This is a genomic window from Streptomyces tauricus, from assembly GCF_014650955.1.
GTDB classification, from domain to species: domain Bacteria; phylum Actinomycetota; class Actinomycetes; order Streptomycetales; family Streptomycetaceae; genus Streptomyces; species Streptomyces tauricus.
Genome location: NZ_BMVY01000001.1, coordinates 745,891 through 803,561, shown reverse-complemented (window position 1 = coordinate 803,561; position 57,671 = coordinate 745,891). Strand labels below are relative to the sequence as shown.

Annotated in this window: 50 protein-coding genes, 1 tRNA gene and 1 riboswitch (2 of these 52 only partly in view); of the genes, 39 read left to right on the top strand and 12 right to left on the bottom strand. The window is 71.3% G+C overall.

Annotation, left to right across the window (positions count from 1 at the left end):
- Window positions 1–801, bottom strand: partial view of a ferredoxin-like domain-containing protein gene (locus IE278_RS03395; protein ID WP_189768492.1) — the 5' portion only. 630 nt of this gene lie to the left of the window's left edge; 801 of the gene's 1,431 nt are visible here — the first part of the coding sequence; its start codon is at window positions 799–801; its stop codon lies off the left edge, out of view.
- Window positions 802–865: 64 nt separating this feature from the next.
- A riboswitch (cobalamin riboswitch) is annotated at window positions 866–998 on the top strand.
- 71 nt (window positions 999–1,069) lie between these two features.
- Here IE278_RS03395 and cobN point away from each other — a divergent pair.
- Window positions 1,070–4,663 (top strand): cobaltochelatase subunit CobN, encoded by a 3,594-nt coding sequence (gene cobN / locus IE278_RS03390; protein ID WP_189768491.1) that lies wholly within the window; start codon window positions 1,070–1,072, stop codon window positions 4,661–4,663.
- A 152-nt stretch (window positions 4,664–4,815) separates the two neighbouring features.
- The gene (locus IE278_RS03385) at window positions 4,816–5,457 is read left to right on the top strand and encodes a superoxide dismutase (protein ID WP_189768489.1); all 642 of its coding nucleotides are present in this window, start codon (window positions 4,816–4,818) and stop codon (window positions 5,455–5,457) included.
- An 18-nt stretch (window positions 5,458–5,475) separates the two neighbouring features.
- Here IE278_RS03385 and IE278_RS03380 read toward each other — a convergent pair whose 3' ends face one another.
- Together IE278_RS03380 and IE278_RS03375 are read right to left on the bottom strand one after the other, a co-directional pair.
- Entirely contained in the window at window positions 5,476–5,928 is a 453-nt protein-coding gene (locus IE278_RS03380; protein WP_189768488.1) for a flavodoxin family protein, read from the bottom strand.
- A gap of 243 nt (window positions 5,929–6,171) precedes the next feature.
- Window positions 6,172–6,447, bottom strand: coding sequence for a hypothetical protein (locus IE278_RS03375; protein WP_189768487.1), 276 nt, complete (start codon window positions 6,445–6,447; stop codon window positions 6,172–6,174).
- A gap of 165 nt (window positions 6,448–6,612) precedes the next feature.
- On the opposite strand from IE278_RS03375, the gene IE278_RS03370 reads away from it, so the two are divergent.
- On the top strand, window positions 6,613–6,942 hold the full coding sequence (locus IE278_RS03370) for a hypothetical protein (protein ID WP_189768486.1): 330 nt from the start codon (window positions 6,613–6,615) through the stop codon (window positions 6,940–6,942).
- A gap of 11 nt (window positions 6,943–6,953) precedes the next feature.
- Here IE278_RS03370 and meaB read toward each other — a convergent pair whose 3' ends face one another.
- From meaB to IE278_RS03355, 3 genes are read right to left on the bottom strand one after another with little or no spacing between them, the layout of a single operon-like run.
- Window positions 6,954–7,946: a methylmalonyl Co-A mutase-associated GTPase MeaB gene (gene meaB / locus IE278_RS03365; protein WP_189768485.1), complete on the bottom strand. Its 993-nt coding sequence runs from the start codon at window positions 7,944–7,946 to the stop codon at window positions 6,954–6,956.
- Window positions 7,943–10,117 (bottom strand): methylmalonyl-CoA mutase, encoded by a 2,175-nt coding sequence (gene scpA / locus IE278_RS03360; protein ID WP_189768484.1) that lies wholly within the window; start codon window positions 10,115–10,117, stop codon window positions 7,943–7,945. Before scpA ends, meaB begins: the two co-directional genes overlap by 4 nt.
- Window positions 10,117–11,925 (bottom strand): methylmalonyl-CoA mutase family protein, encoded by a 1,809-nt coding sequence (locus IE278_RS03355; protein WP_189768482.1) that lies wholly within the window; start codon window positions 11,923–11,925, stop codon window positions 10,117–10,119. Before IE278_RS03355 ends, scpA begins: the two co-directional genes overlap by 1 nt.
- A 171-nt stretch (window positions 11,926–12,096) precedes the next feature.
- On the opposite strand from IE278_RS03355, the gene IE278_RS03350 reads away from it, so the two are divergent.
- The 15 genes from IE278_RS03350 to IE278_RS03280 all read left to right on the top strand — a co-directional run bounded on the left by IE278_RS03350 (window position 12,097) and on the right by IE278_RS03280 (window position 30,191).
- Window positions 12,097–12,450: a hypothetical protein gene (locus tag IE278_RS03350; protein ID WP_373311871.1), complete on the top strand. Its 354-nt coding sequence runs from the start codon at window positions 12,097–12,099 to the stop codon at window positions 12,448–12,450.
- A complete protein-coding gene (locus IE278_RS03345) occupies window positions 12,450–14,840 on the top strand; it encodes a heavy metal translocating P-type ATPase (RefSeq protein ID WP_189768480.1) in 2,391 nt (796 codons plus the stop codon). Before IE278_RS03350 ends, IE278_RS03345 begins: the two co-directional genes overlap by 1 nt.
- A complete protein-coding gene (locus tag IE278_RS03340) occupies window positions 14,837–15,361 on the top strand; it encodes a copper chaperone PCu(A)C (RefSeq protein WP_189768478.1) in 525 nt (174 codons plus the stop codon). Before IE278_RS03345 ends, IE278_RS03340 begins: the two co-directional genes overlap by 4 nt.
- 18 nt (window positions 15,362–15,379) lie before the next feature.
- Window positions 15,380–16,099, top strand: coding sequence for a hypothetical protein (locus IE278_RS03335; RefSeq protein WP_189768476.1), 720 nt, complete (start codon window positions 15,380–15,382; stop codon window positions 16,097–16,099).
- Window positions 16,100–16,404: 305 nt separating this feature from the next.
- Complete coding sequence (locus IE278_RS03330) at window positions 16,405–17,001, top strand: sigma-70 family RNA polymerase sigma factor (protein ID WP_246569796.1); 597 nt, start codon at window positions 16,405–16,407, stop codon at window positions 16,999–17,001.
- A gap of 128 nt (window positions 17,002–17,129) precedes the next feature.
- Window positions 17,130–17,882, top strand: coding sequence for an aspartyl/asparaginyl beta-hydroxylase domain-containing protein (locus IE278_RS03325; protein WP_189768471.1), 753 nt, complete (start codon window positions 17,130–17,132; stop codon window positions 17,880–17,882).
- Window positions 17,882–19,264 (top strand): MFS transporter, encoded by a 1,383-nt coding sequence (locus IE278_RS03320; protein WP_189768469.1) that lies wholly within the window; start codon window positions 17,882–17,884, stop codon window positions 19,262–19,264. Before IE278_RS03325 ends, IE278_RS03320 begins: the two co-directional genes overlap by 1 nt.
- Before the next feature lie 77 nt (window positions 19,265–19,341).
- On the top strand, window positions 19,342–20,232 hold the full coding sequence (scoE, locus tag IE278_RS03315; RefSeq protein ID WP_189768467.1) for a (3R)-3-[(carboxymethyl)amino]fatty acid oxygenase/decarboxylase: 891 nt from the start codon (window positions 19,342–19,344) through the stop codon (window positions 20,230–20,232).
- Entirely contained in the window at window positions 20,229–20,756 is a 528-nt protein-coding gene (scoD, locus tag IE278_RS03310; protein ID WP_189768465.1) for a (2E)-enoyl-ACP glycyltransferase, read from the top strand. Before scoE ends, scoD begins: the two co-directional genes overlap by 4 nt.
- A gap of 48 nt (window positions 20,757–20,804) precedes the next feature.
- Window positions 20,805–22,382 carry a fatty acid-ACP ligase ScoC gene (gene scoC / locus IE278_RS03305; RefSeq protein ID WP_189769066.1) on the top strand — a complete coding sequence of 526 codons (1,578 nt, stop codon included), beginning with the start codon at window positions 20,805–20,807 and terminating at the stop codon, window positions 22,380–22,382.
- A 62-nt stretch (window positions 22,383–22,444) separates the two neighbouring features.
- Complete coding sequence (locus IE278_RS03300) at window positions 22,445–22,702, top strand: phosphopantetheine-binding protein (RefSeq protein ID WP_189769065.1); 258 nt, start codon at window positions 22,445–22,447, stop codon at window positions 22,700–22,702.
- The gene (locus IE278_RS03295) at window positions 22,689–27,209 is read left to right on the top strand and encodes a non-ribosomal peptide synthetase (protein ID WP_189768462.1); all 4,521 of its coding nucleotides are present in this window, start codon (window positions 22,689–22,691) and stop codon (window positions 27,207–27,209) included. The genes IE278_RS03300 and IE278_RS03295 overlap by 14 nt, the downstream gene beginning before the upstream one ends.
- Window positions 27,210–27,301: 92 nt before the next feature.
- A complete protein-coding gene (locus tag IE278_RS03290; RefSeq protein WP_189768460.1) occupies window positions 27,302–28,339 on the top strand; it encodes an ABC transporter substrate-binding protein in 1,038 nt (345 codons plus the stop codon).
- Between the two features lie 68 nt (window positions 28,340–28,407).
- Window positions 28,408–29,382: a FecCD family ABC transporter permease gene (locus tag IE278_RS03285; protein ID WP_189769064.1), complete on the top strand. Its 975-nt coding sequence runs from the start codon at window positions 28,408–28,410 to the stop codon at window positions 29,380–29,382.
- A complete protein-coding gene (locus IE278_RS03280; protein WP_189768458.1) occupies window positions 29,379–30,191 on the top strand; it encodes an ABC transporter ATP-binding protein in 813 nt (270 codons plus the stop codon). The genes IE278_RS03285 and IE278_RS03280 overlap by 4 nt, the downstream gene beginning before the upstream one ends.
- A 9-nt stretch (window positions 30,192–30,200) precedes the next feature.
- Here IE278_RS03280 and IE278_RS03275 read toward each other — a convergent pair whose 3' ends face one another.
- Entirely contained in the window at window positions 30,201–30,596 is a 396-nt protein-coding gene (locus IE278_RS03275; protein ID WP_189768456.1) for a guanyl-specific ribonuclease, read from the bottom strand.
- Between the two features lie 143 nt (window positions 30,597–30,739).
- On the opposite strand from IE278_RS03275, the gene IE278_RS43070 reads away from it, so the two are divergent.
- Window positions 30,740–32,149, top strand: a complete 1,410-nt coding sequence (locus IE278_RS43070; RefSeq protein WP_308434874.1) for an ADP-ribosylglycohydrolase family protein — start codon at window positions 30,740–30,742, stop codon at window positions 32,147–32,149.
- Window positions 32,150–32,219: 70 nt separating this feature from the next.
- On the opposite strand, the gene IE278_RS03265 is transcribed toward IE278_RS43070, so the two are convergent.
- From IE278_RS03265 to IE278_RS03250, 4 genes are all read right to left on the bottom strand, one after another.
- Window positions 32,220–33,017 (bottom strand): GAF and ANTAR domain-containing protein, encoded by a 798-nt coding sequence (locus IE278_RS03265; RefSeq protein ID WP_189768454.1) that lies wholly within the window; start codon window positions 33,015–33,017, stop codon window positions 32,220–32,222.
- Window positions 33,018–33,498: 481 nt separating this feature from the next.
- The gene (locus IE278_RS03260) at window positions 33,499–34,407 is read right to left on the bottom strand and encodes a GlxA family transcriptional regulator (RefSeq protein ID WP_189768452.1); all 909 of its coding nucleotides are present in this window, start codon (window positions 34,405–34,407) and stop codon (window positions 33,499–33,501) included.
- A gap of 10 nt (window positions 34,408–34,417) precedes the next feature.
- Window positions 34,418–35,017: a cysteine hydrolase family protein gene (locus IE278_RS03255; RefSeq protein ID WP_189768451.1), complete on the bottom strand. Its 600-nt coding sequence runs from the start codon at window positions 35,015–35,017 to the stop codon at window positions 34,418–34,420.
- Window positions 35,018–35,118: 101 nt separating this feature from the next.
- Entirely contained in the window at window positions 35,119–35,673 is a 555-nt protein-coding gene (locus IE278_RS03250; protein ID WP_189768448.1) for an RBBP9/YdeN family alpha/beta hydrolase, read from the bottom strand.
- A 696-nt stretch (window positions 35,674–36,369) separates the two neighbouring features.
- On the opposite strand from IE278_RS03250, the gene IE278_RS03245 reads away from it, so the two are divergent.
- The 3 genes from IE278_RS03245 to IE278_RS03235 all read left to right on the top strand — a co-directional run bounded on the left by IE278_RS03245 (window position 36,370) and on the right by IE278_RS03235 (window position 37,489).
- A tRNA-Met gene (locus IE278_RS03245) sits at window positions 36,370–36,443 on the top strand.
- Between the two features lie 207 nt (window positions 36,444–36,650).
- Entirely contained in the window at window positions 36,651–37,058 is a 408-nt protein-coding gene (locus IE278_RS03240) for a hypothetical protein (RefSeq protein ID WP_189768446.1), read from the top strand.
- Window positions 37,055–37,489 (top strand): ankyrin repeat domain-containing protein, encoded by a 435-nt coding sequence (locus IE278_RS03235; protein ID WP_189768444.1) that lies wholly within the window; start codon window positions 37,055–37,057, stop codon window positions 37,487–37,489. The genes IE278_RS03240 and IE278_RS03235 overlap by 4 nt, the downstream gene beginning before the upstream one ends.
- Window positions 37,490–37,519: 30 nt before the next feature.
- Here IE278_RS03235 and IE278_RS03230 read toward each other — a convergent pair whose 3' ends face one another.
- Window positions 37,520–38,050 (bottom strand): cupin domain-containing protein, encoded by a 531-nt coding sequence (locus tag IE278_RS03230; RefSeq protein WP_189768441.1) that lies wholly within the window; start codon window positions 38,048–38,050, stop codon window positions 37,520–37,522.
- A 138-nt stretch (window positions 38,051–38,188) separates the two neighbouring features.
- Between IE278_RS03230 and IE278_RS03225 the strand changes: the two genes are divergently transcribed.
- The 17 genes from IE278_RS03225 to IE278_RS03145 all read left to right on the top strand — a co-directional run.
- Window positions 38,189–38,686 (top strand): RrF2 family transcriptional regulator, encoded by a 498-nt coding sequence (locus IE278_RS03225; protein ID WP_189768439.1) that lies wholly within the window; start codon window positions 38,189–38,191, stop codon window positions 38,684–38,686.
- A gap of 125 nt (window positions 38,687–38,811) precedes the next feature.
- The gene (locus IE278_RS03220) at window positions 38,812–39,654 is read left to right on the top strand and encodes a DsbA family oxidoreductase (protein ID WP_246569926.1); all 843 of its coding nucleotides are present in this window, start codon (window positions 38,812–38,814) and stop codon (window positions 39,652–39,654) included.
- Window positions 39,655–40,286: 632 nt separating this feature from the next.
- Window positions 40,287–41,858 (top strand): ABC transporter substrate-binding protein, encoded by a 1,572-nt coding sequence (locus tag IE278_RS03215; protein WP_189768437.1) that lies wholly within the window; start codon window positions 40,287–40,289, stop codon window positions 41,856–41,858.
- Between the two features lie 69 nt (window positions 41,859–41,927).
- On the top strand, window positions 41,928–42,956 hold the full coding sequence (locus tag IE278_RS03210) for an ABC transporter permease (protein WP_189768435.1): 1,029 nt from the start codon (window positions 41,928–41,930) through the stop codon (window positions 42,954–42,956).
- A gap of 2 nt (window positions 42,957–42,958) precedes the next feature.
- Entirely contained in the window at window positions 42,959–43,846 is an 888-nt protein-coding gene (locus IE278_RS03205; protein WP_189769060.1) for an ABC transporter permease, read from the top strand.
- On the top strand, window positions 43,846–44,826 hold the full coding sequence (locus IE278_RS03200) for an ABC transporter ATP-binding protein (RefSeq protein WP_189768433.1): 981 nt from the start codon (window positions 43,846–43,848) through the stop codon (window positions 44,824–44,826). Before IE278_RS03205 ends, IE278_RS03200 begins: the two co-directional genes overlap by 1 nt.
- Window positions 44,823–45,695: an ABC transporter ATP-binding protein gene (locus tag IE278_RS03195; protein ID WP_189768431.1), complete on the top strand. Its 873-nt coding sequence runs from the start codon at window positions 44,823–44,825 to the stop codon at window positions 45,693–45,695. The genes IE278_RS03200 and IE278_RS03195 overlap by 4 nt, the downstream gene beginning before the upstream one ends.
- A gap of 90 nt (window positions 45,696–45,785) precedes the next feature.
- The gene (locus IE278_RS03190; protein ID WP_189768429.1) at window positions 45,786–47,126 is read left to right on the top strand and encodes an LLM class flavin-dependent oxidoreductase; all 1,341 of its coding nucleotides are present in this window, start codon (window positions 45,786–45,788) and stop codon (window positions 47,124–47,126) included.
- A 10-nt stretch (window positions 47,127–47,136) separates the two neighbouring features.
- On the top strand, window positions 47,137–48,927 hold the full coding sequence (locus IE278_RS03185; RefSeq protein WP_189768427.1) for an FAD-dependent oxidoreductase: 1,791 nt from the start codon (window positions 47,137–47,139) through the stop codon (window positions 48,925–48,927).
- A 58-nt stretch (window positions 48,928–48,985) separates the two neighbouring features.
- The gene (locus tag IE278_RS03180; RefSeq protein WP_246569792.1) at window positions 48,986–50,068 is read left to right on the top strand and encodes an LLM class flavin-dependent oxidoreductase; all 1,083 of its coding nucleotides are present in this window, start codon (window positions 48,986–48,988) and stop codon (window positions 50,066–50,068) included.
- Between the two features lies 1 nt (window position 50,069).
- Window positions 50,070–50,873 carry an alpha/beta hydrolase gene (locus IE278_RS03175; protein ID WP_189768423.1) on the top strand — a complete coding sequence of 268 codons (804 nt, stop codon included), beginning with the start codon at window positions 50,070–50,072 and terminating at the stop codon, window positions 50,871–50,873.
- Window positions 50,874–51,012: 139 nt separating this feature from the next.
- Window positions 51,013–51,570, top strand: coding sequence for an NADPH-dependent FMN reductase (gene ssuE / locus IE278_RS03170; protein ID WP_189768421.1), 558 nt, complete (start codon window positions 51,013–51,015; stop codon window positions 51,568–51,570).
- Window positions 51,571–51,737: 167 nt separating this feature from the next.
- The gene (locus tag IE278_RS03165; RefSeq protein ID WP_189769059.1) at window positions 51,738–52,319 is read left to right on the top strand and encodes a tellurite resistance TerB family protein; all 582 of its coding nucleotides are present in this window, start codon (window positions 51,738–51,740) and stop codon (window positions 52,317–52,319) included.
- 234 nt (window positions 52,320–52,553) lie between these two features.
- Window positions 52,554–53,519, top strand: a complete 966-nt coding sequence (locus IE278_RS03160) for an SGNH/GDSL hydrolase family protein (protein ID WP_189768419.1) — start codon at window positions 52,554–52,556, stop codon at window positions 53,517–53,519.
- 199 nt (window positions 53,520–53,718) lie between these two features.
- Window positions 53,719–55,080 (top strand): NAD(P)/FAD-dependent oxidoreductase, encoded by a 1,362-nt coding sequence (locus tag IE278_RS03155; RefSeq protein ID WP_189768417.1) that lies wholly within the window; start codon window positions 53,719–53,721, stop codon window positions 55,078–55,080.
- Window positions 55,081–55,299: 219 nt separating this feature from the next.
- On the top strand, window positions 55,300–56,304 hold the full coding sequence (locus IE278_RS03150; RefSeq protein WP_189768415.1) for a TIGR03885 family FMN-dependent LLM class oxidoreductase: 1,005 nt from the start codon (window positions 55,300–55,302) through the stop codon (window positions 56,302–56,304).
- Window positions 56,295–57,671: the 5' portion of an alpha-amylase family protein gene (locus tag IE278_RS03145; RefSeq protein WP_189768412.1), read on the top strand. Its footprint extends 324 nt past the window's final position; the window shows 1,377 of its 1,701 coding nt (coding positions 1–1,377); the start codon lies at window positions 56,295–56,297; its stop codon lies beyond the right edge, outside the window. The genes IE278_RS03150 and IE278_RS03145 overlap by 10 nt, the downstream gene beginning before the upstream one ends.

Sequence of the window (57,671 nt, the reverse complement as noted above, 5' to 3'; positions counted from 1 at the left end):
CGACTCGGTCAACTCGTCGGCGCCGAGCGCCAGCTCGGCCACCCGCCAGGCGCGTGTCCCGCCGGCCCGCTCGGCCTCCAGGAACGCTTCCGCCGCCACCAGCGCGGCCCGTGGCGCATCCCGCGCCGACACGTGGAGCGCGTGGTCGGCCGATCCGAGAGCGAGTTGCGCACCGCCGTCCGCCGTCGCCCGTACCGTCACATCGGCTTCGAGACCGGCCAGATCCCCGCGCCCGTCGTCGAGCGCGAACAGGAACCGCCCCGACAGGGCCTGTGCCGCCTCGCTCGCACACAGCGCGGTGTCGAGCGCCGTCAGCCAGGGCCGTACGTCCCGCAGGCCCTGCCCGGCCACACCCTGTCCGGCCACTCCCTGCCCGGCCAGGCCTTGTCCGTCCAGGCCCTGTCCGCCGTGACCTCGTCCGTCCGGAGCATGTCCGTCGAGGCCGGACAGTGGGGAGGCGACGATGTTGCGCACCCGCTCGTGCCCGCGGGAGGGCAGCAGTCCGGCGGCGGTCAGCAGCTCGGCCAGTTCGGCTCCGCACTCCTGCGCCAGCCCGCGCAGCTGTACGTTGCCGCGCGAGGTGAGATGCACGTCACCGTCGCCCAGCCGCAGTGCCGCGTCGGCGAGCACCTCGGCCTGGCGGACGGTCAGCACACCGCCCGGGATCCTGACCCGGGCCAGCGCCCCGTCGTCCGCCACATGTAGTCGCAGGGTCCCCGGGCAGGCGTCACCGCGGTCCCGCGAGACCGCTGTGGCCTGGGACGATGGACGGAGGGCAGCCGAGGACATGGCGGCGAGCATACCTACGTTCCCGCAGGCTGTATGCCCCGCCCTTTTCCCCCGGCCCTTACTATCTCTATCGGTGGATCATCCGATCCGCCACCGCCACGACGGCGGCAGGGGAGGAAGCCGGTGTGAAGCCGGCGCGGTCCCGCCACTGTGAGCCCGGCCAGAGAATCCGGGCGAGCCAGGAACTCCCTTTCCCCAGCTCACGAGTTCGCGCGTGAGCACGGGGAGACCCACTCCACCACCGCCCGGGGCGCGGACCCCGAGGAAGGCCCGACGCCACATGATCCTTCTGCTGTCGACGTCCGACACCGACCTGCTCAGCGCTCGCGCGGCCGGCGGACCGGTGCCCTACCGCTTCGCCAACCCGTCCCGCCTCGACATCGACGGCCTCCCCGCCCTCCTGGACGGCGTCGACCTGGTCGTCGTACGCCTCCTCGGCGGTCTGCGCGCCTGGGAGGACGGCCTCGACCTGCTGCTCGCCGACGGCCGCCCGGTCGTCGTCCTCACCGGCGAACAGGCCCCCGACGCCCAGCTGATGGCCGCCTCCACCGTGCCCATCGGTATCGCCGCCGAGGCGCACGCCTACCTCGCCCACGGCGGCCCGGGCAACCTCGACCAGCTCGCCCGCTTCCTCTCCGACACGGTCCTGCTGACCGGCCACGGCTTCGACCCGCCCGCCCCGGCCCCGACCTGGGGTCCGCTGGAGCGCACGCCCCGCGAGGGCGTCGAGGGTCCGACCGTCGCCGTGCTCTACTACCGGGCCCACCACATGAGCGGCAACACGGCGTTCATCGGCGCCCTGTGCGACGCCGTCGAGGACGCGGGCGGCCGTCCGCTTCCCCTGTACGTCGCCTCGCTGCGCGCCCCCGAGCCGGAGCTGATCGAGGAGCTGCGGGCGGCCGACGCGATCGTCACCACCGTCCTCGCGGCCGGCGGCACCAAGCCCGCCGAGGCCTCCGCGGGCGGCGACGACGAGTCCTGGGACGCGGGCGCCCTCACCGGCTTGGACATCCCGATCCTCCAGGCCCTGTGCCTGACCGGCTCGCGGACCGCCTGGGAGGAGAGCGACGAGGGTGTCTCCCCGCTGGACGCGGCGAGCCAGATCGCGGTCCCGGAGTTCGACGGCCGTCTGATCACCGTGCCGTTCTCCTTCAAGGAGATCGACGAGGACGGCCTGCCGGCGTACGTCGCCGACCCCGAGCGGGCCGCCCGGGTGGCTGGCATCGCCGTGCGCCACGCCCGCCTGAGGCACATCCCGGCCGCCGAGAAGCGCCTTGCCCTGGTCCTGTCCGCGTACCCGACCAAGCACTCCCGGATCGGGAACGCCGTCGGCCTCGACACCCCCGCCAGTGCCGTCGCGATCCTGCGCCGACTCCTCGACGAGGGCTACGACTTCGGGCCGAAGCAGGACATCCCCGGTCTGGTCTCCGGGGACGGCGACGAACTGATCCGCGCGCTCATCGAGGCGGGCGGCCACGACCAGGACTGGCTCACCGAGGAGCAGCTGGCCCGCAACCCGGTCCGTATCCCGGCGGCCGACTACAAGCGCTGGTACGCGACCCTGCCGGAGTCCCTGCGCACCGCCGTCGAGCAGCACTGGGGCCCGGCGCCCGGCGAGATGTTCGTCGACCGCAGCGGCAACCCGGAGGGCGACATCGTGCTCGCGGCCCTGCGCCGCGGGAACCTGCTGATCCTCATCCAGCCGCCGCGCGGCTTCGGCGAGAACCCGATCGCGATCTACCACGACCCCGATCTGCCGCCCTCGCACCACTACCTCGCCGCCTACCGCTGGATCGCCGCCGCGCACGCGGACGGTGGTTTCGGCGCCGACGCGATGATCCACCTGGGCAAGCACGGCAACCTGGAGTGGCTGCCGGGCAAGAACGCCGGTCTGTCCGCCGCGTGCGGTCCGGACGCCGCGCTCGGCGATCTCCCGCTCGTGTACCCGTTCCTCGTGAACGACCCGGGCGAGGGCACCCAGGCCAAGCGCCGCGTGCACGCCACGCTCGTCGACCACCTGGTGCCGCCGATGGCCCGCGCCGAGTCCTACGGCGACATCGCGCGCCTGGAGCAACTGCTCGACGAGCACGCCCAGATCGCCGCGATGGACCCGGCGAAGCTGCCCGCGATCCGCGCCCAGATCTGGACGCTCATCCAGGCCGCGAAGCTCGACCACGACCTCGGGCTTGAGGACCGCCCCGAGGACGACGGCTTCGACGACTTCCTCCTCCACGTCGACGGCTGGCTGTGCGAGATCAAGGACGCCCAGATCCGCGACGGTCTGCACGTCCTCGGCAACCCGCCGAAGGGCGCCGACCGCGTCAACCTCGTCCTCGCCATCCTCCGCGCCCGCCAGATCTGGGGCGGCTCCTCCGCCCTGCCCGGCCTGCGTGAGGCCCTCGGCCTGGACGAGTCGGCCGCGACCCGCACCACCGCCGACGAGGCGGAGGCGAAGGCCCGCGCGCTGGTCCAGGCGATGGACGACGCCGACTGGGACCCGGCCGCCGTCCCCGCCGACCAGGGCGAACAGGTCGCCGCCATCCTGGAGTTCGCCGCCCGCGAGGTCGTCCCGCGCCTCGCCGGGACCACCGCCGAACTCGACCACACCGTGCATGCCCTGAACGGCGGCTTCGTCCCGGCAGGACCCTCCGGATCGCCGCTGCGCGGCCTGGTCAACGTCCTGCCGACCGGCCGGAACTTCTACTCGGTCGACCCCAAGGCCGTCCCGTCCCGGCTCGCCTGGGAGACCGGCCAGGCCCTCGCCGACTCCCTCCTGGAGCGCTACCGCACCGACAACGGCGACTGGCCCACCTCCGTCGGCCTCTCCCTCTGGGGCACGAGCGCGATGCGCACGGCGGGCGACGACGTGGCCGAGGCCCTGGCGCTGCTCGGCGTCCGCCCCGTCTGGGACGACGCCTCACGCCGGGTCACGGGCCTGGAGCCCATCCCGTACGAGGAGTTGGGCCGCCCCCGCATCGACGTGACGCTGCGCATCTCGGGCTTCTTCCGGGACGCCTTCCCGCACACGATCGGCCTCCTCGACGACGCCGTACGCCTGGCCGCCTCCCTCGACGAACCGGCCGAGGCCAACTTCGTACGCGCCCACACCCAGGCCGACCTGGCCGAACACGGCGACGAACGGCGCGCCACCACCCGTATCTTCGGCTCGCGCCCGGGGACGTACGGGGCCGGGATCCTCCAGCTCATCGACTCCCGCGACTGGCGCACCGACGCCGACCTCGCCGAGGTGTACACGGTGTGGGGCGGCTACGCCTACGGCCGTGAACTCGACGGCCGTCCGGCCCGGGACGAGATGGAGACCGCGTACAAGCGCATCGCGGTCGCCGCCAAGAACACGGACACCCGTGAGCACGACATCGCGGACTCGGACGACTACTTCCAGTACCACGGCGGCATGGTCGCCACCGTCCGCGCCCTGCGCGGCACCGCCCCCGAGGCGTACATCGGCGACTCGACCCGCCCGGAGACGGTCCGCACCCGCACGCTCGTCGAGGAGACCTCCCGGGTCTTCCGTGCCCGGGTCGTGAACCCGAAGTGGATCGAGGCGATGCGCCGCCACGGTTACAAGGGCGCCTTCGAACTCGCGGCCACCGTCGACTACCTCTTCGGTTACGACGCCACCACGGGCGTGATCGCCGACTGGATGTACGACAAGCTCACCGAGACGTACGTCCTGGACCCGGCCAACCGCGAGTTCCTCCAGGAGGCCAACCCCTGGGCGCTGCACGGCATCGCCGAGCGGCTGCTCGAAGCGGAGTCCCGCGGGATGTGGGAGAAGCCGGACCCGGCGGTGCTGGAGGCGCTGCGCCAGGTGTACCTGGAGACGGAAGGGGACCTGGAGGGCGAGGACTGACGCCCGGGTACCGACAACACAGCGAGGGCCGGAAGGGGAAACCCTTCCGGCCCTCGCTGTGTTGATCGGCGACGCTCTCCACCTTCCCACCCTTCTGCTGCTAGCGTGCAACTGCACATTGATTGCAATAACACGGCCGAAGGATGTTGGACATGGCGGTTTACACGCTCCCGGAGCTTCCGTACGACTACGCGGCGCTCGAACCGGTCATCAACCCGCAGATCGTCGAGCTGCATCACGACAAGCACCACGCGGCCTATGTGAAGGGCGCGAACGACACCCTTGAGCAGCTGGCGGAGGCCCGCGACAAGGAGTCGTGGGGCTCGATCAACGGCCTGGAGAAGAACCTCGCCTTCCACCTCTCCGGCCACATCCTGCACTCCATCTACTGGCACAACATGACCGGCGACGGGGGCGGCGAGCCCCTCGCCGTGGACGGTGTGGGTGAGCTGGCGGACGCGATCGCGGAGTCGTTCGGCTCCTTCGCCGCGTTCAAGGCGCAGCTCACCAAGGCGTCCGCGACCACGCAGGGTTCCGGCTGGGGTGTCCTCGCCTACGAGCCGCTGAGCGGACGCCTGATCGTCGAGCAGGTCTACGACCACCAGGGCAACGTCGGCCAGGGGTCGACGCCGATCCTGGTCTTCGACGCCTGGGAGCACGCCTTCTACCTCCAGTACAAGAACCAGAAGGTCGACTTCATCGACGCCATGTGGGCGGTCGTCAACTGGCAGGACGTGGCCCGGCGTTACGCCGCCGCCAAGGAGCGCGGCGACAGCCTGCTGCTCGCGCCCTGACGCCGTAGGCCCTGTCGGTCAGTCCATGAGGCCGGCGGCGAGGGAGGCGCCCAGTTCCCGGCACGCCTCGACGTCGGCCTTGTCCGGCTCGCCCGTCACGGTCACGGCCTCGGCGGAGCGCCGCCAGCCGAGGCCCTTGGCGATCGACTCGATGCCCCGGACCGCTCCGGTGACGTCGTTGCCCCCGTGCACGTAGTAACCGAAGGGCCTGCCCTGCGTCGTGTCCAGGCAGGGGTAGTAGATCTGGTCGAAGAAATGCTTCAGGGCGCCGGACATGTAGCCCAGGTTCGCCGGTGTGCCGAGCAGATATCCGTCGGCGGCCAGCGCGTCGGCAGCCGTGGCGGCCAGCGCCGCCCGCCGGACGACGCGTACGCCCTCGATCTCCGGGGCGTTCGCACCGGAGACGACGGCTTCGAACATCGCCTGGCAGTGGGGCGAGGGCGTGTGGTGCACGATCAGCAAGGTAGCCACCCCCGAACCCTGCCGTGCGAACCCGCGGGGCCGCAAACGGAACGCGGGTCGCGAACGGGGCGCGGGTGGTGGACGGCGCGCGCGTCGCGTACGTCGCAGGTCGCGAACGGGGCGATCGGGCCGCCGCCGTCGCCGACCGCGGCGGCGGCCGCGCGGTCAGCCTGCCAGCACGGTGCGGACTTCGTCCCGCCACCGAGGCCGGGCATTTCGTGGCAGTTCACGGGCCGGGAGGACGGCACCGGATCAGCCCATGGCCACCAGCGTCAGCGCGGCCAGTACGGTGATCGCGGCCACCGGGAGCATCACCGTGCGCGTCCGCTCCAGCCACGCGCGCACGCGCCCGGTGCGGTGTCCGGGGCGCCGCCGCACGGGCTCACGTGCCGTCCGGGCGGGACCCGTGGCGAAGCCGGGGCCCAGAAGGATGCTGCACCAGCGGCAGTCGCTCTCGTCGTCGGGCCAGGACGCACCCGGCACGCGCGCGAAGAACACCGAAGGCCCGTCCCCGTCCCATGTCGTCATGGCACGTTCAACGAGAGGCCACACGACCGGCTACGCCCGTGCGGCCCATCGTGATGCGGTCGTCACCGGGCGCCGGGAGGGACCGCCCGCCGGTGTGCGGTCCTCCGTGCACGGCCGCCACGGCGACCGCGTACCGTGGTGACATCACGACCGGAGGTCACACACATGTCCGCGCTACCGCACGAGCCGAGCTCAGAGGCATCCTCGGACCCGTACGAGTTCGAGTTCGCCGAGGGACCGCAGACGCTCGCCGAGCTGCGCATCGCGCTCGCGGCGATCAGCCCCGAGCTGCTGACCGCTTTCAACGCCCGGCTGGACGCCGCGACCTTCGGCTGGGACCACGACGAGGTCATCGCCAAGGCCCGCAGGACCGTGGCGTTCAAGAAGCGGGCCGCGGAGGCGGCTGCCGAGGCCGCCGCCCAGGAGGAAGCGGCCGGGGCCCAGCAGGTCGACGACCCGTGGGCCCACCTCGACGTACGGGACAGCACGCCGTGACCCGCTGACCGTCAGCCCTCGCCCGCCCCCGCGTCGTTGAACGTGCGCAGGATCCGCTCGGCGGCGAGCGTGGCCGTCAGCTCGCCGTTGCGCACCTGCTCCTCCAGTCCGGGCGCTAGGGCACGTACGGCCGGATCGGCGTGCAGACGGCCCAGCAGCTCGTCGCGGACCATGGTCCAGGTCCAGTCGACCTGCTGGTCCCGGCGCTTGGCGGCGAGCCGGCCGCTGGAGCCGAGGAGTGTGCGGTGCTGCTCCAGCCGCTCCCACACGGTGTCCAGGCCGGCCGACTCGCGGGCACTGCAGCTCAGTACGGGCGGGGTCCAGGCCGCGTCCTTGCCGTGCATCAGCCGCAGGGCGCCGGCCAGTTCCCGGGCGGCGGCCTTGGCGTCGCGTTCGTGCGGGCCGTCCGCCTTGTTGACGGCGATCACGTCGGCCAGTTCCAGGACGCCCTTCTTGATGCCCTGGAGCTGGTCGCCGGTGCGGGCCAGCGTCAGCAGCAGGAAGGAGTCGACCATGTTCGCGACCGCGGTCTCCGACTGGCCGACGCCGACCGTCTCCACCAGCACCACGTCGTAACCCGCCGCCTCCATGACGACGATCGACTCGCGGGTCGCCTTGGCGACCCCGCCGAGCGTGCCCGCGGTGGGGGAGGGGCGGATGAACGCCGCCGGGTCCACGGCCAGGCGCTCCATCCGGGTCTTGTCGCCGAGGATCGAGCCGCCCGTACGGCTGGACGACGGGTCCACCGCCAGGACCGCCACCCGGTGCCCGAGGCCGGTCAGCATCGTGCCGAACGCGTCGATGAACGTCGACTTGCCGACACCCGGGACACCGCTGACGCCGATCCGCCGGGCCCGCCCGCTGTACGGAAGCAGCTCGGTGAGCAACTCCTGCGCCAGCGAACGGTGCTGGGGCCGGGTGGACTCGACGAGCGTGATGGCGCGCGCGATCAGCGCCCGCTTCCCGTCGAGCACCCCCTTCACATAGGTGTCGAGTTCGATCACAGGTCGTGCCCGAGACCGGTCGCGAGCCGCTGGACGAGGTCGTACGCAGCGTCCGGGATCACCGTCCCGGGGGGGAACACGGCCGCCGCGCCCATCTCCAGCAGCGTCGGCACGTCCTGCGGCGGGATCACCCCGCCGACGACGACCATGATGTCCTCGCGGCCCTCCGCCGCCAGCTCCTCCCGCAGCGCCGGTACGAGCGTGAGGTGCCCGGCGGCGAGCGACGAGACGCCCACGATGTGCACGTCCGCCTCCACCGCCTGACGGGCCACCTCACCCGGCGTCTGGAACAGCGGGCCGACATCGACGTCGAAGCCGAGGTCGGCGAAGGCCGTGGCGATCACCTTCTGGCCGCGGTCGTGGCCGTCCTGGCCCATCTTGGCGACCAGGATGCGCGGGCGGCGGCCCTCGGCCTCCTCGAAGGAGTCCACGAGCGTACGGGTGCGGTCCACGGCCGGGGACTCCCCTGCTTCGTTGCGGTACACACCGGCGATCGTACGGATCTGGCCCGCGTGCCGCCCGTACACCTTCTCCAGCGCGTCCGAGATCTCCCCGACGGTCGCCTTGGCGCGGGCCGCGTCCACCGCCAGCTCCAGGAGGTTGCCCTCGCCGCCGGCCGCCCGGGTCAGGGCGTCGAGCGCGTCCTGGCACGCCCCCGCGTCGCGCTCGGCCCGCAGCCGCCGCAGCTTCTCGATCTGCTGGGCGCGCACGGAGGAGTTGTCGACCGTGAGCACGTCGATCTGCTCGTCGGTTGCGACGCGGTACTTGTTGACACCGATCACCGGCTGCCGGCCGGAGTCGATCCGGGCCTGCGTACGGGCCGCGGCCTCCTCGATGCGCAGCTTGGGGATGCCCGCGTCGATGGCCTTGGCCATACCGCCCGCCGCCTCGACCTCCTCGATGTGCTGCCAGGCCCGCCGCGCGAGGTCGTACGTCAGCTTCTCGACGTACGCGCTGCCGCCCCACGGGTCGATGACCCGGGTCGTGCCCGACTCCTGCTGGATCAGCAGCTGCGTGTTGCGGGCGATGCGCGCCGAGAAGTCGGTGGGCAGCGCGAGCGCCTCGTCCAGGGCGTTGGTGTGCAGCGACTGGGTGTGGCCCTGCGTCGCCGCCATCGCCTCCACACACGTACGCGTCACGTTGTTGAACACGTCCTGCGCGGTCAGCGACCAGCCGGAGGTCTGCGAATGGGTGCGCAGGGAGAGCGACTTGGCGTTCTTCGGGTCGAACTGCCGTACCAGCTTGGCCCACAGCAGGCGCGCCGCCCGCAACTTGGCGACCTCCATGAAGAAGTTCATGCCGATCGCCCAGAAGAAGGAGAGCCGTGGCGCGAACGCGTCCACGTCCAGGCCCACTTCACGGCCCGCCCGGATGTACTCGACACCGTCCGCGAGGGTGTACGCCAGCTCCAGGTCGGCCGTCGCCCCGGCTTCCTGGATGTGGTAGCCGGAGATGGAGATGGAGTTGTAGCGGGGCATCCGCTGCGAGGTGTACGCGAAGATGTCGGAGATGATCCGCATCGACGGCTTCGGCGGATAGATGTAGGTGTTGCGGACCATGAACTCCTTGAGGATGTCGTTCTGGATGGTCCCGGCCAGCTTCTCCGGCGGTACGCCCTGCTCCTCCGCCGCCACGATGTACAGCGCGAGGACCGGCAGCACCGCGCCGTTCATCGTCATCGACACGGACATCTTGTCGAGCGGGATCCCGTCGAACAGCTGACGCATGTCGAGGATGGAGTCGATGGCCACGCCCGCCATGCCGACGTCACCCGTCACCCGCGGGTGGTCGCTGTCGTAGCCGCGGTGGGTCGGCAGGTCGAAGGCGACCGAGAGACCCTTCTGCCCGGCGGCGAGGTTGCGGCGGTAGAAGGCGTTGGACTCCTCGGCCGTCGAGAACCCCGCGTACTGGCGGATCGTCCAGGGCTGGTTGACGTACATCGTGGGGTACGGGCCACGCAGGTACGGCGCGACGCCCGGGTAGGTCTCCAGGAAGTCGAGGCCCTCCAGGTCATGGCCGGTGTACAGCGGCTTGACCGCGATGCCCTCCGGGGTCTCCCAGAAGACCTCGTCGTCGCCGGTGGCGTGCTTGACGGCCGTGCGCCAGTCGTCGGGGCCGCCCGCGGCGGCCGGGGTCCCCAGCTGGATCCCGGAGAAGTCGGGGATTCCCATCAGGACACTCCCATGCGGTCGAGGGTGGCGGAGAGCACGGCGACGGCGTCGCAGCCCGCGAAGACGTACGCGTCGACATCCGGGTACTTCCCGGGACGGCCGGCGAGGAACACCTGCCGGGCACCCGCGGCCCGCAGCGCCCGGGCCGTGCTGGCGGCCTGCTCCTCGTACAGAGCGTCGCTGGAGCACAGACACACCTCGGTGGCTCCGCTGTCCTCGAAGGAGCCCTCCGTGACGGGCTCGATGCCGCCGGCCCGGAAGAGGTTCGAGACGAAGGAGGTCCGTGCGGTGTGCGCGGCGGCCGGGCCGATGGAGGCCAGGTAGACGCGCGGCCGGGTGCCGGTGGCGGCGAGATGCGCGTCGGACCGGGCCCGCAGCACCTCGAACGCCTCGTCGCGGCGCACCCTCGGGAGTCCGCCGGACGGCGGCTCGGCCACGGGCGCGCGCTCCGGGACGCGCTCGGTGAGGTTCGGGAACTCGCTGACGCCGGTGATGGGCTCGCGGCGCGTGGCGAGCTTCGCGCTGCGCGCCTCCCAGGTCCTGGCCAGGTCCTCGCCGAGACGGCCCGAGCGCAGGGCGGCCGCCTGACCGCCGAGCCCTTCGATCCGCTGGAAGAACTCCCAGCCCGCGTGGGCGAGTTCGTCGGTCAGTCGCTCCACGTACCAGGAGCCGCCCGCCGGGTCGATCACCCGGGCCAGATGTGACTCCTCGACCAGGATCGTCGAGGTGTTGCGGGCGATCCGGCGGGCGAACGCGTCCGGCAGCCCGAGGGCATGGTCGAAGGGGAGCACGGTCACGGCGTCGGCGCCGCCGACCCCGGCGGCCAGCGTGGCGATGGTCGTGCGCAGCATGTTCACCCACGGATCGCGGCGCGACATCATCACCGGCGAGGTCACGGCGTGCTGCACCTGCGCACCCGCCCGCGGCGCCCCGCACACCTCGGCGACCCGCGCCCACAGCCGGCGCGCGGCGCGCAGCTTGGCGATGGTGAGGAACTGGTCGGCGGTGGCCGCGTACCGGAACTCCAGCTGTCCGCAGGCCTGTTCGGCGGTGAGTCCCGCCTCGGTCAGCTCCCGCAGGTAGGCGACGCCGGTCGCCAGGGAAGCTCCCAGTTCCTGCGCGGCCGAGCCGCCCGCCTCGTGGTACGGCAGCGCGTCCACGGTCAGGGCGCGCAGCCCCGGGTACTCCTCGGCGCACCGCCGCGCGAGAGCTGCGACCGGGGCGAAGTCCAACGCCTCGCCACTGCGCGCCTCGTGGCCCAGCGGGTCCGCGCCCAGGCTGCCGCGTACCGCGTCCTCGGCGACGCCCCGCTCCTCGTACAGCCGCAGCAGCTCGCGCGCGGCCGGCTCGGTGTCACGTCCGGCGTCGAGGACGACGGGCGCCAGGTCGAGGAGGACGCCTTCGAGTGCCTGGGCGAGCGACGACACGGGGAAACCGCCCTCGCCGACGACCAACCAGAGCGAGCTGACGCCGTTCTCCAGGTCCGCGAGGACCGCGGCACCGTCGGCCGTCGTGTGCCGCTGGCGTACACCCCAGCCGCCGACGGTGTTCCCGTCGGGCCTGCCCCCTCGTACGAAGGGCGCGAAGCCGGGGAAACCGGGATCAGGGGCCTCGTCGTGCGCCGTGTACAGAGGCCGGGTGGCGAGCCCGTCCTCCAGCGCGGTGGACAGGGCTGCCTCCGCCGTCTCGTCCGAGACCTCCTTGCCCGACTTGTTCAGTACGCCCGCCACGAGGCGTCGCCACTGTTCATGTGTCGCGGAAGGAAACTCGGCGGCCAGCGAGAGCCCGTCGTTGGGCAGGACCGTCATGCTCGGATGCTAGGGCAGATTCCTCGAGTCGCAGCAGAGGCGAGAGCTGTGACCTTGCCCTCGCGGCCTCGGTGACCTCCGCCTCACCGGTCACGCGCACCTCCGGGAGGCACACCCGAACAGCCGCCACTCGTGTGACGCGGGCCACAGACGTGCCGAGGAACCCCGCTCGTGGCCGGCCCGACTACTGAGGCGGTTCGGCGCGAGCCCGGCGACGCCGTACGACGTGACCTGGAGACGCGGTTGATGGACGAGCCCCGGCAATCCCCCGTGAGCGGTGCGGCCGAGCGTCCGAGGAGGGCGGCACCCCCGCCCGCCCTCTGTGGCTTCCTCCTGCTGCTGGCACTTCTCTTCACGGCCTCCTACGTCGCTGGAGTCTCCGCCGGACCGGTCGCACCCGGAATGCACGGGCCGGCCGGTACGAGCGGCACCGGCACCGGCACCGGAGGGGCTGACGACACGGGAGACGGCGGGGACAGCGGAGACATGGGTGGCATGGGCGGCACGCATGAGGGAGGCCGCTGATGGGCGCGGAACCAGTGACCACCCTGGTCACCACCGATCTGACCGTCGGCGGAATGACCTGTGCGGCCTGTGTGAACCGGGTGGAGAAGAAGCTGCGCAGGCTGGAGGGGGTCACGGCGACCGTCAATCTGGCCACCGGCACGGCCCGCGTGACCCATCCGGCGGGCATCGGCCCCGGCGAACTCATCGCGACCGTGGAGAAGGCCGGATACACCGCCGCCATACCCGAACCACCCAGGAGCGAGAAGCGGAGGCCCCCGGCCGACGGAGAGTCCGCATCCGCATCCAGGTCCGAGTCCGAGTCCGAGTCCGAGTCCGAGGCTGCCAGGTCCGCACGGGACCGGCTGATCGTCACGGCCCTGCTCGCACTGCCCGTACTCGTCCTGTCGATGGTGCCCGCGCTCCAGTTCCGTGACTGGCAGTGGCTGTGCTTCGCCCTCACCGCGCCCGTCGCCGTGTGGGGCTCCTGGCCCTTCCACACCCGCGCGGTACGAGGTCTGCGGCACTCCGCGGCGACGATGGACACCCTCGTGTCGCTGGGCGTACTGGCCTCCTTCTCCTGGTCGGCGTACGCGCTCTTCCTCGGCGGCGCCGGTGACCCCGGGATGCGGATGCCGTTCACGCTCGTGCCCTCCGTCTCGGACGGTGTCGCGCACATCTACCTCGAAGCTGCGGTAGGCGTACCGCTGTTCGTACTGGCGGGCCGCTTCCTGGAGGCCAGGGCCCGGCGCGGGACCGGGGCGGCGCTGAGATCGCTGGCCGGACTCGCCGCCAAGGAGGTGGCGGTCCGCGTGGACGGCACCGAACGGCTCGTCCCCATCGAGGAGTTGCGGGCCGGTCAGGTCTTCGTGGTGCGGCCGGGGGAGCGGGTCGCCACCGACGGGGAGGTGACGGCGGGCAGTTCCGCGGTGGATCTGTCCCTGGTCACCGGTGAGACCGAGCCGATCGAGGTCGGGCCGGGCTCGGCCGTGGTCGGCGGGGCCGTCAACTCCGGCGGGCTCCTCCTCGTACGGGCCACGGCGGTCGGCGCGGACACGCAGCTCGCCCGTATCACCCGCCTGGTCGTCGAGGCGCAGACCGGCAAGGCGCGCGCCCAGCGGCTCGCGGACACGGTGGCCGGTGTGTTCGTGCCTGTCGTCCTGGCGTTGGCCGTGACCACCCTGGGGTTCTGGCTGGGCGCCGGTGCCGACGCGCAGGCGGCCGTCACCGCGTGCGTGGCCGTCCTGGTCGTGGCCTGCCCCTGCGCGCTGGGCCTCGCGACCCCGACCGCGGTGATGGCCGCGACCGGGCGGGGCGCCCAGCTCGGCGTCCTGGTCACCGGCCCGCAGGCCTTGGAAGGGCTGCGGCACGTCGACGCCGTCGTCCTGGACAAGACCGGCACGCTCACCTCCGGCCACATGAGCGTCACCGCGGTCACCGCAGTGCCGGACGGGCTCGGCAGGGACGCGGTGCTGCGGCTGGCGGGGGCCGTGGAGCAGGGCTCGGAACATCCGCTCGGCCGCGCTGTCACCGCGTACGCGCGGCGGGAGCCGGCCGCGGGCCGACAACTGCCGGGAGCTCCGGAAGAGGCGGCTGCGGTGCCTGGGACCCCTGCGATGTCTGCGGTGTCCGGGGTGCCTCGGCTGCCTGGGGTGAGTGAGTTCCGTGCTCTGCCGGGGCGGGGAGTGCGCGGCCGGGTCGAGGGGCGGCTCGTGGAAGTACTCGCCCCGGACGACGAGACGCGGATGCCCGACGCGCTCGCGGACGCCCTGTCGGCGGCCGAGGCCGCCGCCCACACGCCCGTCGTGGTCCGGGTCGACGGCACGGTCGAAGCCCTGATCGCGATCGGGGACGTCGTACGGCCCGGGAGCTATCGGGCCGTCGAGCGGCTGCGCCACCTCGGAGCGCGCCCCGTGCTCGCGACCGGCGACCGGGAGGCGCCCGCCAGGGCCGTCGCGTCCGCCCTGCGGATCGACGAGGTGCACGCCCGCCGCAGACCCGAGGACAAGGCCGACCTCGTACGGGACCTTCAGGAGAAGGGGTACCGGGTCGCGGTCGTCGGCGACGGGGTCAACGACGCCGCCGCGCTGGCCGCTGCCGACCTGGGCATCGCCATGGGCGGCGGCACCGACGTGGCCATCGGGGCCGCCGACGTCACCTTGGTGCGCGGTGACATCGAAGCCCTCGCGGACGCGATCCTGCTCGCCCGGCGCACGCTGGGCACGATCCGCGCCAACCTCGTGTGGGCCTTCGGCTACAACGGCGTCACCGTGCCGCTCGCCATGGTCGGCCTGCTCAACCCGATGCTCGCCGCGGCGGCCATGTCGGCCAGTTCGGTGCTGGTCGTCGCCAACAGCCTGCGCCTGCGCGCCTGGCAGCCCTCACCCGCGGCCCGGAGGCGTACGCGATGACCGACCAGTCCTCCCTCTGGCGGCCGACGCGCCGCCGGCTCACCGACACCCTGCTCGCCGCGCTCGCGCCCGTCGCCGTGTCCGTCCTCGCTCTCGGTGGTCTGAGCATGTGGACCGTCCTCGGCAACGCGGGCAGCCCGGCCCGGATCGCGGTCACCGGCGGACGCCTGTTCCTGCCCACCGGTGACACCCCGGACACGGCGGCCTTCTTCCGGATCACCAACACCGGAGGCTCCGCGGACCGGCTGCTCAAGGTGACGTCCACCGAGGCCGACGGGGCCACCAGCCTCAGCCGCCATCGCATGACCGGCGCCCGCTCGGCCTCCGCGCGGACGGTGACCTCGGTTCCGATACCGGCGGGCGGCAGCATCGACATGTCCCCGAACGGCCTCGACGTGATCGTGCCGGCGAACGCGGACTGGCAGGTCGGCGACCTCGTGACGTTCACCCTGCACTTCGAGCGCAGCGGGGCGGTGCGGAGCGACGCGGTCGTGGACCGGCCGGGCGCGGGAGGGACGTGACCGCCGGATGAGGCCGTCATGACGGCCGGGTGGGGTGCCCGCACGGTCCGGGCCGCGGTGTTCGCGGCCGTCTGCGTGCTGCTCGCCGCGCTCGGGCATGTGCTGATGTCCGGTTCCGCCGTGCCCTGGTGGACGATGGCCGCCGGGTTCGCCGGCACCTGCGGCCTCGGCTGGTCCCTGGCAGGCCGCGAACGCGGGCTCCTCCTGGTGGTGTCCGCGACCGTCCTCGCCCAGGGCGCTCTCCACTCGGTCTTCTCGTGGGCCCAGTCGGGGCCCCGGTCGGGGTCCCGGTCGATGTCTGGGGGTTCCGGCACGGGTGGTTTGGTGGGTCATCTCGACATGGCGCACTCGGCGCATATGACCCATTCAGCGCACATGGCCGACTCCGCGTACACGGGGCATGCGGCGCACATGGGGCACGCGGCGCACCTCGGCCAGCAGGCCGTGGCGCACGACATGGGCGGCATCTCGTCGTTCGGCATGCTCGCCGCTCACGTGACGGCGGCCCTGCTGAGCGGCCTGTGGCTGGCTCACGGCGAGCGGGCCGCGTTCCGTCTGCTGCGGACCGTCGCGGGTTGGCTGGCCGCCCCACTGCGACTGCCGACCGTGGTCGCGCCCGTTCCGGCGTACCAGCCGGTTCGCACGCCGGTACGCGAGCGGGCGGAACGGGTGCCGGGGGCACCCCTCGCCGACCCGGTCCTCTCCCGGGGGCCACCGGCCGGAACCGCCGTCGGCTGAGACAGCCGGCTGCCCCGAGCCACCTCACCCACCCCCGCACCCCTTTCACCCGTCCCGGGACGCCACCGCACGGGTGCACCAACGTGCCCGGTACGGCGCCCGGTATGGCGCCCGGCACGTCGCTCGGTACGGCGCCCGTCGCGTCGCCCGGCAGGTCAGGGACGCGTCACGCCGCATGTCGGCGTGTCGCTGTGCGGGACCCCGGACAACCCGAGAAGGACCTCAAGGTGACCACTCCAGTTCAACCCGCTCCGCCTTCGAAGCACGCCGCTTCGGAGCATCAAGTGGCTGCAGAGAAAGGGGTGTTGACGGACCCCAGCACCTCGGACGCGCGCGACGAGTCGGCGACCGCCTGGGCGCTGGCCGCGAGAGGCGGCGACCCTTATGCGGTCGACCGGTTCGTACGCGCCCTGCGTCCCGACGTCGTCCGCTACATCACCCACGTCGGCGCCGACCACCAGGTCGCCGACGATCTGGCCCAGGACACGTTCCTGCGGGCGCTGGGCAGCCTGCACCGGTTCGAGGGGCGCTCGTCGGCGCGTACCTGGCTGCTGTCCATCGCCCGGCGCACGGTCGTCGACAGCTTCCGGTACGCAGCCGCACGGCCGCGGCTGGCCGACACGGACGACTGGACGATATGCGCCGACCGGGCACGGCCGAGCGGGCTGCCCGGCTTCGAGGAAGGCGTGGCGCTGCTCGACCTGCTGGACGCGCTGGCGCCCGAGCGCCGCCAGGCGTTCGTCCTCACCCAACTGGCCGGGCTGGCCTACGAGGAGGCCGCCGAATTCAGCGGCTGCGCCGTCGGGACGATCCGTTCACGGGTGGCAAGGGCCCGCGCGACCCTCGTCGAACTTCTCGCCCAGGCCGAGGAATCCCGTCTCCCGGCCACCGTGACCGGATGAGAACTCCCGCTTATTCGCGGGAACTCTCGCGCATCGGTGGCCGACTACTGAGGTGAAAGCGCAGACCCGGAACGCCGGCCACCGTACGAGGTCGTCGGCGGGACGGGACGCGGGACATGGAGAACCGTGTGACACCGGAAACAGAGAGCGCCTTCGCCGCGATCAGAGCCGAGTTCGGAAAGGGTTCGATCGACCGGGTCGAGCGGATGCTGGAGTCGGGCGGAAAGGAAAGGCATCCACTGCAGAAGGCGGCCAAGTGGATCCTGCCGGGAATCTCTCCCACCCCCTGGCACGATCCCTATGCGTACGCGGAACTGGCTCCCCTGGTCCGTGCATTGGAGGCCGATCATCGGGCGGTCAAGAAGGAGTTCGGTTCCGCGTGGGCCGACCGGCGTGCGGTGTTCTCGGACTACGAGCACTATCTGACACGCCAGCAGGACTGGCAGGCGCTCTACCTTTTCCGCGGAGGCGGCCCGGTCGAGGAGTCGGCCGCTGTCGTCCCCACCGCTCATCGGGTGCTGAAGGAATTCGCCGTCGATACGGGCATCCTGTGCCCCCTCCTGGAATGCCATTTCTCCACACTGTTGCCCGGCGCCGTCATCGAACCCCATTGCGATCTGTGGAACTTCAGCATCAATCTGCATCTCGCGGTGGACATCCCCGACGGGTGCAGCGTCACGGTCGCGGGAGAGACGCGTTCGTGGGAGGAGGGAAAGTGCCTGCTCTTCGACTACTCCTTCGAGCACGAGGCACGCAACGAAGGCTCCGCACCGCGGACCTGTCTGCTCGTCGACCTCTGGCATCCAGAAACCACCGTTCCGGAACGCCGGGCGCTGGAGACCGTCGTGCACGAGGTCCGTCGGCTCATGCGGGCCGAGTGATGCGCCATCCGCTCGGGCTTCCGCTGGCGGTGCTGGCGCTGGGGCAGATCGTCATCTCGCTCGACTACAACATCGTGTACGTGGCCCTGCCCGACATCGGCGCCGGGCTGGGGTTCTCCGACCACGACCTGCAGTGGGTGGTGAGCGCCTACGTCGTGGCCACGGGAGGTTGCCTGCTGCTGGGCGGCCGGGCCGCCGACCTGCTCGGCAGGCGCCGGATGTTCGTCGTCGCGGCGCTGCTCTACGCGGGCTCGTCCCTGGTGGGCGGCCTGGCGCAGTCACCCGGCGTACTGGTCGCCGTCCGGGCGGTCCAGGGCATCGGGGGATCCCTGCTGTTCCCGGCGACGCTGTCCCTGATCGGCACCCTGTACGAGGAGGGGCGCGACCGGAACCGTGCCCTGGCGGTCTGGGGCGCCGCGGGAGCGGGCGGGCTGTGCTTCGGATCCCTGCTGGGCGGGGTGCTGGTGGAGGCGTTCGGCTGGCCGTCGGTGTTCTTCGTCAACGTGCCGGTGGCGGGAGCGCTCGCGGTGGCCGGACGGCTGCTCTTCCCGGCCGACGGACCGCGGGACCGCTCGCGGAGCTTCGACGCGGCGGGTGCGCTGACCGCGACGGGCGGTGTCACCCTCCTGGTGTTCGTGCTGGTGCGGGCACCCGCCGAGGGCTGGGCGACTCCCACGGTCCTCGTGAGTGCCGTGCTCTCCCTCGGACTGCTGGCGCTCTTCGGCGTGGTGGAGCGCCGGTCCCGTGACCCGCTCCTGCCGGCGAGGCTGCTCGGCCACCGAGGTCTGCTCACCGCCCTGGGGACCGCCGCCCTGTTCGGTGCCACCTTCAGTTCGGTCCCGTACTTCCTGACCCTGTACTTCCGGACGGTCCAGGGATACGGCGCGGCCGCGACCGGGCTCGCGTTCCTGGTGCCCGCCCTCGTGGTCGCCGTCGGCACCCAGGCCGGCGAGCGGGCCGTGTCCGTCCTCGGCGTCCGCCGGATGCTGGTCGGCGGGATGGTACTGGGCGCCACCGGAGCCGCGGCACTGGCTCTGGCGCTGACCTCGGACGGCTCGTATCCCGAGCTGCTGCCGGGGATCGTCCTGCTGGGCCTCGGCCAGGGAGCCGCCTGGACGGGGATGTGGATCGCCGCGTCCGCCGGGGTCGCCCCCGGTGACCAGGGCGTCGCCTCCGGGATGGCGTCGACCGCCTTGCAGGTCGGTGGTGCCGTGGGCCTCGCCGTACTGGTCGCGGTGGCCGGCGGCGTCGGGCAGAACGCCTCAGGCCCCGCCCTCGTCGACGGCATCCGTACCGCCGTCCTCGCCACGGCGGGAGGCATCGGCTGCGGCGCGCTCGCACTGTTCGCCCGCCACCGGTCGACGGGACGCACCACGCCCTGAGCAGTGCCCATCAGTAACCGGCCGGGACAACGAGCTACTGCCAACCGGTCGTCCCCACACAGGAAAGGCAGCACCCCATGCAGATCGAAGACCAGCCCGGTGACGCGATCGGCGTGAGCGTCGGGGGATTCGACCACCTCGACGCCTCCGACGCCGACATCGACGCCCTCAAGAACACCGTCTACACGAAGAAGATCGCAGTCCTGAAGGGACAGCACCTGTCTCCACAGGAGTTCCTCGCGCTCGGCAGGCGACTGGGCCGTCCCGAGACCTACTACGAGCCCATGTACCACCACCCGGAGGTCACGGAGATATTCGTCTCCTCCAATGTCCCGGAGAACGGACAGCAGATCGGCGTACCGAGGACCGGCAAGTTCTGGCACGCCGACTACCAGTTCATGCCGGACCCCTTCGGTCTCACCCTGATATACCCCCGGGTGATTCCGGCGCGGAACCGGGGCACGTACTTCATCGACATGGGCCGGGCGTACGAAGGACTGCCCGAGGCGCTCAAGAAGGAGATCGACGGAACGTACTGCCGGCACTCCGTGCGCAAGTACTTCAAAATCCGTCCCCATGACGTCTACCGGCCGCTCTCCGAGATCATCGAGGAGGTCGAGCGGAAGACCCCGGCCGTCACACAGCCGACCACGTTCACCCACCCCATGACCGGCGAGACCGTTCTCTATCTCAGTGAGGGATTCACCGTCGGTATCGAGGACCGGACCGGGGAGCCGCTCGGCGAGGAATTGCTCACGCGCCTTTTCGAAGCCACCGGCCAGCTCGACGAGACCTTCGAGCACGACAACATCCATCTGCAGGGTTTCGAGCAGGGCGACTTGCTGGTCTGGGACAACCGCAGCCTCATCCACCGCGCCCGGCACACGGCCACTCCCGAGCCGACCGTCTCCTTCCGCGTCACCGTGCACGACGAACGCAGGCTCCACGACGGAATCGAGGCGGCATGACCACCCTCGTCGCGACCGAGTACCCCACGGACGAGCACCTGTTGGCGCGGGTGCTGACGCCCTACAAGGACCACTGCAAATACCTTCGTTCGGCCGTCGTCGTGTCCGAGGGCGCCGGACAGGCGTCCGCCCGCTGCGAGTTCGCCATCCCCGAGTCGTGCTACATCGACGACACCGGGCACCTGAATTCGGTCGAGGTGAACATCTGCTACAACCAGATGATGTATTACCTCGTCGCCAAGTCCGTAGAAGAGAGGCTGTTGACGGGGTTCGAGTCCTGGACGCTGGACGATTTCTGGAAGCACCAGCTCCCCGACATTCTCATCGCCCGGTTCGCCGCGAATTTCCGGCGGCCCGTCGATCCCCGTTCCTTCTCCGGGGAGATGGAATTCCGGTCCGTCACCCGCCGCGCCCAGGCCGACGGCTCCCCGTTCCTGCACGCGGAGACCGTCTACCGCTACCGGGACGCCGCGGCGGGCCGGTGCGACGGCAAGGCGGTCCTGGCGTTCGTCAACGTCCCCTGACGCGGGACGCGGATGTCCCCTGACCGAGTGACACGAGACGAGAGCGCCATGACGGTGACGACCACGGACAGACTCCACCACCCACAGCTCCGGACGCTCGTCCGGACGACGAGCTTCCACGCCGAGCACCGGCCCACCACCCCAGCCGTGCTCTGCGAGGGCCGCACACTGACGTACGGGCAGCTGCACGGCGAGAGCAATCGTGTGGCCCACGCCCTCCGGGCCGCCGGACTCGGACCGGGCGACCGGGTCGCCTACCTCGGCAAGGAGTCGGAGCACTACTACGAGGTCCTGTTCGGGTGCGCCAAGAGCGGGACGGTCCTCGTGCCCGTCAACTGGCGGCTCGCCCCGCCCGAGGTCGGCCACATCCTGCACGACTCGGGCGCCCGACTGCTGTTCCTGGAGGCCGAGTTCGGGCCGACCGTCGAGCGGATGCCAGGCTCACCCCCCGAGACGATCATCGCGTTGGACGACGGCTTCACCCCATGGAAGGCGTCCCACCCGGACACGGATCTGACCGCGGCGCCGCACGTCACCCCCGACATGCCGGTCGCCCAGCTCTACACCAGCGGCACCACCGGACTGCCCAAGGGTGTCGTCCTCGCCCACCGCAGCTTCTTCGCGATCAGGGACGCCCTGGCGAGCGAAGGGCTGGACTGGATCGACTGGCGTACCGGCGACATCGCCCTGATCGGCATCCCGGGATTCCACGTCGGCGGCCTGTGGTGGGCCACCCAGAACTTCAACGCGGGTACGACCGTGGTCGCGATGCGCGCCTTCGCCGCCCGCGAGGCCGTCGACCTCATCAGGGAACTCCGCATCACCACCGCCTGCGTCGTGCCCGCCATGCTCCGCATGATGCTCGGCGAACCCGGCGTCGGCGAACGGGACTTCACCACCCTGCGCAAGGTCGTCTACGGCGGCTCCCCGATCTCCGAGGCACTCCTGGAGGAGAGCCTCACCGTCATGGACTGCGAGTTCGCCCAGATCTACGGCCTCACCGAGACCGGCAACACCGCGGTGTGCCTGCCACCGGCCGCCCATGTCCCCGGCAGTCCCCTCATGCAGGCGGCGGGACGGCCCTATCCGGGCGTGCGCGGCAAAGTGATCGACGACGAGGGGCGCGAACTGCCGCCGGGCGCGGTCGGAGAGGTCTGCCTGGCCACGCCCGCGCACATGGTCGAGTACTGGGGCCTGCCCGAGAAGACCGCCGAGGTCCTGGTCGACGGCTGGATCCACACCGGGGACGCCGGATACATCGACGAGGACGGCTACGTCGTCATCCGGGACCGCATCAAGGACGCCATCCTCGTCGCCGGCGAGAACGTCTACCCCGCCGAGATCGAGAACGTCCTGGAAGGGCACCCCGGCGTCGCCGAGGCCGTCGTCGTCGGCGCCCCGGACGAACGCTGGGGCGAGTACGTACACGCCTTCGTCGTCCCCGCGCCCGAGCACCGGCCCACACCCCGGGACCTGCACACCTTCCTCGTCCCGCGGCTGGCGGGCTTCAAGCTGCCCGCCCGCTACGAACTCATCGACAGCGTCCCGCGCAACCCCAGCGGCAAGATCCTGCGCCGGGAACTGCGCGACCGCTTCTGGAGCGCCTCCTCCCGCAAGGTCAACTGACCGCGGCCCAGCCCGACGCACCCACGCACCCACGCACCCACGAGAGAGACCGCATGCCCGCTCTGCCTGCCCCCCTCACCCTGGACGGATTCCGCGCGGACCTGGCGGAGTTCCTGTACCAGCGGCCCGACGAGGTCGACCTCGAAGAGAGCCCCCTCCTCGCGGGGCTGGACTCCCTGCGCATCGTCACCCTCATCGAACGCTGGCGCGAGACCGGCGTGGACGTGACCTTCGTCGAACTCGCCGAGTGCACCTCGTTCGCCCAGTGGTGGCACCTGCTCTCCGCACGGCGGGAGGGAGCGGACCGTGCCGGCGCATGACGACGGCACGGCGGACCGCTCCGCGCTGCTCGCCGCACAGGAAGGCATCTGGACCGGCCAGCAACTGGACGTGGACAGCCCCGCGTACAACACGGCCGAGTACGTGCACATCACCGGACCGGTGGACCCGGCGCTCTTCGACTCCGCTCTGCACCAGGTCGTCGAGGAGACCCCCGCGCTGAACGTCACCTTCGTGGCCAACGCGGACGGCCGGCCCCGGCAGAGGGAGACACCGGCCGGGGACTGGCGGCTGCGCTCCGCCGACCTCACCGCCCGTCCCGACCCGTACGGGTCCGCCCTGGCGTGGATCGCCACGGACATGGCCCACTCCGTCGACCTCGTACACGGCCCGCTCTTCGGCCACGCCCTGCTGCGTGTCGCACCGGAGGAATACCTCTGGTACCACCGGGTGCACCACATCGCCCTCGACGGCTTCGGCCTGTCGCTGGTCGCCCGCCGCGTCGCCCACGTCTACACCGCCCTGACGAACGGCGAGCCCACGGGGGACAGCGGCTTCGGCACCCTGGCCTCCGTACGGGACGAGGAACGCGCCTACCGGGGATCGCCCCGCCTCGCCGAGGACCGCGCCTACTGGACGGACCGGTTCGCGGACCGTCCGCCGGTGGCCACCCCGGCCGGCCGTACGGCCCTGCCCGCACGCACCTTCCACCGCCGGGCGGCCGACCTCGGCGCGGCCCGCACGAAGGCCCTGCGTACGGTCGCCCGCGACCTGAAGGTCACCTGGTCGGAGATCCTGCTGGCCGTGACGGCGGCACAACTGCACCGCGCGACCGGCGCACCGGAGATCGTCCTCAGCCTGCCCACGATGGGCCGGCTCGGCTCGGTCGCCCTGCGCGTGCCCTGCATGGTCCGCAACATCCTGCCCCTGCGCGTCGCCGTCTCCGCGTCGGACAGCGTGCGCGACCTGGCCCTGCGGATCTCCGCCGAACTGCGCGCGGGCCTGCCGCACCAGCGCTACCGCTACGAGCGACTGCGGCGCGACCTCGGACTCGTCGGCGGACAGCGCCGACTGTCCGGGCCGGGCGTCAACATCATGCCTTTCGCGTACGACCTGCGTTTCGCCGGACACCCCAGCACCGTCCACAACGTCTCCGCGGGGCCCGTCGACGATCTCTCCGTCAACGTGTACGACCGCGCCGAGGGCGGGGGACCGCGCATCGCGGTGGACACCAACCCCGGCCTCTACGACGAGGCGGCGACCGCCACGTTCCACGAGGAACTGCTCCTCCTGCTCGACCGGGCGCTCGCCGCTCCCTACAAGGCGCTCGCCACTCCCTACCGTGCGCTCGGTGGCACACGGGCCCCCGCGGAACCCCAGGTCCTGGACGGCGGGCCGCTGCCCGGCCCCGCCCGTCCGGTCCTCGACCTGATCGCCGAACACGCCACCCTGCGCGGCGGATCCGTCGCCGTCGAGCACGCCGGGCGAGCCGTCACCTATGGCCAACTGCTCGACTCCGCACGGGAGACGGCCCGCCGCCTGACCGTCCGGGGGATCGGCCGCGGCGATGTCGTGGCCGTCGTCCTGCCGCGCGGCATCGAGGCCGTCACCACCGTCCTCGGTGTCCTGCTGGCGGGAGCCGCCTACTGCCCGCTCGACCCGGCCGCGACCTCGGCACGCAGAGCGGCGCTGCTGGCCGACGTCCGCCCCGCACTCGTCCTGACCACCGGACCGGTACGGGAGGAGTCGCACCACGAGCCCGACGCACGGCGGTCTCCGGCACCCGCGCCGGACGACCTCGCCTACGTCCTCCACACCTCGGGCTCCACCGGGCGTCCCAAGGGCGTGGAGATCGGCCACCGTGCCCTCGCGCACTTCGTCGCCGGCGCCACCCACCGCTACGGCCTCCACCGCACGGACCGCGTCCTGCAGTTCGCCCCCCTGCACTTCGACACGAGCGTCGAGGAGGTCTTCCTCACCCTGTGCCGCGGCGCCACGCTCGTCGTCCGCGACGACGACATGACCGACTCGGTCCCCGGCTTCCTGGCCGCCTGCGCACGGCTGCGGATCAGCTTCCTCGATCTCCCCACCGCCTACTGGCACGAACTGGCCCACGCGCTCTCGGCGGACTCCGCCGACGCCCCGGCCCTGCCCGCCGGGATACGTACCGTCGTGATCGGCGGGGAGGCCGCCCTCCCCGAACGGGTCGACCGCTGGCGCGGGGCGGTCGGCACCTCGGTGCGGCTGCTGAACACCTACGGTCCGACCGAGGCGACCGTCGTCGCCACCGTCGCCGATCTGCACGACACCTCCCGCGCCGAAGGAGACGTCCCCATCGGACTGCCGCTCCCCGGCACCCGTGCCGCCGTCGTCGACGGTGAACTCCACCTCCTGGGCGACAACCTCGCTCGCGGCTACCGGGGAGCCCGGCCGCCGGACGCGTCCCGCTTCGCCCCGCTCGACCGGCTCCCCGGAGCGCCCCGTGCCTACCGCACCGGTGACCTGGTGCGTGTCGGCGACGACGGTCAACTGCGGTATCTGGGCCGGTCGGACGCGGAGTTCAAGATCAGCGGTCACCGGGTGCACCCCGCCGAGGTGGAGAACGCGCTCCTCACCCACCCGGGGGTCCGCGACACCGCCGTGGTCGGACACGTACGGGAGGACGGGACACGGCGCCTGATCGCGTTCGTCGTCCCGGACGGCCCGCCACCGGCGGCGACCCGGATCAGGGACCACCTCCGGGCGACACTCCCCGCCGCGATGATCCCCTCGGCTGTCGAGTTCCTGGACCACCTGCCTCGTACCGGCTCGGGAAAGACCGACAGGGACGCGCTGGTGCGGCAGGCGTCCCGCCCCGGCGCGCTGAAGGGCACGTCCGACGGCCCGCCGGTCGCGTACGAGGCCGAGTCCGCCGACCCGTTGGAGCGGACCGTCGCCACCGTCTGGCAGCGGGCGCTCGGCATCACCGCCCTCTCCGGGCGGGACGACGTCTTCGACCTGGGCGCCCAGTCCCTCCAGGCCATCCAGGTCGCCAACCGCCTCGGCAGCGAACTCCACCGGGAGGTGAAGGTCGCCTGGCTCTTCCAGCACCCGACCCCCGCCGGGCTGGCGGAATTCCTGGCACGGCAGGCCCGGGCGCCGCGGCCGTCCGTCGCCGCCGGGCTGCCGGCCACCCTGCTCGCGGACAGCGTCCTCGACCCGGACATCCGGCCCCAGCCCCAATCCCGGTCCCGACTCCGGCCCGGCGACGGGTCCCGGGCGGGACGCACCCCCGACCGGATCCTCCTCACCGGTGCCACGGGCTTCGTCGGCGTCCACCTGCTGGCCGAACTCCTGACGAGCACGAGCACGAGCACGGGCACGGGCACGAGCACGAGCACGAGCACGAGTACCGGTACAAGTACGGGCACGAGCACGGGCGTGCGTACGGATGAGGGCCCCGAGGTCGTCTGTACCGTCCGGGCCCGGAGCGCCGCCGAGGCCGCCGCCCGTATCCGGGAGGCCCTGAGGACCCACCGGATCCACCTTCCCGGCCCGGCGCTGCGGCGCGTCACCGCGATCCCCGCGGATCTCTCCCGCCCCCGACTGGGCCTCGAAGAAAGGGACTTGGCGGAACTGGGCCGTACCTGCCGAGCGATCTTCCACAACGCGGCGACCGTCAGCATCCTGCGCGAGTACGCCACGCTCCGCGCCGCCAACACCGAGTCGACCAGGGACCTCCTGCGCCTGGCGGCGGCACACTCGATCCCCCTGCACCATGTGTCGACCCTCTCGGTCGCCCCGCCACTCGCCCTCAGCCGTGAGGTACCCGAAACCTTCATCCCGCCCCACTGCGGACTCCGCTCCGGCTACCAGCAGTCGAAATGGGCGGCCGAGCGCCTGCTGGAACAGGCCGCCGAGAGAGGTCTGCCCGTCACCGTGCACCGGCTCGGCCGGGTCGTCGGCCCGTCCACCACCGGTTACGTGAACGAGCGGGACTTCCTGTGGAGCGTGCTGCGCGCCGGAGTGCCCGCCGGCATCGTCCCCGACCTGTTCGAGGAGGAGACCTGGACACCGGTCGACCAGGTGGCCAAGGCGCTCGTCCACCTCTGCCTCGTACAACCGCCCCCGGACGTCACCGTCTTCCAGCACGCGGCCACCGCGCCGGTGCGCCTGAACGACCTCTACACATGGCTGGGGGAGTACGGCTACCCGCTGCGCCGTATGACGACGGATCGATGGCGGACCGAACTGGCGCGCTCCTCGGACGCCTCCAAAGCCTCCAACTCCTCCAATGCCTCGCACGCCTCGGCCGCCTCGGACGCTTCGGATGCCTTGGGCGTCTCGGGCGTCTCTGCTTCTGCGGTGGCGACCACGCTCGCCTTCTTCGACTCCCAGGACGCGGAGTCGGCCGGACCGGACCTCCGGCTGGGCCGCGTGCGCTCCGACAACGTCAGGACGGGGCTGCGCGGCAGTGGCATCGCCTACCCGCCCATCGACCGGGACCTCGTCTTCCGCTACCTCGACCACTGCGTCACCAGCGGAAAGCTGCCCCCGCCCGCGAAGTAGTCACCGGCCGCCGGGAACTCGGCAGTTGACTCTCCCGACTACTGCAACAGAGCCGTTCGCCGGCGGACCACCCACGTACCAAGGAGCCCCGCATGTCGAAGAAACGGCCGGTCGCCGTCGCCCTGGCCGGCGCCCTCTGTCTGGTCACGACGGCCTGTGCCGACGCGACCGGCACGACAGGCGCCGCGGCCGAGGCATCAGCCACCGCGGCGAGGCCGGGCTATCCGGTGACCCTCGAAAACTGCGGGGTGACCCAGAAGTTCACCGAGGCACCCAGCAGGGTGGTCGTCATGAACGGCGCCTCGGTGGCGGAGGTCTCCACCCTGCTCGCCCTCGGCCTCGGCGACAGCGTCGTCGCCAACCAGCAGAGCTACGGGATGTCCGAGGTCGAGGGCCGGGCCGAGGCCATCAAGGCCCTCCCCGACGGGGGCGTCGAGCTCAACGAGGCCTATGACGTCCCGCGCGAGGCGATGATCGGCCTGCGTCCCGATCTGGTGCTGTCCACGACCTCCTACGGCTTCGACGAGAAGAACGGCTTCGCCACCCGCGAGCAGCTCAAGGACGTGGGGGCCCGCACCTACGTCTCCCCGCAGGGCTGCGACCAGGACACCTCGAAGATGACGATCGCCGACAGTTACGCGCTCCTGCGGGACATGGGCAGGGTCTTCGACCGGAGCGACCGGGCCGAGCGACTGATCGCCGCGTCCGAGAAGAACATCGCGGGCGTCTCCGCCAAGGTGAAGGGCGAGAAGCGGCCCAAGGTCATGGTCCTCTTCTCCAACATGGCCATGGGCGGCAACGACTTCAGCTCGGTCGTCGCCAAGGGCATCTACAACGACATCCTCGCCGAGGCGGGCGGCACCAACGCCTTCGCGTCGGCGTCCAAGACCTCCTTCGCCGACCTGAGCAAGGAGAAGGTGGCCGCCACCGATGTCGACGCGCTCGTCGTCATCGGCTACAACGACCCGAACCCGGCGGCCTACGCCAGGAAACTGCTGAAGGAGTTCCCCCAGTGGCCGGCCGCGAAGAACAACACGTACGTGGCCCTGTCGGACTCGATGTACCTCGGCCCGAGCAACGACCTGGCCGTCGCGAAGATCGCCGAGATGCTGCACCCCGACACGTTCTGAAGCCCCTCCCGGGCCGTCTGCGGTTGTCGCTCGCGGCCCTCGCGCTGCTGGTCCTCCTCGTCGCCGTCATGGTGGTGGCGGTGAGCATCGGCGCGGTGAACATCCCCCTGACCGACGTGTGGTCGGTCCTCCTGCACCACGTCACCGGCCGCGGAGCCACCGGCGACCCGGCGCTGGACCAGATCGTGTGGACGTTCAGAGCACCCCGCGTCGCACTGGCGGCCCTGGTCGGCGCGGGCCTCGCCGTCGCCGGCGCGGTCCTGCAGACCCTGGTCTCCAACCCGCTCGCCGACCCCGTCGTCCTCGGCTTCTCGTACGGGGCCTCCCTGGGCGCCGTGCTGGTCATCACCCTCGGCGGCGCCGCCCTCGGCGGACTGGGCGGACTGGGCGTGTCCGGCGCGGCGTTCGTCGGCGCCCTGGCGGCCGGGGCCCTGGTCTTCGCCCTCGGACGGAGACAGGGCCGGCTGGCCCCCACCCGGCTCGTTTTGGCCGGGGTCGCCGTCGGCTACGTCCTCCTGTCGATGACCAGTTTCGTCCAGCTGATGGCGACCCCCACCGAACTGCGTACCGTGATGTTCTGGATGCTCGGCAGCGTCGCGGGCGCCCAGTGGGGCCAACTGCCCACCGTCACGGTGGTGGTCCTGGGGAGCACCGTCCTGCTCACCCTGTACGGGCGGCGGCTCAACGCCCTGCTGGCCGGTGACGAGTCCGCCACCGCTCTCGGCGTGGACGTCAACCGGCTGCGGGCCGTCCTGCTGGTGATCAGCGCGCTGCTCACGGGCACCGTCATCGCGGTCGCGGGCGGCGTCGGCTTCGTCGGCCTGATGATCCCGCATCTGGTGCGGCTCACGACGGGGGCCGACCACCGCAGACTGCTGCCCCTGACCGCACTCCTCGGTGCCGTCTACCTCGTGGCCGTCGACCTGCTCTCCCGCACCCTCACCCGCCCCAACGAACTCCCGCTCGGCATCCTCACCGCCCTCCTGGGCGCCCCCTTCTTCCTGTGGCTGCTGCGCCGCAGCAAGGGTCTGGACAGCGCATGAAACTGACCGTGGACCACCTCCGCATCACCCTGGACCGCACGCCCGTCCTCCGTGAGGTGAGTCTGGAGGCCGCCCCGGGTGACGTCGTCGGCCTCGTGGGCCCCAACGGCAGTGGGAAGTCCACCCTGTTGCGGGCGGTCTACCGCTCACTCCGGCCGGCCGGGGGAGTGGTCCGGGTGGGCGGGGACGACGTATGGGCACTGTCGTCCCGTACGGCAGCCCTGCGAACGGCGGCCGTCCTTCAGGACGCCGCCACGACGACCGGCCTGAACGTGACGGAGATCGTCGCCCTGGGCCGGACGCCCCATCACGGGCTGATGGACAGGGACGGCGCCGAGGACCGTCGGGCGGTCGCCGAAGCGGTCGGCCGCTGCGGGGTCGGGCCCTTCGCGGACCGGGACTGGGCCACCCTGTCCGGCGGCGAACGCCAGCGTGTCCTGCTGGCCCGCGCACTCGCTCAGCAGCCGCGCCTGCTGGTCCTGGACGAACTCACCAACCACCTGGACATCCGCGCCCGGTTCGAACTCCTGGAGCTCATCCGCAGCACCGGGATCACCACCCTGGCGGTCCTGCACGACCTCGACCTGGCCGCGCGGCTCTGCGACCGTCTCGTCGTGCTCCACGAGGGCGCGGTGGTGGCGGCGGGCCCGGTCCTGGAGGTCCTGACACCCGAGCTGCTGCGCGAGGTCTTCGGCGTACAGGGGGACACGGCGAGGCACGCGGACGGCGTCGTGCGCATCACGTACGCGGCCAGGCCACTCGCCCCGCGGCCGATGGGAGTGGGGGGTCCGCGGGGCGAGGGTTCCTGAACGTGCCGGTCAGCAGCTGTAGTTGACCAGCCTGAACGAGGCGTAGTGATCGGCCGTGTAGTAGTCCTCCCGGACTTCCTCACCGGTCACGATGCGACGGGCACCGCGCGTGGAGGAGCCGGGCGTGATCACCGTGTACTCGTGGTAGTAGCCGGTCGACCGGCTGGGCAGGATGCCTTCCCGGTTCTGGAAGACGCTGCCGTCCTGCGAGTAGGGGTAGGGGCCGCCCTGCTCGATCAGGTCCAGCGTGTCGTGCGCCTGGGACGGCAGACTGCCGTAGCAGATGCTGCCGACCGCCGAGGCGGACGTGCCCGCGGCCTCGGCGGTCGCTGTGCCGCCGACGAGGAGAGCGGACAGAACGGCGGCTGCGGCGCCGATGCGAGTGATTCGTGGGGGGAATCTCATGCCCCCATGATGACGCGCGTAGACGCTGACATGTCAATGACAACCACGAAGATTTTCACCGTCTCGTCCGATGAGTTCTCGGGAAGTTAACCTCCCGCCGCGCGGCGATTCCATGTGGCGCCGAGGAAGGCGTACTTGGCAGGATGAGCGAGATGTCCACCGATCTGCCCATCCACGATCCTTCCGCCGACGATTCCTTCACATCAGCCGACTTCTCCGGCCTCTCCGACTCCTTCGATCACCGCTCCGCGGCCCGCGACGCGCTGCGTGGCCTGGCGGTCGGTGACGCCTTCGGAGCCCAGTTCTTCGTACCGGAGAACCTTCCCGGCCTGCGGGAACGCCGGCTCCCCACCGCCGAGTGGCCCTGGACGGACGACACGGAAATGGCCTGCTCGGTCTTCGAGGTGCTGCGCCGGCGCGGCAGCGTGGACCAGTACGACCTCGCGCAGGGCTTCGCCCGCCGGCACGACTTCGACCGCGGCTACGGCCCGGCGATGAACCGGCTGCTGCGGCTCGTCCGGGAGGGCGGCAGGTGGCAGGAGCTGGCCGCGGAACTGTTCGACGGCCAGGGGTCGTGGGGCAACGGGGCCGCGATGCGGGTGGCGCCCCTCGGGGCGTGGTTCGCCGTGGATCCGGCCGAGGCCGCCGCGCAGGCCGGCCGGCAGGCCCGGGTGACCCACACGCACCCGGAGGCCGTGGCCGGAGCCGCCGCGATCGCGGTCGCCGCCGCCTGTGCGGCTCGCGGGCGGGTACGGCCGGTGACCGGAGCCCAATTGCTGGCGACGGTGGAGGAACTGACACCGCAGGGCCGGATCCGGGCGGGTGTCGCCGAGGCCCGGGAGCTGCTGAGCCAGCCGCACGCCGAGTACGCGGCGCATCGGCTCGGCAACGGGCGGCGGGTGAGCGCGGCGGACACGGTGCCCTTCGCCCTCTGGTGCGCGGCCCGGCACCTGGAGGACTTCGAGGAGGCGTTGTGGGCGTGTGCGTCGGTGGGCGGGGACGTGGACACCACATGCGCGATCGTCGGCGGGATCATCGCCGCGCGCGTGGGCACGGACGGCATCCCCGCCGGGTGGCGCGCCGCGAGCGAGGCACTGCCGGAGTGGGTGGCGGAGAACGAACTGGGCGAGGACCTCACCCGTACCGCACTGGGTGATGAGGTGACGCCCCTGCGTCGGCCCGAGAGCATTCCGGTGCCCCGGCTGGAGTGGACGCCGGGGCAGTGGCAGCGTGTGCGGCACGGCGTGCGGTCCCTCAGCATGGAGGAGAAGTGGGACGCGTACCTGGAGGGCGATCAGCTGTCGCTGCACCGCAGTTGGACCGGCCATGGTGTCTTCCGGGTGACCGTGGCCGAGGGAGCGGGCGGCCGTCGGCCGGTGGCCGCGTGGGTCGAGTCGGACCCCGACCTCTACCGCCGGGGCGGCGACGAGTCGGAGAGCGCCTTCCTGGAACTCTTCCTGCGCGCCTGGTACATGGACGACACGCGACCCGAACTGTGGGAACGCTACAACGCATTGCGCCGCGCCGAAGCGGCGGGCGACGCCGGCCCGTAACCCCCTGGCCGAAGCTGGTGATCCGCGGGACATGGGAGGACGCGCCGGAGCCGTACCGCACGTATGTGGGTCAGCCCGACTCACCAGCTTGGACGCGGGCGGTGGCATGGAGCTGTTCCAGTGCGTCCAGGACGATGGTGTGCCGGTGCCAGAGCAACCAGTGACCCACATGTGTGCCGACGGCTTCCAGAGCGGCGAGTTGCGCACGGGTGAAGTCGGTCAGGGGCTGTTCGTGATGGCTGGAGATGATGCCCACGACCCGGTCCTTGCGGCCCACCAGCGGCACACTGTGGGCGGCCCGGCTGCCTGTCTGCAGGATCGCGTGCCGGGACTCGTCGTCGAAGACGTCCGCGACCGCCACGTCCTTCACCGTGATCTGCTGGCGCTGTTCGGCGGACTGCGCACAGGACGTCGTGGAATCCCGTACGAACGCGAAGAACTCGGTGAACTCCTGGTTCAGCCCGGTGTGCTTCTCCAGGCGCAGCATGCCCTGCTCCGCCAACTGCACGTTGCCCATGGTGGTTTCGGTGATGTGCAGTACGCGCCGCATCGCGTTCCTCAGCACCACCCCGTGGTTGGTGCGGCTCGACTCGTCCACCGCCAGGTTCGGAAGCGGCGGAGGGCTGTAGCGGGCGCGTCTGGGGAACCACAGTTCGGCGTCGGTGTCGGGTGGCGCGGTGTGCAGTACGGCATCGGCCAGTGTGTGCAGCTTGATGTTGAACTGCTGTGAGGTCTGCCGCAGCAATTCGAACGCCTCCTGCTGTGAGGCAAGGCGGTAACGGCCGGTCAGGACCCGCTGCGCATGCGCGACACCGATGTGTGCCAGCCGTCGGTTGCGCTGCCCCGCCGTCTCGTCCGTTTCCGGCATGCCGGCGGAACGAGAGGTGTTGCGGGGGAGTGGGTGAGGGGATTCCTGGCTCACGACACGGTCTTCCTTACACGCTTGGGCACGACAGAACGCTCACACGAACCTCACGTTCTTCCACTGGTGAGGTTCATGGAGGACATGTGCCTATTGCCCAAGCACCGGCACAACTTTACCCGCAGATGTGACCCTTCATGACACCGGCCCACGCACTACTGGGGCCGTACGCGCGCGGTACCTGCTGTGACGGAAGCGCGTCGGTGGAGGCATGTTGGGAGCGTCGCACCGGGCCCGCGGAGCCGGCGCATGTGCGGGCGCCGGTATTCGGCCAACCCTGGTACGACGCCGACGGCGGCCTCCCCGACGACGCCCCGCTCGGCCTCCGGTCCGGGGCAGAAACATGGAGTCTCCGGAGGCGGGCCACGCCCAACTCCCCTCGCCGCGCGCCGAGTCCGGCGGACTGCCCCGGTGCCGACTACCGTGATCAGGTGGTGCGGGCGCGCAGGCGACGCAGCATGCGCGGGTCCTCGAAGCCCACGGAACGGGCGGCGGCGTCCATGGTCGCGCCATGGCTGATGAGGTGCTGGGCGCGTTCGAGCCGGAGTGTCTGCTGATAGCGCAGGGGGGTCAGCCCGGTGGCGCGGCTGAAGAGACGGGTGAGGGTGCGTTCGCTGACCCCCACGGCCGAGGCCACGGTGGGCAGGGGGAGCGGCTGGTCGAAGCGCTCGTCGATCAGGTCCTGCGCCCGGTGCACGGTGTCGTCGAGGTGCGAACGGTGCCGGAGCATCGCGCTGGACTGCGGTTCGTGACCGTTGCGGCGGGCGTAGACGACCATCTCCCGGGCCACCTGGGCGGCGACGGCGGGACCGTGCCGGCCCGCGACCAGGTGCAGGGCCAGATCGATGCCACTGGCGATACCGGCCGAGGTGACCACCCGGTCGTCCGTGGTGAACAGCACGTCGCGGACGACCAGCGCCCGCGGATGACGCCGGGCCAGCTCGTCCTGCACGTCATGGTGGGTGGTGCAGTGACGGCCGTCCAGCAGACCGGCCTGACCGAGGGCCTCGGCCCCGGCGCAGACGCTGGCCACCGTGCCGCCCCGGGTGTGGTGCTCCCTGATGGCCCGCAGAGGGGCGCTGCCGATGGCGGGGCTGTCGGCCAGGGTGCCCGCCCGCCAGCCGGGCACCACGACCAGGTCCTCGGGTCCGAGCTCCGGCCAGTCGAGCCGGGCCACCAGCGGCAGCCCCTGAGCCGTGCGGACCTGGGGCCGCTCGGCGACGTAGGACAGCGTGTACGGGTACCCGAAGTCGTCGGCGGTGGAGAAGACCTGCGCGGGGCCGGCCAGATCCAGCAGATGGACTCCGGGCACCAGGAAGAAGACGATGTGACTCACGATCCGGTCATCATGCCCGATGTGCTGCCGCGGCCTCAAGACCGTCGACCGTCGCGATGGTGGCGAAGCGTCCGGCCAGGGCGTACTCGGTGCGCCGGACGACCTCGTCGGCGGCGAGCGTACGAGGGTCGGCCAGCAGGTCGGCGACGCTCTGGTCGTCGGGGGCGTCGCGGTGCGGGATGGGGTTGGTCGCGGTCGCGTCGGTGACGAAGGTGACCTGGTAACCGAGGTCGCTCGCGACACGGGTGGTGGTCTCCACGCACTGCTCGGTGCGGATGCCGCAGACGACGAGTTCGCGGACCCCGCGTTCGGTGAGCACCTGCTGGAGGTTGGTCGTGGTGAAGGCGTTGTGCGAGGTCTTGTGGATCAGCGGCTCACCCTCCTCCTGCTCCAGTTCCTCCATGAGCCGGACATGGCCGAGGGCCGGGTCGAAGACATCGCCGCTGCCGGGCTCGCAGTGCAGTACCCACACCACGAGGTCCCCGGCCGCGCGGGCGAGCCGGACCAGCCGGTTCACCTGGTCGGCGATCTTCGGGTCGGAGATCGTCGACCACAGCGGACGGGCGCGGAAGGACTCCTGGACATCGATGACGATCAGTGCTCGGTTCATGCCCAGAGTCTGTGTCACACGTGGGGCGCCACGACACACCGCATCGGGTCCCGAAGCGGACCGATCCGGTCAGTGGTCGGAGACCCGGCACGGGCCACGGCCTACGCGTTCGGCCGGTCGACGAGCGTGCGCAGGAGCTCCTGTCCCACCGGCCAGTCGCCGAGACCGCTGTCCGAGTTGATGTGACCGCAGTTCTCGACGAGATGCGGTTCTGCCTGCCAGTCGCGCGCGAACGCGGCGGACGCCGCCGGATCGCAGTACGGGTCGTCGTCGCCGGCCACCAGCAGACTGCGGCACGGCAGCGGGCGAGCGGTCACGTCCACGAACGAGGCCGCCGCCCGGCCAGGGAACGATGTGGCCCGGGTGTTCGGAGGAGCGACCAGGAAGGCCGCGACCCCGGTGGGCCGCACACGGTCCAGCCACTCCGCGGCCGTCCAGCAGCCGAGGCTGTGCGCCACCAGTACGACCTGGCTGTCGTGCCGCGCGACGGACTCGTAGGCGGTCTGGACCGCGTCGACCCAGTCCGACAGCTCGGGCCTGCTCCACGAGGCCGGCGCGATACGGACAGCCGAGCCGCCCCACCGCTTCTCCCACAAGCTCTGCCAGTGCCGCTCGTCCGAACCGTCGATCCCGGGGATGATGACGTACGAGACCATGGCCCGCCTTCCTTCCGATCGCGGTGCCCGTGCTTCGCGGGGTCACCATGCGGCGATTATCGGTGGTGGGGTCACAGTGGTGGGCCCGGGGTGCGTCCGACCCCATACGATCCGGCACGTCCCGCCCGTCGGGGCCGAAACGCGTTCTTGCCTCGTACCAGCGACGTTCTAAGATCTCGGACAGAGACATCGGCTCCCGCACGGGCAGCCGGGCGGCCCGCCGCGGCGGGCCCCAGCAGGCGGCCCCCAGTCCCCGGGCCCGAGAGACCACCACGCCACACGGGAAACCGGAGTCCGCATCCCGCGATGCTCTGCGCGGACCCCGGTCCCTCGTCCTCCCGGCTTTTCGAGTCGGGGCGTACTCCCGCGCGCCCCGAGTGCCGCGAGGACGATCCCGCGCGAGGCTCTCGCGTCAGGGGACGACGCGAGTCCTCACGCAGGCGGCCGCCGTCGTCGCAGACAGAAGACGGCGGCCGCCACACCCCGCGTTACCGGGTGCGCTCTTCAACTACCCGCGTTCCCGGCCGATTCACAGCTCACCCGGGCGCTGCGACGGCCCCTCGCACAGCGCGGATGCGCCACAGGGAGGCCGCACGGAGGCCGCACGGAGGTGGCGCGGGGGCCGCCCGGAGGCCCCGTGGTCGCGGTGGGTGGTCATCGAGGCCCTCGATGATGGCGTATGGTAGGCGATGTCGACGCGGGGTGGAGCAGCTCGGTAGCTCGCTGGGCTCATAACCCAGAGGTCGCAGGTTCAAATCCTGTCCCCGCTACTGTCGAAGAGGGTCCGGACCGTGAGGTCCGGGCCCTCTCGCGTTCTCCGGCGGTTCACCGATTCCATCGTCGGCGGCACGACGCGGTGCCTGGTGGAGGCCGCTCGGAAACCCGCTGGCCGTGCGCCGGAGCTGCCGATACCGTCGGGCTCCCGGCAGGCCGCGGCAGCCGTTGCCCGGCCCTCCCTCGTCCAGAGAGTGATTCCAGTGACCAGCCCCCGAGCGACGACGACCCTGTGGCGCCCCACCGGCCCCAAGGAGCTGGAGCTGGTCCGTGCGCTGGACTGGCGTGCCTGGCCGCCCCGGCTTCCCGAGCAGCCGATCTTCTACCCGGTCCTCAACGAGGACTACGCCGTCAGGATCGCGCGGGACTGGAACGTCAAGCACGACGGCGCCGGCTTCGTCACCAGGTTTGACGTCGACTCCGACTTCGTACGCAGGTACCCGGTCCGACAGGCGGGCGGGCGGACGATCCTGGAGCTGTGGGTACCGGCCGAGGAGCTCGACGAGTTCAACGCGCACATCGTCGGCGGGATCCAGGTGGTGCATGAGTTCCACGCGGCCGGAGAGACGCCCGCGGCTCCGGCTTCGACTCCGGCTTCGGGGGCACTGTGAACAGGCGTCGGCAGAAGAAACTGTCCCAGCGGCTCATCAACGCGGCGACCTTCGGCGACAGCGGCGAGATCGACGCACTCCTGCGAGCCGGTGCCGACCCCGAGGCGGCCAACTCCGAAGGGACCAGGCCCCTTTACGCCGCCTCGGTCCATGGCGCCACCGACCATGTGCTTCGCCTGCTCGCGGCCGGGGCCCGGCCCGACACCGAGAGCGGGCGCGGCGCGGAAGGCACACCCCTGTGCGGGGCCGCTTGCTGGGGACACGTAGAGACGGTTCGCGCACTTCTGGCGCACGGCGCCGATCCCCGGCTCCGCGAGGACCATGGCACGGGTCGCTCCCCGCTGGAGTGGGCGATGGCCGGGCCCCACCCGGAGACGATCGACGTGCTTCTCGCCGCGGGCGCCCAGCCGCCCGGCCCAGCTGTCAGCTGACGCACCGAAGGCCCTGGGCCACTCGGTGCGTCAGGACTCGTCCGGCGAAAGCGCGTACAGCTGGGGGAGGTTGACCACGATCGCCTCCTGCGTGCTGCGGGCGATGACGACCACCGCCTCGTCGTCCGGGTCCGGGTTCTCCTCCCGGTGCGGGACGAACGGCGGTACGAAGATGTAGTCGCCGGGGGAGGTCCGCAGCCGTACCTCCTTCGGCTCCTCGCCGTCGCCGTCGCCTTCGCCCGAGTCGTCGATGAAGACGAACTCGGGGTGCCCGCTCACCACATAGATGGCGGTCTCGGACTCACCGTGATGGTGGTCGGAGGAAGCCGTCGACGGGGCCACATGTGTCTGGCCCATCCACAGCTTCTCGGAGCCGACCGTCTTCCCGCTGACAGCCGCGAACCTGCGCATGCCACCGCTCTGCGCGGTGTCGCCGTCCAGGGCGCCGGCGCGGATGTGGTGCAGACGGCCGCGCAGGGGTGCGGTCGGGTGGTCCGGGTCCGGTGTGTCGTGGAGGTGCGGGTGGAAACCCTCACCGGGGGTCGTCAGCGGCTCGCTCATGGCGGCGACGCTAGAGCGGCCCCGAAAAGGATGTCAAGAGGTGTCCATTGCCTTTCACCTGCGGCAATGTTCCCGCAATGTTGGAAACAAGCCGCCGAAGCCCCGCCTGCCGACCCACTCCTCAGGCATGATGTGCGCATGCATATTTCCGCGAAGGCGGACTACGCCATGAGGGCGCTGCTGGAGCTCGCCCGCGAACCTTCCCGTCCGCTCACCTGTGAAGCCATCGCCTCCTCGCAGGAGATCCCGTTCCGCTTCCTGAAGTCCGTGGTGGGTGAACTGCGCAGAGCCGGCCTGGTGCGCAGCCAGCGCGGCTGCGAGGGCGGTTACTGGCTCGGCAGACCCGCCGAGGACATCACCCTGCTGGACGTCACGCGTGCCGTGGACGGTGAGTTGATCACCCTGCGCGGCGAGCCGCTGGCGGGCCTCGACTACCCGGGCCCCGCGACCGGGCTGCCCGATGTGTGGCGAGAGGTCGAGGCGGGTGCCGCGGCGGTCCTGGGCGGGGTGACTCTGACCTCGCTGCTCACCACGGGAGCCACGGGAGCCACGGGAGCCACGACAGCGACGGGAGCGACGGGAGCCACGAGAACCGTGGGGGCCACGGAACGGTTTGCCGGGAGAGGCGCCGCGTGACAGGCGCGCCACCGTCACCGGAACCGGTACCGATCTCGGCCTCGGTACCCGCCTCGGTACGCGCATGGCTACCCGCCTCGGCACCGGGCCCGGCAGCGGTCGAAGTCGTCGAGTACACCGACCCGTTGTGCCCCTGGGCCTGGGGATCCGAGCCCGTCTTCCGCGCGTTGCGGGCGGCGCTGGCCGGCCGGGTGCGCTGGCGGAGGGCGTACGCGATCCTCTTCGATCACGACGACGATCCGCCGCCCGACCCGGCGGCGGAGAGGGCCTGGTACGCGCGCTACGTCGAGGAGATCAGCTCGCACACCCGGGCCCCGCGCGCCGTGCGGCTCAGCCGTATGCCGGCCGACTCCTGGCCCGCCTCGCTCGTCGCCAAAGCCGCCGAACCGCAGGGCCCGGAGGTGGCCGAACGGGTGCTGCGGCGGCTGCGGGAGAGCGTCTTCGTGCTCGGCGAACCCGCGGACACCACCGAGTTGGCGTTGGCCGCGGTCCGGGGCGTACCGGACCTGGATCCGCGGCGGCTCGCGGTCGACGCCGCCTCCGGAGCGGTGCTGGAGCAGGTGCGCGCCGACCGGCTGGAGGCCCGCCGTCCGGTGGCCGACGTGCTCTCCGCGCGGGGCGGGTCGCCGCATCCGGGCGCCGCCAAGGAGACCGCCGAGGGCGGACACCGGTACGCGCTGCCGACTTTGCTCGTCCGGACCGCGGGCGAGTACCGCGTCGTACCCGGCTGGCGGCCCTACGAGGCGTACGCGGCTGCCGTCGAGGAAGTGGGTCCCGGGCCGGCGGTAGCCCCCGCGCCGCTCACTCCGGCGGACGCGCTGGAGCGCTACCGCAGCCTGACCGATCCGGAGCGCGCGCTGCTGACGGAGGGGCACTGGCCGCCCCCGGGTGCCGTACGGGTGGACACGGCCAACGGGCCCCTGTGGCTGCACCCCGACGAGGCGGCGACACACCCCGCCGCACCCTGAGTTCATGGTGGCCGGAGCTGTGATCTGCGACGGACGCCGTCCCGCCCAATGAGACACCAATTGGTGTCCATTGACAGTCGGTTGCGGGAGCCCCCAGGATGAGCACCATGCTTACGACGCACCCCGGTGTGGTGTGCCGCTACGTGGACCTGCGGCGCACCAGCAGCGCACTCTGTCGCTGACCCTTCGCCGTCCCCGGTCCGCGGACGCCTGACCGCCGCCTCCGGCACTGGCCGTCCAGTGCTCGACTGAGCCGCTCTCGCATCCGCGCCCTCTGTTCGCGCCCCCCCGTTCGCGCCCGCTGTTCGGGCGTCCCTTCGCGCCTTCCGTCCGCGGTCGCTTTCGCCGCGCCCCGGCGTACACCTTCCACACCCCCGGCCGCCCTCCCCGCGAGCCCGTCGACTCCCTCCTGCCCTCAATGCCTCGTGCCCTGAGCGCCGCATGCCCAGGTGCACGCCGGCGCTGTCCCCGGCATGCCCGTGCGGGTCCGAGTCGACGTTCCGTGCGGGACGAGGCCGGCCTGTCTGCCCTGCCTGCCGGCTCGGCCCGTCTGCCTTGTTCCGTCAGCCCGGCCCATTCGCCTTGCTCCTCCCGCCCCGGCCCCGGCCGGAGCCCGCCACAGGAAGAACGAGATGCCCGCTCACCTCATCACCCACCGCCCCGGACCGGACCGCCGTACGTCCCGAGGTGCAGGCCGCCTGCGGGCCGCAGCCCTCGGCACCGCCTTCGTCGCCGTGCTCACCCCCGTCCTGAGCGCCTGCGGCGGTGACTCCGCCGCGTCGAGCGGCGGGTCCACGCTGAAGTGGACCTCTTCGTACTTCCCGACCCACTGGGACCCGGTGGTCGGAGGCAGCGGCGCGCAGTTCCGTGAACTCGCCCTCGCCTACGCCTCGTTGACCCGTACGGACGAGAGCGGCAAGGCCGTTCCCGACCTCGCCAAGAGCTGGGAGTACAACGACAAGGGTGACCAGATCACCTTCCATCTGCGCTCCGGCCTGAAGTTCAGCGACGGCGAGCCGGTCGACGCCGCCGCGGTCAAGGCGGCCATCGAACGGGCGCAGAAGCAGAAGAACTCGGCGCTCTTCGGTGACTTGACCTCCATCAAGTCGGTGGACGCCGACGGTCTTGACGCGGTCCTGCACCTCAGCCAGGTCGACTACCAGATACCCCAGTTGCTCGGTCAGCGGGTGCTGCAGATCGCCAGCCCCAAGGCAGCGAAGAACCCCGAGAAGCTGGACCAGAACCCGGTCGGCGCGGGCCCGTTCGTCGTCACCCAGGTGATCCCGGGCACCAAGGCGCTCCTGAAGAAGAACCCGGACTACTGGGACGCGAAGAACATCCACATCGACAACGTCGAGCTGACCTCCGCCCCCGACGCCTCCACCGTCGTCTCCGGCCTGCGGACCGGCGTCTACAACTTCGCCGACCTGGACCCGAGTCAGGCCTCCGCCGCCAAGAAGGCCGGCCTGGACGTCTTCGTACAGCCGGGCTTCAACGCCTCCAACCTCAGCCTCAACGTCAACAAGGCACCCTTCGACAACGACAGGGTCGTCGACGCCGTACGCCACGCGGTCAACCGCAAGGAGTTCGTCGACAAGCTGACCTTCGGCTACGGCGAGGTGACCGACCAGCCGTTCCCCAAGGGGTACGAGGCCTACGACCCCGAGTCGGAGAACGCCTACCCCTACGACCCGGCGAAGTCGAAGAAGCTCCTCGCCGAGGCGGGCTACAAGTCCGGCGACATCAAGCTGAACCTGGTCATCCCCGCGGAGGACCCCCAGGCGGAGATCGTCCAGTCGCAGCTCGCCAAGGTCGGCATCAAGGTCACCATCAAGATAGACAAGAACTGGGCCACCCCCTTCTTCGCGAAGGACCTGACGTTCTCGCTGTACGGGACCACCGGCCGTGACTCCGCGGCGCAGACCCTCACCGCCCACTTCGGCCCCAACGGCCCGCTGAACCTCAGCACGCCCTACGAGCCGGACGGTTTCGAGGCCGCCATCGCCAAGGTGCGCGAGACCCCGCTGGACGCCCCCGACTACACGAAGGTGCTCCAGGCGGCGACCCGGGCGGGCCTCGAAAGCAAGGCGCTGGTGTTCACCTACTCCCAGCCGAACCTCATCGCCAAGAGCAAGTCGATCTCGGACCTGCCCAAGAACCCGGCCCACATCGACTGGACCGGCGTGACCATCTCCGGCAGCTGACACCCACCCGGTACCGGTACGCCCAGCACGGAACCCACCACAAGACCACCACAAGAGAGGGGCAAGCCCATGACGACGACCGCGGAACAGGCCCCGCCTGCCCGCCGTCGCGGGGTCGTCGGGACCAGGGTGCGGCACACGCTCGGCCGCCTCCTGGTCACCCTGGCCCGGTCGGTCGCCATCTTCGTACCCGTCTTCCTGGTCGCGACCTTCGTGACCTTCGCGCTGCGGTCGATGAGCGGACTCAGCCCGGCCCGGATCCAGTTGGGCGAGGAGGCGACACCCGAGGCGATCGCACGGGTCGAGGCCCAGTGGGGTCTCGACCGGCCCTTCCTGGTCCAGTACTGGGACTGGTTCACCGGTGTCCTGCACGGACAGCTCGGCACCAGCTGGACCAACGGCGCCGACATCTCCACACTCATCGGCCTCGGCCTCGGAGTGAGCCTGTCCGTCGCCACGTTCGCACTGATCATCGGTGTCGTCCTCGGCTTCACCCTCGGCACGCTCGCGGCGCTCAAGCGCACCACCTGGATCGACCGGGCCATCACCGGCTTCGTCACCCTGATCTCGGTGATGCCCGCGTTCGTCGTCGGCATCGTGCTGGTCGCGGTCTTCGCCGTGGGACTGCACCTGTTCCCCTCCGCCGGTTACATCCCGGCGGAACAGGGCTTCGGTCCCTGGCTCGCGCACATCACCCTCCCGGCGCTCGCGCTCAGCTTCGACGTCGTCGCCGACGTGGCCCGCCAACTTCGTGGCAGCCTCGTCGCGGCCTTCCGTGAGAACTACGTGACGGGCGCGGTGGTACGGGGCCTGAGTCCGCGTCGGATCTTCCTCGGCCATGTGCTCCGCAACGGCATCGGCCCGGCCCTGGCCACCCTCGGCCTGAAGTTCCCCGCCCTGGTCGGCGCCTCCGTCGTCACCGAGTGGATCTTCGGGCTGCAGGGCTTCGGCCGGTTCGCCAACGACTCCGCCCAGGCCGGCGACGTACCGGCCGTGCAGGGCGTCCTCGTGGTGTCGATCGTCCTGGTCGTCCTCTTCAACCTGATCGTCAACCTGGTGCTGGCACGTGTCACACCGGCATCCCAGCGGGGGGTATGACCATGGTGCGCCGCGTCCTCACCCTGACATCCGGCCGGATCGCCGTGGTCATCCTCGCCGCGATCGCGCTGCTGGCCGTCTTCGGCCCGCTGCTCGCTCCGCAGAACCCCCTGGCCACCAGCGACAACACCCTCGCCGCGGCCTCGGGATCCCACTGGCTGGGCACCGACTACCTCGGCCGGGACACCTTCAGCCGGCTCCTGGACGGCTCACGCGTCAGCGTGCTCGGCTCCCTCGAAGTGGCCCTGATGGCACTGGTCGTCGGCGCGATCCCGGGCATCCTGTCGGTCTACCTCGGCCGGACCTTCGAATGGCTCACCCTGCGCCTGGCCGACACGCTGGTCGCCCTGCCGTTCCTGCTGTTCGCGGTCGCGGTCATCGCGCTCCTCGGCAACGGCATCACCCAGGCCATGCTCGTCACGGGCGCGTTGGTCTCCCCGCTCTTCTACCGCGTGGCCCGCGCCGCCACCCTGGCCGTCGCCCGCTCCCCGTACGTGGAGGCCGCGCTGATCGCGGGTGCCTCGACCGGCTGGATCGTCCGCCGGCACGTCTGGGTCAAGGTGCTCCCGCCGATCGCCGTCGCCCTCGCCCAGACCATCGGCGTCGGCTTCATCATCGTCTCCAGCCTCACCTTCCTGGGCATCGGCGTGCAGCCTCCCGCACCCACCTGGGGCGGGCTGCTCGCCTCCGACCTCGGCTACCTCAGCTACCAGCCGTGGGCGCCCCTCGCCCCCGCCGTGCTCATCATGATCACCGTCTGGGCCGGCAACCTGCTCGCCGACGCGATCCGCGATGTCTCCGGCGAGGCGGGCCGGGCCTTCGTCAACACCCGCAAGGCCCGCGCCAATCGCCTCGGCAAGCCCGACCCCGTATCCACCGGAGGTGCGTGATGACGACGCTGTCCGAACTGTCAGACAACGCCGCTGCCGGCACCGCCCAGCGTGCCGGTGAGCCCGACACCGAGCCCGACAGCCCCGGCACCGAGCCCGGCACCGAGACCGCCGACGAGCCCCGTACGGCTGTCCCGGCAGCGGCAGCCGCACCCGTGCTCGCCGTGCGCGGTGTGCACATCAGCGACCAGGTCACCGACCGCGAGATCGTGCACGGGGTGAGCTTCGAACTCACCCCGGGGAAAACGGTCGGCATCGTCGGTGAGTCGGGCAGCGGCAAGACCCTCACCTGCCGTGCCACGCTGGGCATCCTGCCCCCGCACTTCGAGGTCTCCGCGGGCTCGATCGAGATCGCCGGCACCGACATAGCGACCCTGACCCCCCAGCAGTGGACAGCCCTGCGCGGCGCCACGATCAGCGCGGTCTTCCAGGACCCGGCGTCCTACCTCAACCCCTCCATCCGGGTGGGCGCGCAGATCGCCGAGGTCATCCGGGTCAAGAAGGGGCTCAAGCGGCGCGAAGCACGCCACCGGGCCGTCGAACTGCTCCAGGCCGTCCAACTGCGCGATCCGGAGCTGGTCTACGGCCAGTACACCCACGAACTGTCCGGAGGCATGCTCCAGCGCGTCCTGATCGCCGCCGCGATCGCCGCCGACCCGCAGATCCTCATCGCCGACGAGGCGACGACCGCGCTGGACGTCACGGTCCAGGCCGAGATCCTCGACCTCCTCGCCGAACTGCGCCAACAGGCCGGTCTCGCCCTGGTGGTCGTCTCCCACGACCTGGCCGTCGTCGCCCAGTTGTGCGACGAGGTCCTCGTCATGCGCGAGGGCGAGGTGGTGGAACAGGGCACGACGAGCGAAGTCCTCCACCACCCGCGCCACGAGTACACCCGGCTGCTCATCGCCGAGCACGACCAGTACGGCCTGGAGAAATTCCTCGCGCCGCTCACCCCGCTCACGCCGCAGGAGACATCGTGACCACCGAACACGCGCAGGGACAGCGGCCCGCCGACGCGGCGGCGGACGGGCGTGCCGTCCTGGAGGTCACCGGCCTCGACGTGCACTACGGGTCCCGCCGGCAGCGCCGCCGCGCGCTGCACGACGTCTCGCTGAGCGTCGCACCCGGTGAAACCGTCGGCATCATCGGCGAGACGGGGTCGGGCAAGTCCACCTTCGCCCGTACGGTCCTGGGCCTGGTACGCGCCTCCGCGGGCCGGATCGTCATCGGCGGCGAGGACGTCGGAGCGTACGGCGGCCGTCAGTGGCGCAGGCTGCGGCGCCGCGGGATCGTCCAGTACGTCTTCCAGGACCCGTTGCGCAGCCTCGACCCCGACCTCACCGTCGAGGAGTCGCTGATCGAGCCGCTGCTCATCCAGGGGGTCGCGCGACAGGAAGCGACCGCCCGGGCCCGTACGTTCCTCGCGCGCGTCCAGCTCTCCGAGGAACTGCTCGACCGGCTGCCGGGGGAGCTGTCCGGCGGTCAGCGCCAGCGGGTCGCGGTGGCCCGGGCGCTGGTCACCGAACCGAAGCTGATCATCCTCGACGAGCCGGTCAGCGCCCTCGACTCCGCCAACCGCGTCCAGATCCTGCAGATCCTCAAGGACCTGCGCGCGGCGGGTGTGGCCCTCGTCTTCATCTCGCACGACCTGGGATCCGTCGCCGGGGTCGCCGACCGTATCGCCGTGCTCTACCAGGGCGAACTCGTCGAGGTCGGGGCCGCCCGTGAGGTCATCACCGCCCCCCGGCACGTGTACACCCGGCTGCTCGTCGGCTCCGCACCCACCCTGCGGACGGCATCGGCCGACCGGGCCGAGCGCGACCGCCTGCGCGCGCTGCTGCACGCCTGAAAAGCGGTACCGCGAGGCCCGTGAACTCTTAACCTTCTGCACCCTCGCTTTCCGCACCCCTCAACTTCCGCACCACCGAGAGGAATCCGCATGCCCCGCACGATCCACCTCGCGCTGCATCCCTACGGCGTCGGCGGCCCCGGCCAGCACGGTCTCTGGAAGGACCCGAGCGTCGCGAAGAACGCCAGCATCGACATCAACTACTACATCAAGCAGGCCCAGGCGGCCGAACACGCCCTCTTCGACGCCCTGTTCATCGTCGACAGCCAGTTCATCAACTCCACCTACCCCGCGCACTACCTCAACCGACTGGAACCGCTGACGCTGCTGTCGGCGGTCGCCACCCACACGCGGCACATCGGCCTGGTCGGCACGGCGAGTTCGACCTACAACTCACCCTTCAATCTCGCCCGCAGGTTCGCCTCCCTCGACCACATCAGCGGCGGCCGGGCCGGCTGGAACGTGGTGACCAGCTTCGACACCGGCACCTCACGCAACTACGGGCTCGACGAGCACCTCGACTACACCACCCGCTACGGCCGGGCCCTGGAGTTCGTCCAGGTCGCCCGCGGGCTGTGGGACTCCTACGAGGACGACGCGTTCCCCGCCGACGTCGAGCGGGGCGTCTTCCTCGACCCCGCCAAACTGCACGAACTCAACCACGACGGCGAGCACTTCAAGATCGCAGGACCGCTCAACCTCTCCCGCTCACCGCAGGGCCAGCCGGTCATCTTCCAGGCCGGTGTCTCGGAGGAGGGCCGCGACCTCGCCGCACAGGTCGCCGAGGGGATCTACGCCCCCGGCGGCTCACTGCAGCAGGCGCAGGACTACTACGCCGACATCAAGAAGCGCACCGCCTCCTACGGGCGCGACCCCGAGCACATCAAGATCTTCATTCACGGTGGTCCGGTCGTCGCCGCCACCGACGGGGCCGCCCAGCGGCGTGAGCGGGAGATCTTCGAGGAGGACAACGACTTCAAGGGCAACCTCGCGCTCCTCGGCCGCTCCTTCGGCGCGTACGACTTCAGCGCGCACGACCTGGACGCACCGTTCCCGGACGTGGCGCACCTCGCCGAGAAGGGCGGCCGCACGGGCGCGGCCAAGCTGATCGAGCGGGCCAAGGCGGAGAAGCTGACACTGCGTCAAGTGGCTGAGTCGGTCAGCGAGTTCCGCCGGTCGCCGTTCGTGGGGGCGCCGACGACCGTCGCCGACACCATCGAGAAGTGGTTCGACGCCGGCACCTTCGACGGCATCAACCTCGCCTTCCGCAACAACGCCGACCTGGAACTCTTCGTCGACGGTGTGGTCCCGATCCTCCAGAAGCGCGGACTGTTCCGCACCGAGTACGCGGCCGACACCCTGCGCGGCAACCTCGGCCTGCCGGTCCCCGCCAACCGCAACACCCGCGAGCCCAGCCTCGCGGACCACTGAGGATCGCGACATGAGCGAACTCTCGGTGACGGGCGAACTCTCGGTGACGGGCGGGCGTGACGTCCACACGGTACGGTTCCCGGCCGCCACCCCGCCCGACACGGTGGACGTGCTGATCGTCGGCGCGGGCCCCGTCGGCCTGTCCGCCGCGGTCGAACTGGCCGGACGCGGTGTCCGGGTCGCCGTCGTGGACCGCGCCCGCACCGCCACACTGGTACGGGCCGGCGCGATGGGACACACCCCGCGCGTGGTGGAGCACTTCCGCCGCTGGGGGCTGCTCCAGCGCATCCGGGACGCCTGGACCTATCCGCCGGAGTGGAACCAGGGCACCCGCCTGGTCACCTCCCTGGCCGGACACGAACTGGTCCCGCTGCCGCGCCCCTCGTTCAACTCCGGGCGCCACACCCCGTCGTACGCGTCGGAGGAGGCCCTGCGGCGCCCGCAGACCGTGCTCCAGCAGGTCTTCCTCGACCGGCTGAGGGAACAGGGTGTGAGCGTCGCGGGCGGGTGGGAGCTCCAGGCACTGCGCGAGGACGACGACGGCATCGACGCCGAGGTCGTCGGCGTGACAGGGGGCGTGACCGGTGGAGTGGCCGGTGGCGAGCGCCGTGTCATCCGTGCCGCCTATGTACTGGGCGCCGACGGCGGACGCAGCACCACCCGCCGGCTGACAGGCATCGACCGCGAGGGCGAGCACGCCACGGAGAAGCGGCTGCGGCTCATCGTCCGGACCGGCGACATCAGCGACCGGGTCGGAGCGGCGCCCAGCGGCAGCAACATCGTCGTCAACCCCAAGGCGTCCGGCTTCCTGGCGGCGGTCAGCACCCGCGAATGGCGGATCTACGCGGGCCCGTACCCGCTCGACCACGAGCCCACCGAGGACGAACTCCTGGAGATCGGCCGTGCCGCGTTCGGGTTCGACCTGGACCTCGAACTGGTCTCGGCGACGACCTTCTACCACGCCACCCGTATCGCCGAGACGTTCCACCGCGGCCGGGTCCTGCTGGCCGGCGACGCCGCCCATGTCCGTACCCCAGGCGGCAACCTCGGCGAGGGCTTCGGGGACGTGGTCAACCTCGGCTGGAAACTGGCCGCGGTGCTCGGCGGCCACGCCCTGCGGACGCTGCTCGACTCCTACGACGAGGAACGCCGCAGACACAACTGGCGCATCGCCGACCACTCCCTCCAGCGGGCCCGCCGCACCCAGTCGACACTCGCCGAGATCCGCCGCGGCGGCATCCCCGACGACGCCGACGTCAGCCCGGAGGCCGCGCGGCGCCGACAGGAGATAGGCGAACGGCTCAGCAAGGACCGGGACCCGGCGCCGGGTGTCACCTTCGACGAGCGCTACGACGCGTCGAGTGCCGTCTGGTACGAACCCGGCCAGCTCGACTCCGAACCCCGCTGGCGCGCCGACGTCTACGAGGACGACCCGCGACCCGGTCACCGGGCCCCCGACGGATACGTCGACCCGTACGGCGGCAGACTCCACGACCGTGTCGGGGTCTCACTGGCCCTGCTCGTGCTCACCGAGGACCGGGATGTCGAGGAGGCCTTCGTCGCGGAGGCCGCGGCACGGGCGCTGCCCTTCGCCGTGATCCACCTGACCCACCCCGAGGCACGCGCGGTCTACGGCACCGGCAACGTCCTCGTACGCCCCGACCAGCACGTCGCCTGGCGTGGCGACGGACTTCCCGCCGGCGGCGCGAAAGCCGTCCTCGACCGTGTGCTGGGGGCCGACGGCGGCCGGGGGACCGACACCCCGGGGCTCGTCGCCGCGGTCGGCGGAGCCGGACGGTGAGCCGTCTCCGTTCGTCGACTCGGCCGTGGATCGGGCGACTTCGAAAGGCGAGCGCCTCATGACCAGCGAAGTGACCACTGAAACGACCACCGCAATGACCACTGAAACGACCACCCGGACACCGCGCTTCAGACTCGGCTTCCTCACACACGTGCAGGGCCGGGGCACCGACCTGGCCCAGACCTACCGCGACGCGCAGGAACTCTTCGTCGTCGCCGACGAACTCGGCTTCGACGTCGGCTGGGTGGCCCAGCACCACGTCCCGGGCAGCGGCGGCGGCCTCTCCTCACCCTGGACGTTCCTCGCCCACGCCGCGGCGAGGACCACCCGTATCCGCCTCGGTACGGCCATCACGGTCCTGCCGCTGGAGGACCCGGTCCGCCTCGCCGAGGACGTCGCGGTGGTCGACACACTCAGCGGCGGCCGCGTCGAGGTCGGCGTCGGCAGCGGGTACAGCGAACTGGAGTACGCCGCCTTCGGCCGGGACCCCGCCCGCAAACGCGAGTCGACCACCGAGAACCTGAGCGTGCTGCGCGCCGCCCTGGCCGGCGAAGAGGTGCGTACGCCAGGATTCCGCGTCCAGCCCGCGCCCGGGGACTTCTCCGACCGGATCTGGCAGGGCGTCTTCAGTGAACCCGGGGCGCGGCACGCCGCCGACGGCGGTTCGAACCTGCTGCTCAACCGGGCGGCGTACGGGTTCGACGCACCCACCGACGAGATACAGCGGCCCTGGGCCGACGCCTACCTGGACGCCTGGGACCGGCCGCGCCGTCCGCGGATCGGGCTGTCCCGGTTCGTGTTCCCGGCGAAGGACCGGCGCACGGCACTGCGGCACATCGGCGACGACGTGCACCGGGCGGCCCTGCGCATGGCCGGGAGCGGCGCCTTCCCCGAGGGCCTCACCACGGAGGAGGCGTTGCGCCGCTTCCACTGCTTCCACGGCTCCACCGAGGAGATCGTCGCGGAACTCCGGCAGGAGAAGGTGCTGCCCCTCGCGACCGACCTGATCACCCAGTTCAACCCCGCCGTCCTCGACCACGACACCGCCGTCCGCGCCCTCGAACTCATCGCGACCGAGGTGGCACCCGCCCTGGGCTGGCAGCCTACGACCGAGCCCGAGCCCGCACTCGCAGGAGTCTGACATGACCGAATACACCGACCACCACGCCCCCGAGGGCCTGCGCACGCGCGGCACCGTCATCGTCGTACCCGGCAGGGGGGAGACCCGCGAGACCTACACCCGGCTGGGCAGGCGACTCGCCGCCGACGCCTACCGCGTCCGTGTGGTCGACGCCCCGGACCTCGACGCCGACGACGACTTGGGCAGCCAACTGGCCGATTTCGGAGCCCGGTTGGCCGCCGCGGGCGACGGGACCGCGGGCGGGAACGGGACCGGGGGCGGGACCGAGAACGGGATCGTCCGTCCGGTCGTGCTGGTGGGCGCGGACACCGGGGCCCTCGCCGTCGCCGCGCTCGTCGGCGCGGCGGACACCGTGACCGGCCTGCGACCGGACGCCGTCGTACTCGCCGGGCTGCCCGGCCGCACCACCGGCGCCGTGGACGCCGCAGGTACCTGGGACGACGAACTCGACGTGCGTACGTCCTGCCCCGCCCACCGGGGCAGGCTCACGGACGACACCCGGGTACGCCGTGGCGCACTCGGCGAGTCGGTGCCGGAGGCCCTGCTCGCGGCGGCCTACGGGAGCGAGGCCGACATCCCGGCGCTGCTCCTCGTCGGCGACGCCGATCCGCTCGCGGACCACGACGCGATCGTCCGTACGGCCAAGTCCCTTCCCCGCGCCCGTCTGTCGACCGTCCGCGGCGGCCACCACGACGTGCTGAACGATCTGCAGCACCGGTCGGTGGCGGCCGAGATCGTCACCTTCCTGGAGACCCTGCGCAACGAATTGGTGCCCCTGATCGCCGTGGAGACCAGCGCCTGGTGAGCGGGGCGCCACGACGCACCCGCCAAACCTCACCCGTCACCCCCTTACTCGCCGCCCCTCACCCGCGCTCCCGCACCGCCGCGTCCGAACCCCGCATCCCGTTCCCGTATCCCGTATCCCGCGTCCCGAAAGGTCCCTCATGGCCGCGATTCTGTCCGTCTCAGGAAGCCCTTCGGCCACCTCCCGCACCACGCGACTCCTGCGCCACCTGGACGACCGGCTACGGGACCAGGGGCACGACGTCATCTCCCTGGAGGCGCGCACCCTGCCCGCCGAAGCGCTGCTCGGTGCCGACTTCCGGCACCCGGCCGTCGTCGAGGCCACGGCACTGTTCGAGCGGGTGGACGGAGTCGTGATCGGCACCCCCGTCTACAAGGCCGCCTACTCGGGGCTGCTGAAGTCGCTGCTCGACCTGCTCCCGCAGTACGCGCTGGCCGGCAAGACGGTCCTGCCGCTCGCCACCGGCGGCAGCACGGCCCACGTCCTGGCCATCGACTACGCGCTGCGCCCGGTACTGAGCTCCATGGGAGCCGCGCACATCGTCCAGGGCTGGTTCACGCTCGACAAGGACATCACGGCCGGGGCCGACGGCGCTCTGACCCTCGCCCCGGGTGCGGCTGAGGCCCTGGCGCAGGTCACGGACCAGTTCTCCGTCGCGCTGGGCGGCCGTACGACGGTGCTGGCGCCCGTGGGGTAGAGCGGGTTCGCCCATCTCGGCCCTGCACATGATCGTTTTACGTTACCTTTGCCAATCGGGAACCTCTCCGGGCGCGGCAGCCGTTCATCTGACGGACCGCGCACCGGTATCAACCGCGCACCCGTATCAACCGCGCACAGGTAACAGCAGAAGCCGAGGTGGCAGTAGTGGCGATGTTCGACCGGCTCAAGGAGCAGGCGAAGAACCTCCAGCAGTCCCGGAGCGGCGGGGGAGGGACGGGCCAGGGGCAGCACGGTGGCCATGGGCCCGGCTCGTCCTCCGCCGGTTCCTCGGGCTCCTCCGGTGGCTCGAAGGCTCAGCTGCTCGGGCTGTTCAAGTCCCAGCTCGCGTCGGCGAAAGCCGAGCTGAAGAGCGGCTCCTACCGGGACGCCAGCATGGCGATGTGCGCCCTGGTGGCCGCGGCCGACGGCCGGGTGGACCCGGCGGAGAGGCAGCGCGTGGAGGAGCTGATCGTCTCGAACGAGGTGCTGCAGAACTTCCCCGCGGACCAGCTGCGCCAGCGCTTCAACCAGCACGTGGACCGGCTCATGGCCAACTTCGAGCAGGGCAAGGCCGAGGCGCTGCGGGACATCGCCAAGGCGGCCAAGAAGCCGGCGGAGGCCCGCGCGGTCGTCCAGACCGGCATGGTGGTCGCGGGCGCCGACGGTCAGTTCGAGGCGTCCGAGCAGTACATCATTCGTGAGGCGTGCACGGCGCTCGGGCTGTCGCCCACGGAGTTCGGCGTCTGACCACGCCGCTCGATCGGGTGCGTGTTCGGCTGCGGAGCCGTCGTGGCTGGTTGCGCGGTTCCCCGCGCCCCTGAATGCGAAAAGCAGGGGCGCAGCCCCGTTTCAGGGGTGCGGGAACTGCGTGTTCGGCCACGACCGCGCCGCAGACGGCACCCTCCCACCTCTGGTCCCCGGAGTGAACTGGCCGGTATACAAGGGCAGTCACGCGCCGTCCCGGACCCAGGGGGTACCCCGATGAACCGTCGCACCAGGCACGACAGGCCGGCCTCGATCCGCCGCCGGGCGACCGCCGTGGCGGCGGCCGTCAGCGGCTGCGCCCTCGTCGTCGCCTCCGCGGCACCGGTCGCGGCACACGGCGGCGGGCATGGTGGTGGGCACGGCGGCGGGCACGGTGGTGGCCAGGGCGGCAGTCACGGCAAAGGCACGGACTACGTCGCCCTGGGCGACTCCTACACCTCGGGCCCGCTGATACCGAAGCAGGTGGACGCGAACTGCGCGCGCTCCGACCGCAACTACCCCTCACTCGTCGCCGCGGAGCGAAAAGTGTCCACGTTCAAGGACGTGAGCTGCGGCGGCGCCACGACCGAGCACATGTGGAAGGCCCAGGGCACCAACCCACCGCAGCTCAACGCCCTGCAGCGGGGCACCGACCTGGTCACGGTCCAGATCGGCGGCAACGACATGGGGTTCGGCTCGATCATCGCCACCTGCGCGCAACTGAGTGCGCAGGACCTCAAGGGCAACCCGTGCCAGCGTCACTTCAGGACGCCGTCCGGTGCCGACCAGCTGACGCTCAACATCCTCGACACCGCCCCCAAGGTCGCCGCCGTGCTGCGGGCCGTGCACGCCAGGGCGCCGCACGCGCGCGTGCTCGTCGTCGGCTACCCGGACCTCCTGCCGGAGGACGGCAGCGGCTGCTACCCCTCGGTACCGTTCGCGGCGAAGGACTTTCCCTATCTGCGCGACACCGGTAAGCGCCTGAACCTGATGATGCGTGTGGTGGCGAAGTTGAACCACGCCGAATACGTCGACACGTACGGGCCCACGATCGGGCACGACATGTGCAAGGAGCCCGCGGTCCGCTGGATCGAACCCCTGCAGCCGGCCTCGCCCGCGGCCCCGGCACACCCCAACGCCAAGGGCGAGGCGGCCATGGCCGGCGCCGTGCTGAAGCAGCTCCGCAAGGGGCACGGCCGCTGACGGACGGCCGTCCCCAAGGCCTCTGTCTGCGGCCCATTCCTGCGGCTCCTCCCTCCGTGCCCGGGCCGACTCCGGGGCCGACTCGCCGGTCGAGGGAGGTACGTCGGCTCGTCTCGTTGAGGGATCACCATGTGCGATGAGGAGACTCGGGGGCACAGGGGAGTGGGGGAAGCCCGACAGTACGCGGCCGGTGAAAGGGATGAACATCGTGGTACGACCGAAGATCTTGGTGGTGGGAGCGGGCTTCGCGGGAGTGGAGTGCGTCCGCCGCCTGGAGCGCAAACTGGGACCCGACGAGGCCGACCTGGCGCTGGTGACACCGTTCTCCTACCAGCTCTACCTGCCACTCCTGCCGCAGGTCGCCTCGGGGGTGCTCACTCCACAGTCGATCGCCGTGTCGCTGCGCCGCAGCCGCAGGTACCGCACCCGCATCATTCCCGGCGGTGCCATCGGTGTGGACGTCAAGGCCAAGGTCTGCGTCGTCCGCAAGATCACTGGTGAGATCGTCAACGAGCGGTACGACCAGATCGTGCTGGCCCCGGGCAGCGTCACCCGCACCTTCGACATCCCGGGCCTCGCCGACAACGCCCGCGGGATGAAGACGCTCGCCGAGGCCGCGTACGTCCGCGACCACGTGATCTCGCAGCTCGACATCGCCGACGCCAGCCACGACGAGGCCGAGCGGGCGGCCCGGCTCCAGTTCGTGGTGGTCGGCGGCGGTTACGCCGGTACGGAGACCGCCGCGTGCCTGCAGCGCCTGACGCACAACGCCGTCAAGCGCTACCCGAGGCTCGACCCGAAGCTGATCAAGTGGCATCTGATCGACATCGCGCCGAAGCTCATGCCCGAACTGGGCGACAAACTCGGCAACAGCGCCCTGCAGATCCTGCGCAGGCGGGGCATCGAGGTCTCCCTGGGCGTGTCCATCGAGAAGGCGGGCCCCGAAGAGGTCACCTTCACCGACGGCCGGGTGATCCCCACCCACACGCTGATCTGGACCGCCGGAGTCGCGGCCAGCCCGCTCATCGCGACCCTGGGCGCCGAGACGGTCAAGGGCCGCCTCGCGGTCAGCTCGGAGATGTCCCTGCGCGGCCACGACGGCGTCTTCGCACTCGGTGACGCCGCCGCCGTACCGGACGAGGCGAAGGACGTGGAGGGCGCCGTCTGCCCGCCGACCGCCCAGCACGCGATGCGCCAGGGAAAGCACGTCGCCGACAACGTCATCGCCTCGCTGCGCGGCCAGCCGATGACGCCGTACGTCCACAAGGACCTCGGACTCGTCGTCGACCTCGGTGGTCTCGACGCCGTGTCCAAGCCGCTCGGTATCGAACTGCGCGGCGTGCCCGCGCTGGTCGCCGCCCGCGGCTACCACTGGGCGGCGCTGCGCACCAACGTGGCGAAGGCCCGGGTGGCGACGAACTGGGTGCTGAACTCCCTGGCGGGCGACGATTTCGTCCGCACGGGGTTCCAGTCGCGGACGCCCGCGACGCTGCGGGACTTCGAGTACACGAACGCGTATCTGACCCCGGAGGAGATCCGGGAGCGCACCGCGACCGGATGACGGGCCCGTCCCCACCGGTGCCGGGAAGATCCGGTGCCGAAGGGGGGGTGCCGGGAGGATCCGGTGCCGGAGGGTGGAGGTCCGGTGCCGGAGGGGCCGCCGTCGGCAAAGTGACGTAGAACCGGTGGTCCTTGGGGCGTACCGAGTGGGGCGCACGCCAATTCGCGGTGTGCGCCCATCACTTCGCTGAGTCGCCGTCCGAGGGGTACCCGCCGTGGCATGACCGTCTACGGAATACATGCCTCGCACGAACAGGTGCCGCCCGCGGACCTGCTCGACGCAGTGGTGCACGCGGAACGCAAGGGCTTCACCGCCGCCATGTGCTCGGACCACTTCTCCCCGTGGAGCGTCCGCCAGGGAGAGTCCGGGTTCGCCTGGTCGTGGCTCGGAGCCGCCCTCCAGGCCACCGACCAGGTGCCGTTCGGCGTCGTGAACGCGCCGGGCCAGCGCTACCATCCCGCGATCGTCGCCCAGGCCGTCTCCAGTCTCGCCGCGATGTACCCGGCCAGGTTCTGGGTGGCACTCGGCAGCGGGGAGGCCTCGAACGAGCACATCACCGGAGCGCGCTGGCCCCGCAAGGACGTCCGCAACGCACGCCTGCGCGAGTGCGTCGACATCATCCGCGCACTCCTCCAGGGGGAGGAGGTCAGCCACGACGGCCTGGTGACCGTGGACCGGGCCCGGCTATGGACGCTGCCGCCCGAGGTGCCGCCGCTGATCGGAGCCGCCTGCAGCACGGCCACCGCCGCTTGGTGCGCCGAATGGGCGGACGGCCTGATCACGGTCAACGCCCCGAGGGAGCAACTGCGCGAGATCGTCGGCGCCTACCGCGACGCGGGCGGACGCGGCCCGCTGCACCTCCAGGCGCACCTGAGCTGGGCCCCCACCGAGGAGGAGGCCGCCGCGCTGGCGCACGACCAGTGGCGGACCAACGTCCACGGGCCACCGGCCAGTTGGGACCTGGACTCGGCCGAGCTGTTCGACAGCGTCAGCGAGCACGTCACCCCCGAGCGGGTGGCGGAGAGCGTCAACATCTCGTCCGACCTCGGCCGGCACACCGCCTGGCTGCAGGAGTACGCCGAGCTGGGCTTCGACGCCGTGATGCTCCACCACGTGGGCCGTGAGCAGGGCCCGTTCATCGACACGTTCGCGGCCGAGGTGCTGCCGCGGCTCGACGTCACACGCCCCCTGCCCGCCACGGCGAAGGAGTACCGATGCGTCTGACCCGAACCTCCGACCTGTGGTGGAAGAACGCGGTCGTGTACTGCCTGGACGTCGAGACCTACCAGGACGGGAACGGTGACGGCATCGGCGACTTCGCGGGCCTCACCCAGCGCATCGACCACCTGGTGCGCCTCGGCGTGACCTGCGTCTGGCTGATGCCGTTCTATCCGACCCGTGAACGCGACGACGGATACGACATCACGGACTTCTACGGCGTCGACCCGCGCCTGGGCACCCTCGGCGACTTCACCGAGTTCGTCCGCACCGCCCGGGACCGCGGCATCCGGGTGATCGCCGACCTCGTCGTCAACCACACCTCCGAGGACCACCCGTGGTTCAAGGACGCCCGCTCCGGCCGGGACTCCGCCCACCGCGACTGGTACGTCTGGGCGGACGAGCCGCCCGAGGACGGCCCCGAGGGCGTGGTCTTCCCCGACGCGGAGGACAGCCTCTGGGAGTACGACAAGGGCAGCGGCCAGTACTACCTGCACCGCTTCTACAAGCAGCAGCCCGACCTCAACGTCGCCAACCCCGAGGTCCGCGACGAGATAGCGCGCATCATGGGCTTCTGGACACAGCTCGGACTGTCCGGCTTCCGCGTCGACGCCGTGCCCTTCCTGCTGGAGACCGACGGACAGGACGACGCCGGAGCGCTGCCCGACCCGCACGAGTACCTCGCCGATCTGCGGGCCTTCCTCGGCCGCCGCAACGGCGAGTCGATACTCCTCGGCGAGGTCAACCTGCCCTACGACGGCCTCGCCCGGTTCTTCGGCGACCCCGACTCGGACCGCGGCGACGAGCTGACCATGTGCTTCGACTTCGTCGGGATGCAGCAGATGTACCTGTCGATGGCACGCGGGGACGCCCGACCGCTGGCCGCCGCACTGCGCGAGCGCCCGGCCGCACCGCGGGACGCCCACTGGGCCACGTTCGTGCGCAACCACGACGAACTCACCCTCGACAAGCTGAGCGACGCCGAACGCGCCGAGGTGTTCGCGGCCTTCGGCCCCGAGAAGGACATGCAGCTGTACGACCGGGGGCTGCGCCGCAGGCTGCCGCCCATGGTCGACGGCGACCGGCGCCGCGTGGAACTCGCCTACAGCCTGCTGTTCACCCTGCCCGGCACCCCCGTGCTCTTCTACGGCGAGGAGATCGGCATGGGGGAGAACCTGGCGGCCGAGGGACGCCAGGCCGTACGCACACCCATGCAGTGGACTCCGGAGGCGGGGGCGGGTTTCTCCACCGCCGGCCCTGACGCGTTCCCCAACCCGCTGGTGGAGGGCGCGTTCGGCTGCCAGAAGGTCAACGTGTACGAGCAGAGCCGTGATCCGGGCTCGCTGCTGAGCCGTATACGGCTGTTCGCCGAG

Coding starts and splice junctions, on each gene's coding strand:
- cobN (WP_189768491.1), top strand. CDS start 1,070: ATGATCCTTCTGCTGTCGACGTCCGACACCGACCTGCTCAGCGCTCGC.
- IE278_RS03385 (WP_189768489.1), top strand. CDS start 4,816: ATGGCGGTTTACACGCTCCCGGAGCTTCCGTACGACTACGCGGCGCTC.
- IE278_RS03375 (WP_189768487.1), bottom strand. CDS start 6,447: ATGACGACATGGGACGGGGACGGGCCTTCGGTGTTCTTCGCGCGCGTG.
- IE278_RS03370 (WP_189768486.1), top strand. CDS start 6,613: ATGTCCGCGCTACCGCACGAGCCGAGCTCAGAGGCATCCTCGGACCCG.
- scpA (WP_189768484.1), bottom strand. CDS start 10,117: ATGGGAATCCCCGACTTCTCCGGGATCCAGCTGGGGACCCCGGCCGCC.
- IE278_RS03355 (WP_189768482.1), bottom strand. CDS start 11,925: ATGACGGTCCTGCCCAACGACGGGCTCTCGCTGGCCGCCGAGTTTCCT.
- IE278_RS03345 (WP_189768480.1), top strand. CDS start 12,450: ATGGGCGCGGAACCAGTGACCACCCTGGTCACCACCGATCTGACCGTC.
- IE278_RS03340 (WP_189768478.1), top strand. CDS start 14,837: ATGACCGACCAGTCCTCCCTCTGGCGGCCGACGCGCCGCCGGCTCACC.
- IE278_RS03335 (WP_189768476.1), top strand. CDS start 15,380: ATGACGGCCGGGTGGGGTGCCCGCACGGTCCGGGCCGCGGTGTTCGCG.
- IE278_RS03320 (WP_189768469.1), top strand. CDS start 17,882: ATGCGCCATCCGCTCGGGCTTCCGCTGGCGGTGCTGGCGCTGGGGCAG.
- scoE (WP_189768467.1), top strand. CDS start 19,342: ATGCAGATCGAAGACCAGCCCGGTGACGCGATCGGCGTGAGCGTCGGG.
- scoD (WP_189768465.1), top strand. CDS start 20,229: ATGACCACCCTCGTCGCGACCGAGTACCCCACGGACGAGCACCTGTTG.
- scoC (WP_189769066.1), top strand. CDS start 20,805: ATGACGGTGACGACCACGGACAGACTCCACCACCCACAGCTCCGGACG.
- IE278_RS03290 (WP_189768460.1), top strand. CDS start 27,302: ATGTCGAAGAAACGGCCGGTCGCCGTCGCCCTGGCCGGCGCCCTCTGT.
- IE278_RS03285 (WP_189769064.1), top strand. CDS start 28,408: ATGGTGGTGGCGGTGAGCATCGGCGCGGTGAACATCCCCCTGACCGAC.
- IE278_RS03280 (WP_189768458.1), top strand. CDS start 29,379: ATGAAACTGACCGTGGACCACCTCCGCATCACCCTGGACCGCACGCCC.
- IE278_RS03275 (WP_189768456.1), bottom strand. CDS start 30,596: ATGAGATTCCCCCCACGAATCACTCGCATCGGCGCCGCAGCCGCCGTT.
- IE278_RS43070 (WP_308434874.1), top strand. CDS start 30,740: ATGAGCGAGATGTCCACCGATCTGCCCATCCACGATCCTTCCGCCGAC.
- IE278_RS03265 (WP_189768454.1), bottom strand. CDS start 33,017: ATGCCGGAAACGGACGAGACGGCGGGGCAGCGCAACCGACGGCTGGCA.
- IE278_RS03255 (WP_189768451.1), bottom strand. CDS start 35,017: ATGAACCGAGCACTGATCGTCATCGATGTCCAGGAGTCCTTCCGCGCC.
- IE278_RS03250 (WP_189768448.1), bottom strand. CDS start 35,673: ATGGTCTCGTACGTCATCATCCCCGGGATCGACGGTTCGGACGAGCGG.
- IE278_RS03230 (WP_189768441.1), bottom strand. CDS start 38,050: ATGAGCGAGCCGCTGACGACCCCCGGTGAGGGTTTCCACCCGCACCTC.
- IE278_RS03225 (WP_189768439.1), top strand. CDS start 38,189: ATGCATATTTCCGCGAAGGCGGACTACGCCATGAGGGCGCTGCTGGAG.
- IE278_RS03215 (WP_189768437.1), top strand. CDS start 40,287: ATGCCCGCTCACCTCATCACCCACCGCCCCGGACCGGACCGCCGTACG.
- IE278_RS03210 (WP_189768435.1), top strand. CDS start 41,928: ATGACGACGACCGCGGAACAGGCCCCGCCTGCCCGCCGTCGCGGGGTC.
- IE278_RS03205 (WP_189769060.1), top strand. CDS start 42,959: ATGGTGCGCCGCGTCCTCACCCTGACATCCGGCCGGATCGCCGTGGTC.
- IE278_RS03200 (WP_189768433.1), top strand. CDS start 43,846: ATGACGACGCTGTCCGAACTGTCAGACAACGCCGCTGCCGGCACCGCC.
- IE278_RS03190 (WP_189768429.1), top strand. CDS start 45,786: ATGCCCCGCACGATCCACCTCGCGCTGCATCCCTACGGCGTCGGCGGC.
- IE278_RS03185 (WP_189768427.1), top strand. CDS start 47,137: ATGAGCGAACTCTCGGTGACGGGCGAACTCTCGGTGACGGGCGGGCGT.
- IE278_RS03180 (WP_246569792.1), top strand. CDS start 48,986: ATGACCAGCGAAGTGACCACTGAAACGACCACCGCAATGACCACTGAA.
- IE278_RS03175 (WP_189768423.1), top strand. CDS start 50,070: ATGACCGAATACACCGACCACCACGCCCCCGAGGGCCTGCGCACGCGC.
- ssuE (WP_189768421.1), top strand. CDS start 51,013: ATGGCCGCGATTCTGTCCGTCTCAGGAAGCCCTTCGGCCACCTCCCGC.
- IE278_RS03160 (WP_189768419.1), top strand. CDS start 52,554: ATGAACCGTCGCACCAGGCACGACAGGCCGGCCTCGATCCGCCGCCGG.
- IE278_RS03155 (WP_189768417.1), top strand. CDS start 53,719: ATGAACATCGTGGTACGACCGAAGATCTTGGTGGTGGGAGCGGGCTTC.
- IE278_RS03150 (WP_189768415.1), top strand. CDS start 55,300: ATGACCGTCTACGGAATACATGCCTCGCACGAACAGGTGCCGCCCGCG.